The organism is Streptomyces sp. NPDC104307, from assembly GCF_055584045.1.
This window is the reverse complement of sequence record NZ_JBVJMU010000003.1, coordinates 278745-335700: the sequence shown is the minus strand read 5'-3', so window position 1 is coordinate 335700 and position 56956 is coordinate 278745. Positions and strand designations below refer to the sequence as shown.

At 70.8% G+C, this 56956-nt stretch carries 50 protein-coding genes and 1 riboswitch (2 of these 51 only partly in view); of the genes, 23 read left to right on the top strand and 27 right to left on the bottom strand.

What is annotated here, in order from left to right; translation table 11 throughout:
• Positions 1-1638, top strand: partial view of an AMP-dependent synthetase/ligase gene (locus tag ACZ601_RS11560; protein WP_469535976.1) — the 3' portion only. 162 nt of this gene lie to the left of the window's left edge; the window shows 1638 of its 1800 coding nt (coding positions 163-1800); its start codon lies off the left edge, out of view; its stop codon occupies positions 1636-1638.
• Positions 1639-1693: 55 nt separating this feature from the next.
• Here the strand turns inward: ACZ601_RS11560 and ACZ601_RS11555 are convergent, their stop codons facing one another.
• Complete coding sequence (locus ACZ601_RS11555; protein ID WP_469535974.1) at positions 1694-2836, bottom strand: glycosyltransferase family 4 protein; 1143 nt, start codon at positions 2834-2836, stop codon at positions 1694-1696.
• Between the two features lie 101 nt (positions 2837-2937).
• On the opposite strand from ACZ601_RS11555, the gene ACZ601_RS11550 reads away from it, so the two are divergent.
• Positions 2938-4170: a glycosyltransferase 87 family protein gene (locus ACZ601_RS11550; RefSeq protein ID WP_469535971.1), complete on the top strand. Its 1233-nt coding sequence runs from the start codon at positions 2938-2940 to the stop codon at positions 4168-4170.
• On the opposite strand, the gene ACZ601_RS11545 is transcribed toward ACZ601_RS11550, so the two are convergent.
• From ACZ601_RS11545 to ACZ601_RS11525, 5 genes are all read right to left on the bottom strand, one after another.
• Positions 4127-5380, bottom strand: a complete 1254-nt coding sequence (locus ACZ601_RS11545) for a Cif family virulence factor (protein ID WP_469535969.1) — start codon at positions 5378-5380, stop codon at positions 4127-4129. The genes ACZ601_RS11550 and ACZ601_RS11545 overlap by 44 nt on opposite strands.
• A 16-nt stretch (positions 5381-5396) precedes the next feature.
• On the bottom strand, positions 5397-6428 hold the full coding sequence (locus ACZ601_RS11540; protein ID WP_469535966.1) for a C40 family peptidase: 1032 nt from the start codon (positions 6426-6428) through the stop codon (positions 5397-5399).
• 236 nt (positions 6429-6664) lie between these two features.
• Entirely contained in the window at positions 6665-7690 is a 1026-nt protein-coding gene (locus ACZ601_RS11535; protein ID WP_469535964.1) for a C40 family peptidase, read from the bottom strand.
• 292 nt (positions 7691-7982) lie between these two features.
• On the bottom strand, positions 7983-9344 hold the full coding sequence (locus ACZ601_RS11530) for an NYN domain-containing protein (protein WP_469535961.1): 1362 nt from the start codon (positions 9342-9344) through the stop codon (positions 7983-7985).
• 37 nt (positions 9345-9381) lie between these two features.
• The gene (locus ACZ601_RS11525) at positions 9382-9624 is read right to left on the bottom strand and encodes a hypothetical protein (RefSeq protein ID WP_024494175.1); all 243 of its coding nucleotides are present in this window, start codon (positions 9622-9624) and stop codon (positions 9382-9384) included.
• Positions 9625-9785: 161 nt separating this feature from the next.
• On the opposite strand from ACZ601_RS11525, the gene ACZ601_RS11520 reads away from it, so the two are divergent.
• The gene (locus ACZ601_RS11520; RefSeq protein ID WP_469535958.1) at positions 9786-10523 is read left to right on the top strand and encodes a rhomboid family intramembrane serine protease; all 738 of its coding nucleotides are present in this window, start codon (positions 9786-9788) and stop codon (positions 10521-10523) included.
• Positions 10520-10801: an Lrp/AsnC family transcriptional regulator gene (locus ACZ601_RS11515; protein ID WP_073735580.1), complete on the top strand. Its 282-nt coding sequence runs from the start codon at positions 10520-10522 to the stop codon at positions 10799-10801. The genes ACZ601_RS11520 and ACZ601_RS11515 overlap by 4 nt, the downstream gene beginning before the upstream one ends.
• 62 nt (positions 10802-10863) lie before the next feature.
• On the opposite strand, the gene ACZ601_RS11510 is transcribed toward ACZ601_RS11515, so the two are convergent.
• The 6 genes from ACZ601_RS11510 to ctaE all read right to left on the bottom strand — a co-directional run bounded on the left by ACZ601_RS11510 (position 10864) and on the right by ctaE (position 17969).
• A complete protein-coding gene (locus tag ACZ601_RS11510) occupies positions 10864-12240 on the bottom strand; it encodes an aminotransferase class V-fold PLP-dependent enzyme (protein WP_440575086.1) in 1377 nt (458 codons plus the stop codon).
• A gap of 172 nt (positions 12241-12412) precedes the next feature.
• Positions 12413-12530, bottom strand: a riboswitch (SAM riboswitch).
• A gap of 83 nt (positions 12531-12613) precedes the next feature.
• Positions 12614-13678 (bottom strand): anthranilate phosphoribosyltransferase, encoded by a 1065-nt coding sequence (gene trpD, locus ACZ601_RS11505; protein ID WP_440575085.1) that lies wholly within the window; start codon positions 13676-13678, stop codon positions 12614-12616.
• A 127-nt stretch (positions 13679-13805) separates the two neighbouring features.
• Positions 13806-15431, bottom strand: coding sequence for a cytochrome bc1 complex cytochrome b subunit (gene qcrB, locus ACZ601_RS11500; RefSeq protein ID WP_440575084.1), 1626 nt, complete (start codon positions 15429-15431; stop codon positions 13806-13808).
• Complete coding sequence (gene qcrA, locus ACZ601_RS11495) at positions 15428-16480, bottom strand: cytochrome bc1 complex Rieske iron-sulfur subunit (RefSeq protein WP_469535954.1); 1053 nt, start codon at positions 16478-16480, stop codon at positions 15428-15430. The genes qcrB and qcrA overlap by 4 nt, the downstream gene beginning before the upstream one ends.
• Entirely contained in the window at positions 16477-17286 is an 810-nt protein-coding gene (gene qcrC, locus ACZ601_RS11490; RefSeq protein WP_073735585.1) for a cytochrome bc1 complex diheme cytochrome c subunit, read from the bottom strand. Before qcrC ends, qcrA begins: the two co-directional genes overlap by 4 nt.
• Before the next feature lie 62 nt (positions 17287-17348).
• The gene (gene ctaE / locus ACZ601_RS11485) at positions 17349-17969 is read right to left on the bottom strand and encodes an aa3-type cytochrome oxidase subunit III (RefSeq protein WP_024494183.1); all 621 of its coding nucleotides are present in this window, start codon (positions 17967-17969) and stop codon (positions 17349-17351) included.
• Positions 17970-18171: 202 nt separating this feature from the next.
• On the opposite strand from ctaE, the gene ACZ601_RS11480 reads away from it, so the two are divergent.
• Positions 18172-18573, top strand: a complete 402-nt coding sequence (locus tag ACZ601_RS11480) for a hypothetical protein (RefSeq protein WP_440575082.1) — start codon at positions 18172-18174, stop codon at positions 18571-18573.
• 49 nt (positions 18574-18622) lie between these two features.
• On the opposite strand, the gene ACZ601_RS11475 is transcribed toward ACZ601_RS11480, so the two are convergent.
• The 4 genes from ACZ601_RS11475 to ctaC all read right to left on the bottom strand — a co-directional run bounded on the left by ACZ601_RS11475 (position 18623) and on the right by ctaC (position 23089).
• Complete coding sequence (locus ACZ601_RS11475) at positions 18623-19876, bottom strand: L,D-transpeptidase (RefSeq protein ID WP_469535951.1); 1254 nt, start codon at positions 19874-19876, stop codon at positions 18623-18625.
• Between the two features lie 122 nt (positions 19877-19998).
• On the bottom strand, positions 19999-20397 hold the full coding sequence (locus ACZ601_RS11470) for a cytochrome c oxidase subunit 4 (protein WP_371773684.1): 399 nt from the start codon (positions 20395-20397) through the stop codon (positions 19999-20001).
• Positions 20394-22130: an aa3-type cytochrome oxidase subunit I gene (gene ctaD / locus ACZ601_RS11465; RefSeq protein ID WP_073735590.1), complete on the bottom strand. Its 1737-nt coding sequence runs from the start codon at positions 22128-22130 to the stop codon at positions 20394-20396. The genes ACZ601_RS11470 and ctaD overlap by 4 nt, the downstream gene beginning before the upstream one ends.
• A complete protein-coding gene (gene ctaC / locus ACZ601_RS11460) occupies positions 22127-23089 on the bottom strand; it encodes an aa3-type cytochrome oxidase subunit II (protein WP_024488904.1) in 963 nt (320 codons plus the stop codon). The genes ctaD and ctaC overlap by 4 nt, the downstream gene beginning before the upstream one ends.
• Positions 23090-23360: 271 nt before the next feature.
• Here ctaC and ACZ601_RS11455 point away from each other — a divergent pair, with 271 nt between their 5' ends.
• A complete protein-coding gene (locus ACZ601_RS11455) occupies positions 23361-24746 on the top strand; it encodes an aminotransferase class V-fold PLP-dependent enzyme (RefSeq protein ID WP_469535946.1) in 1386 nt (461 codons plus the stop codon).
• 19 nt (positions 24747-24765) lie between these two features.
• Here ACZ601_RS11455 and ACZ601_RS11450 read toward each other — a convergent pair whose 3' ends face one another.
• Complete coding sequence (locus tag ACZ601_RS11450) at positions 24766-25740, bottom strand: carbohydrate kinase family protein (protein ID WP_440575079.1); 975 nt, start codon at positions 25738-25740, stop codon at positions 24766-24768.
• 180 nt (positions 25741-25920) lie between these two features.
• Here ACZ601_RS11450 and ACZ601_RS11445 point away from each other — a divergent pair, with 180 nt between their 5' ends.
• Both ACZ601_RS11445 and ACZ601_RS11440 read left to right on the top strand, forming a co-directional pair.
• Positions 25921-26118, top strand: a complete 198-nt coding sequence (locus ACZ601_RS11445) for a hypothetical protein (protein ID WP_469535943.1) — start codon at positions 25921-25923, stop codon at positions 26116-26118.
• A 161-nt stretch (positions 26119-26279) separates the two neighbouring features.
• Positions 26280-27752 carry a hypothetical protein gene (locus tag ACZ601_RS11440; protein WP_469535941.1) on the top strand — a complete coding sequence of 491 codons (1473 nt, stop codon included), beginning with the start codon at positions 26280-26282 and terminating at the stop codon, positions 27750-27752.
• A 104-nt stretch (positions 27753-27856) separates the two neighbouring features.
• Here the strand turns inward: ACZ601_RS11440 and ACZ601_RS11435 are convergent, their stop codons facing one another.
• Positions 27857-28213 (bottom strand): HesB/IscA family protein, encoded by a 357-nt coding sequence (locus ACZ601_RS11435; protein ID WP_024488899.1) that lies wholly within the window; start codon positions 28211-28213, stop codon positions 27857-27859.
• Between the two features lie 246 nt (positions 28214-28459).
• Between ACZ601_RS11435 and nadA the strand changes: the two genes are divergently transcribed.
• Both nadA and ACZ601_RS11425 read left to right on the top strand, forming a co-directional pair.
• Positions 28460-29659, top strand: a complete 1200-nt coding sequence (nadA, locus tag ACZ601_RS11430) for a quinolinate synthase NadA (RefSeq protein WP_469535939.1) — start codon at positions 28460-28462, stop codon at positions 29657-29659.
• Between the two features lie 251 nt (positions 29660-29910).
• Entirely contained in the window at positions 29911-34038 is a 4128-nt protein-coding gene (locus tag ACZ601_RS11425) for a tetratricopeptide repeat protein (RefSeq protein WP_469535937.1), read from the top strand.
• A 15-nt stretch (positions 34039-34053) separates the two neighbouring features.
• Here ACZ601_RS11425 and ACZ601_RS11420 read toward each other — a convergent pair whose 3' ends face one another.
• The gene (locus tag ACZ601_RS11420; protein WP_469535935.1) at positions 34054-34374 is read right to left on the bottom strand and encodes a hypothetical protein; all 321 of its coding nucleotides are present in this window, start codon (positions 34372-34374) and stop codon (positions 34054-34056) included.
• Positions 34375-34511: 137 nt separating this feature from the next.
• Between ACZ601_RS11420 and ACZ601_RS11415 the strand changes: the two genes are divergently transcribed.
• From ACZ601_RS11415 to ACZ601_RS11405, 3 genes are all read left to right on the top strand, one after another.
• Complete coding sequence (locus ACZ601_RS11415) at positions 34512-35339, top strand: helix-turn-helix domain-containing protein (RefSeq protein ID WP_469535932.1); 828 nt, start codon at positions 34512-34514, stop codon at positions 35337-35339.
• A complete protein-coding gene (locus ACZ601_RS11410) occupies positions 35336-35530 on the top strand; it encodes a DUF397 domain-containing protein (protein ID WP_469535930.1) in 195 nt (64 codons plus the stop codon). The genes ACZ601_RS11415 and ACZ601_RS11410 overlap by 4 nt, the downstream gene beginning before the upstream one ends.
• Positions 35531-35601: 71 nt before the next feature.
• Positions 35602-35796: a DUF397 domain-containing protein gene (locus tag ACZ601_RS11405; protein WP_469535928.1), complete on the top strand. Its 195-nt coding sequence runs from the start codon at positions 35602-35604 to the stop codon at positions 35794-35796.
• Between the two features lie 69 nt (positions 35797-35865).
• On the opposite strand, the gene ACZ601_RS11400 is transcribed toward ACZ601_RS11405, so the two are convergent.
• The 5 genes from ACZ601_RS11400 to ACZ601_RS11380 form a co-directional block, all read right to left on the bottom strand.
• Positions 35866-39015, bottom strand: coding sequence for an efflux RND transporter permease subunit (locus tag ACZ601_RS11400; protein ID WP_469535925.1), 3150 nt, complete (start codon positions 39013-39015; stop codon positions 35866-35868).
• A 164-nt stretch (positions 39016-39179) separates the two neighbouring features.
• Positions 39180-39875, bottom strand: coding sequence for a response regulator (locus tag ACZ601_RS11395; protein ID WP_469535922.1), 696 nt, complete (start codon positions 39873-39875; stop codon positions 39180-39182).
• Positions 39872-41134, bottom strand: a complete 1263-nt coding sequence (locus ACZ601_RS11390) for a sensor histidine kinase (protein ID WP_469535919.1) — start codon at positions 41132-41134, stop codon at positions 39872-39874. Before ACZ601_RS11390 ends, ACZ601_RS11395 begins: the two co-directional genes overlap by 4 nt.
• A gap of 141 nt (positions 41135-41275) precedes the next feature.
• Positions 41276-41563, bottom strand: a complete 288-nt coding sequence (pspAA, locus tag ACZ601_RS11385) for a PspA-associated protein PspAA (protein WP_469535916.1) — start codon at positions 41561-41563, stop codon at positions 41276-41278.
• Between the two features lie 9 nt (positions 41564-41572).
• Positions 41573-42358 (bottom strand): PspA/IM30 family protein, encoded by a 786-nt coding sequence (locus tag ACZ601_RS11380; RefSeq protein WP_073735606.1) that lies wholly within the window; start codon positions 42356-42358, stop codon positions 41573-41575.
• A gap of 295 nt (positions 42359-42653) precedes the next feature.
• Between ACZ601_RS11380 and ACZ601_RS11375 the strand changes: the two genes are divergently transcribed.
• The 3 genes from ACZ601_RS11375 (at position 42654) to ACZ601_RS11365 (ending at position 45269) form a co-directional block, all read left to right on the top strand.
• A complete protein-coding gene (locus tag ACZ601_RS11375; RefSeq protein ID WP_311306123.1) occupies positions 42654-43253 on the top strand; it encodes a DUF3043 domain-containing protein in 600 nt (199 codons plus the stop codon).
• Positions 43254-43342: 89 nt separating this feature from the next.
• Positions 43343-44095, top strand: a complete 753-nt coding sequence (locus tag ACZ601_RS11370) for a class I SAM-dependent methyltransferase (RefSeq protein ID WP_469536482.1) — start codon at positions 43343-43345, stop codon at positions 44093-44095.
• A 73-nt stretch (positions 44096-44168) separates the two neighbouring features.
• On the top strand, positions 44169-45269 hold the full coding sequence (locus tag ACZ601_RS11365; RefSeq protein ID WP_469535912.1) for a S1C family serine protease: 1101 nt from the start codon (positions 44169-44171) through the stop codon (positions 45267-45269).
• Between the two features lie 77 nt (positions 45270-45346).
• On the opposite strand, the gene ACZ601_RS11360 is transcribed toward ACZ601_RS11365, so the two are convergent.
• Positions 45347-45601, bottom strand: coding sequence for a hypothetical protein (locus tag ACZ601_RS11360; RefSeq protein WP_469535909.1), 255 nt, complete (start codon positions 45599-45601; stop codon positions 45347-45349).
• A gap of 331 nt (positions 45602-45932) precedes the next feature.
• On the opposite strand from ACZ601_RS11360, the gene ACZ601_RS11355 reads away from it, so the two are divergent.
• From ACZ601_RS11355 to ACZ601_RS11340, 4 genes are all read left to right on the top strand, one after another.
• Positions 45933-47135, top strand: coding sequence for a bifunctional adenosylcobinamide kinase/adenosylcobinamide-phosphate guanylyltransferase (locus tag ACZ601_RS11355; protein WP_469535905.1), 1203 nt, complete (start codon positions 45933-45935; stop codon positions 47133-47135).
• A gap of 157 nt (positions 47136-47292) precedes the next feature.
• The gene (gene cobT, locus ACZ601_RS11350; RefSeq protein ID WP_469535902.1) at positions 47293-48411 is read left to right on the top strand and encodes a nicotinate-nucleotide--dimethylbenzimidazole phosphoribosyltransferase; all 1119 of its coding nucleotides are present in this window, start codon (positions 47293-47295) and stop codon (positions 48409-48411) included.
• Between the two features lie 92 nt (positions 48412-48503).
• A complete protein-coding gene (locus tag ACZ601_RS11345; protein WP_469535900.1) occupies positions 48504-50312 on the top strand; it encodes a phosphatidylglycerol lysyltransferase domain-containing protein in 1809 nt (602 codons plus the stop codon).
• Positions 50309-51091: a hypothetical protein gene (locus tag ACZ601_RS11340; protein ID WP_469535897.1), complete on the top strand. Its 783-nt coding sequence runs from the start codon at positions 50309-50311 to the stop codon at positions 51089-51091. The genes ACZ601_RS11345 and ACZ601_RS11340 overlap by 4 nt, the downstream gene beginning before the upstream one ends.
• On the opposite strand, the gene ACZ601_RS11335 is transcribed toward ACZ601_RS11340, so the two are convergent.
• Positions 50992-51753, bottom strand: coding sequence for a hypothetical protein (locus ACZ601_RS11335; RefSeq protein WP_469535894.1), 762 nt, complete (start codon positions 51751-51753; stop codon positions 50992-50994). The two genes, ACZ601_RS11340 and ACZ601_RS11335, sit on opposite strands and share 100 nt — an antisense overlap.
• A gap of 88 nt (positions 51754-51841) precedes the next feature.
• Between ACZ601_RS11335 and ACZ601_RS11330 the strand changes: the two genes are divergently transcribed.
• On the top strand, positions 51842-52621 hold the full coding sequence (locus tag ACZ601_RS11330) for an adenosylcobinamide-GDP ribazoletransferase (RefSeq protein WP_469535891.1): 780 nt from the start codon (positions 51842-51844) through the stop codon (positions 52619-52621).
• Positions 52622-52630: 9 nt separating this feature from the next.
• Here the strand turns inward: ACZ601_RS11330 and ACZ601_RS11325 are convergent, their stop codons facing one another.
• Complete coding sequence (locus ACZ601_RS11325) at positions 52631-53494, bottom strand: endo alpha-1,4 polygalactosaminidase (protein ID WP_469535888.1); 864 nt, start codon at positions 53492-53494, stop codon at positions 52631-52633.
• 270 nt (positions 53495-53764) lie between these two features.
• Between ACZ601_RS11325 and ACZ601_RS11320 the strand changes: the two genes are divergently transcribed.
• Both ACZ601_RS11320 and lpdA read left to right on the top strand, forming a co-directional pair.
• Positions 53765-55300 carry a leucyl aminopeptidase gene (locus tag ACZ601_RS11320; protein ID WP_469535885.1) on the top strand — a complete coding sequence of 512 codons (1536 nt, stop codon included), beginning with the start codon at positions 53765-53767 and terminating at the stop codon, positions 55298-55300.
• 341 nt (positions 55301-55641) lie between these two features.
• Positions 55642-56956 carry the 5' portion of a dihydrolipoyl dehydrogenase gene (lpdA, locus tag ACZ601_RS11315; protein WP_390090255.1) on the top strand. Its footprint extends 74 nt past the window's final position, so 1315 of the gene's 1389 nt are visible here — the first part of the coding sequence; the start codon lies at positions 55642-55644; its stop codon lies beyond the right edge, outside the window.

Genomic DNA, 56956 nt, shown 5'->3' with positions numbered 1-56956 from the left:
GTCAGAGCCGTCGCCAAGGGGCTGATCGCGGCGGGTGTCGAGCCCGGCGACCGGGTGGCCCTGCTCTCCCGCACCCGTTACGAGTGGGTGTTGGTCGACTTCGCGATCTGGAGCGCGGGCGCGGTCACCGTGCCGGTGTACGAGACCAGTTCCGCCGAGCAGATCCAGTGGATCCTGGGCGACTCCGGCGCCACCCTGTGCGTCGTGGAGTCCGAGGCGCACCAGGCGTCCGTCGTCTCGGTCCAGGAGGGGCTGCCCGAGTTGAAGGGCATCTGGCGGATCGACGACGAAACGATCGCTCAGATGTCGGCGCTCGGCGAGGCGGAGGTCTCGGACGAGGTCCTCGACCTGCGGATGACGAGCGCCAAGGCCGACGATCCGGCCACCATCGTCTACACCTCCGGCACCACCGGACGCCCCAAGGGCTGCGTGCTGACCCACCGCAGCTTCTTCGCGGAGTGCGGGAACGTGGTGGAGCGGCTCAAGCCCCTCTTCCGTACCGGCGAGTGCTCGGTCCTGCTGTTCCTGCCGGCCGCGCACGTCTTCGGACGGCTGGTCGAGGTCGCCTCCGTGATGGCCCCGATCAAGCTCGGCTGCGTACCGGACATCAAGAACCTCACCGATGAGCTGGCCGCGTTCCGGCCGACCCTGATCCTCGGGGTGCCGCGGGTCTTCGAGAAGGTCTACAACTCGGCGCGCGCCAAGGCCCAGGCGGACGGCAAGGGCAAGATCTTCGACAAGGCCGCGAACACGGCGATCGCCTACAGCCGCGCGCTGGGCACGCCGCAGGGCCCGGCCATGGGCCTGAAGTTCAAGCACAAGGTGTTCGACCGGCTGGTCTACAGCAAGCTGCGGGCCGTGCTCGGCGGGCGCGGCGAGTACGCGATCTCCGGCGGCGCCCCGCTCGGTGAGCGGCTCGGACACTTCTACCGGGGCATCGGCTTCACCGTCCTGGAGGGCTACGGCCTGACCGAGACGTGCGCGGCCACCGCCTTCAACCCGTGGGACCGCCAGAAGATCGGCACGGTCGGCCAGCCGCTGCCCGGCTCGGTCGTGCGGATCGCGGACGACGGCGAGGTGCTGCTCCACGGCGAGCACCTGTTCTCCGGCTACTGGAACAACGAGACGGCGACGGCGGAGGCGCTGGCCGACGGCTGGTTCCACACCGGGGACATCGGCACCCTCGACGAGGACGGCTACCTCGCGATCACCGGCCGTAAGAAGGAAATCATCGTCACGGCGGGCGGCAAGAACGTCGCGCCCGCCGTCATCGAGGACCGCATCCGTGGGCACGCCCTGGTGGCGGAGTGCATGGTGGTCGGCGACGGGCGCCCGTTCGTGGGCGCGCTGGTGACGCTGGACGAGGAGTTCCTCGGGCACTGGGCGGATGAGCACGGCAAGCCCGTCGGCTCGACGGCCCTGTCGCTGCGCGAGGACCCGGAGCTGCTGGCCGAGGTGCAGCGCGCCATCGACGACGGCAACGCCGCGGTGTCCAAGGCCGAGTCCGTAAGGAAGTTCCGCATCCTGGCCGCCCAGTTCACCGAGGAGGCGGGCCACATCACGCCGTCGTTGAAGCTGAAGCGCAATGTGGTGGCGAAGGACTTCGCGGACGAGGTCGAGTCGATCTACCGAGGCTGATCCCCACGTGGACGGAGGGGCCCGCGCCGGAAGTGGCGCGGGCCCCTCCGTACGTTCAGAGCAGTTCCCGGAGCTTCTGGGCCAGCAGGTCCCAGCGCCACTTCTCCTCGACCCAGGCCCGGCCCCGCTCCCCCATCCGCCGGCGCAGCTCCGCGTCCCCGAGCAGCGCGACGATCCGCTCCGCCGACTCCTCGGCGGAGCCGCCGCGCACCACCCAGCCGGTCTCGCCGTCGAGCACCGCGTCGGGGGCGCCGCCCGAGTCGCCCGCCACCACCGGCAGCCCGGTCGCGGACGCCTCCAGGTAGACGATGCCGAGGCCCTCCACGTCCAGGCCGCCGCGCCGGGTGCGGCACGGCATCGCGAAGACGTCACCGGCCCCGTAGTGCGCGGGCAGCTCCGCCCAGGGCACCGGGCCGGTGAACCGCACCGAGTCCTGGACCCCGGTCTGAGCCGCCAGCTTCCTCAGATCCGCCTCGTACGGTCCGCCGCCGACGATCAGCAGGACGGCCTCCGGCACCTCGGCCAGGATCGCGGGCATCGCGAGGATCAGGGTGTCCTGGCCCTTGCGGGGCACCAGCCGGGACACGCAGACGACGACCGGCCGGTCCGTGAGCCCGAGCCGGGCCCGGACCAGGGCGCCGCCCGAGTCCGGGTGGAAGGTCTTCTCGTCCACGCCGGGCGGCAGCTGGACCATGCGCTCCGCGGCCGCCGGGGTGAGCGCGGCGGCGATCCGGGAGCGGGTGTACTCGCCGAGGTAGGTGATCGTGTCCGTGCCCTCGCCGATCCGCCGCAGCAGTTGCCGGGAGGCGGGCAGCTGGGCCCAGCCCGCCTCGTGCCCGTGCGTGGTGGCGACCAGTCTGCGGGCACCGGCCCGGCGCAGTGCGGGCGCCATCAGCCCGAGCGGGGCGGCGGCGCCGAACCAGACGGACGAGCAGCCGTGGGTGCGCAGCAGCTGGACGGCGCGCCGGGTCACCCTCGGCGTGGGCAGCAGCATCGTCGTACGGTCGCGGACCACGGTGAACGGCTGCTCGGCGTCGAAGGCGGCGGTGGCCTCGGCACCCTCCGGGCCGCGCTTCCAGGTGGAGGCGTAGACGACGATGCGGTCCGGGTCCAGCCGGAGCGCCATGTTGTGCAGGAACGCCTGGATGCCACCGGGGCGGGGCGGGAAGTCGTTGGTCACGATCAGGGTCTTGTCCATCGCCGCCGACAGTACCGGGCGGCCCCGCCTCGTGGCTCTCGCACGGACGGGGCGGGCATCATGTCCTGTCGTACGACCGACGGAACGGACGAGGGCGGGACATGACGGGTTCGAGCAGCGCACGACCGGCCTTCGTGGTGTGGGCCCTCAGCAGGGCCCTGCTGCTGCTCTGTGTCGTGAAGGTGATCACGCTGCCGGGCCCGGACGTGACGAGCGACGTGTCGGTGATCTACCACGGCTGGTACGACGTGCTGAGCTCGGGCAGCTACCCGCAGTCCGACGTCACCTGGCAGTACCCGCCGCTCGCGGCGCTCGCGATCCTCTCCCCCGCCCTGCTGCCGTTCCTGGACTACGCCTCGGCCTTCTTCGTCCTGGCGTTCCTCTGCGACGCGCTGGTGCTCGGTCTGCTGCTGTACGCGGGCCGGGGCGCGGCCCGGCGGACGGCCGGGGCGTGGGTGTGGGTGGCGGGCGTGCCGCTGCTGGGGACGACCGCGTACGCCCGGTACGATGTGATGGTGACGGCGGTCGCGGTGGCGGCGCTGCTGGCGGGGGTGCGCCAGCCGAGGGTGCTGGGGGCGCTGGCGGCGGTCGGGGCGCTGCTGAAGGTGTGGCCGGCCCTGGTGCTGGCCGGTACGGCCCGGGGGCGGCGGACGCGGCTGGCGTGGGCGACGGCGGCCGGGGTGGCGGTGGTGCTGCTGGTGGTCTGCGCGCTGGCGGCGCCCGGCGCGCTGGCCTTCCTCGGTTTCCAGCGCGACCGGGGCACAGAGGTCGAGTCGCTGGGTGCGCTGGTCTTCCATGTGTGGCGGCAGTTCGGCTGGCAGGGCCGGGTGGAGCTGCACTACGGCTCGCTGGAGTTCCTGGGCCCGCAGGTGCCGCTGGTGAGCACGCTCGCGCTGGGGCTGAGCGTGCTGGCGTTCGGCTGGCTGCTGGTGTGGCGGCTGAAGGCGCGCACGTTCGGTGTGAGTACACCGGCGGACGCGGCGTTCACCGCGGTGCTGCTGTTCACCACCACGAGCCGGGTGATCAGCCCGCAGTACATGCTGTGGCTGGTCGGCCTGGCGGCGGTCTGCCTGGTCTTCCGGGAGAGCCGGATGGCGCTGCCCGCCTGTCTGGTGCTGGTGGCGACGGGTGTCACGCAGCTGGAGTTCCCGCTCGGGTTCGTCCATGTGGTGACGAGCGACGCGACGGGCGTGCTGCTGATGTTCGTCCGCAACGGGCTGCTGGTCGCCGCGACGCTGATCGCGGGCGGGCGGCTCTGGCGGGACACGGTCACGCGGCCGGCCCCCGAGGTCAGCCCAGCCGGTCGCGCACGTACTCCCGCCAGCGCGCCGTGAAGTCCTGCGGAGTGGTGCCGAGCACCTCGTGCAGGGCCTGCTCCACCGCCCCGTCCCGTCCTGAGTGGCCCCCGACGGCCCGGTAGAAGGCGAACAGCTTCTCCTCGCCCCAGCGCTCCGCGATGAGCTCGCAGGCCAGCCAGCCGCCCTCGTACGCCCTCGCGAGGCGGTCCGGGTCCTCCGTGAAGCCGAAGTCGCCGTCGGTGGGCAGGGCGGCGGGCGGCTCGCCGCGCCGGACGGCGTCCGCCAGCTCCGGCGCGACCTCGGCGGCGGTGCGCTCCCCGTCCCGGTAGGCCGCCCAGTCCGCGAAGCCCTCGGAGAGCCAGGTGGGGGTGGCGGACGAGGTGCGGGTGCGGGTGGCGACGTGGGTGGTCTCGTGGGTGAGGACGACGCGCTGTCCGAAGCCGCCGAGCAGGGCGTACGCCTGCGGGTTGACGATGACCCGGTCGGCGGGCGCGGTGCCGGAGCCGCCGGTCTCGCCGGTGGTGACGGCCGCTATGCCCCGGTAGTTCGCGGCGGGTGAGCCGAGCAGCTCGCCCATGTCCTGCACGGTGTCCGGAACCAGCACCACCACCCGCCCGGCCCACTTCTCCGGCCAGGCCCCGGAGACGGCGGGCACCGCCCGGTCCGCGGTGTCCGCGATCCCGGTCAGCTCCTCGCGGGAGCGGCCGACGCCCAGCACCAGGCTGTGTTCGCCGCGCACCACCTCGACGTCGCCCTGCTGCCAGAGCTGCCGGCCGCCGCCCTGCGCCGGGCGGTCCGCGGTGAGGTACCAGCGGCCGTCCGCCTCGTCCCGTTCGAGGTCGAGGACCCGGTCCACGGAGACCGGCGCGCTGTCGTAGCCCTTGATCCGGTAGCCGAGCCGGACGTCGGCGGTGGCCCGGTCCGCGCCGTGCGGCGAGATGTCCGTCAGCCGGTACGTCCAGGAGCCGATCGGCAGGTCCGCGAGGTGGCCGAGCTCCTTGCGCTGGGCGGCCCGCAGGTCGGTGGCGTCCTGGGCGACGACCGCGACGTAGCCGTCCTCGTCGTGGTGCATGACCGCGGCGGCCCGGCGGTCCAGGGTGGCGCGGATGTCGGCGGCCGCGGTGTCCGGGAGGTCCGGGGCCGGGGCCGAGCAGCCGGCGGCGCACAACAGCGCGGCGAGCACGGCGCCCGCCGCGCGCCGTCGTCCGCCGCGCGCCCGTTCCGCGGTACGCCCCTGATCAGCCACATGACCGAGAGTACGGTCAGACCCGGGTCACTGAGGAGACGGGCATCATGCCGACCGGGTCGTAGCGGACCGGGGCGCCGGGGTGCGGGGCGTGGATGACCTGGCCGTTTCCCACGTACATCCCGATATGGCTGGCGTCCGCGCGATAGGCGACCAGGTCGCCGGGGCGGGCCTCGGAGAGCGGCACCTGGTGGCCGGCGTACCGCTGCGCCTGCGAGGTGCGGGGCAGGCTGACCCCGGCCTGCGCGTACGCCCACTGCATCAGGCCGGAGCAGTCGAATCCGGAGGGGCCGCTCGCGCCCCAGACGTACGGGCGGCCCAGCGCCCGGTGGACGGCCGTGACGGCGGCCGCCGCCCGCCCGGAGCCCGCCGGGAGTCCGGCCATCGTCCCGTTCCCGGTGTCCCGGCCGGTGCGCGACGCCCGGTCGAAGGCCGCCCGCTCGGCACCGGGCAGCGTTTCGAGCAGCCGTCTGGCCTCGGCGAGCTTGCGGACGACGGTCCGCTTGTGGCGGCTGAGAGCGGCGCGGTCGCGCTCCAGGCCCGCGAGGGAACGGGCGGCCTCCGCCCGGGTCTGGGCCAGCGACCGCTGGGCCCTGCGGAGTTCGGACAGGGCGGCCGCCCGGCTGTCGTTGACCATGCCCAGCGCGGCGGCCCGCTCCAGGTAGTTGTCCCGGTCCGAGGAGAGCAGCAGGGCGAGCGAGGGGTCGATGCCACCGGAGCGGTACTGCGCGCGGGCCGCAGAACCGAGCGCCTTGCGCATCCCGTTGACCCGTTCCTGGCCCCGGGCCGCCCGGTCCTGCGCCCTGCTCACCTCACCGCGCAGCCGCCGGACGTCCTCACCGGCCTTGTTGTACTGCTCGGTGGCGTGCTCGGCCTCGGCGTAGAGGCGGTCGGCCCGGGACCCGGCGGTCTGCGGGGTGTCCTGCGGTTCGGCGTTCGCGGTGGCCGCGCCGAGCGTCGCGGCGGCGGTCGCCGCCGCGGCCGACAGGACAGTGACCCGGGCGCTCCGGCTCTGGCCGGGCTGTGTGGAACGGCGATGGGACACCACAGGACGCCGCACTCCCTTCCGCTGTACGCAGCTGTGCGCAGCCCCTGCCGCCCGGGTGGGCGGACCGACACCTGGAGCTGCGCGGCAGCCAGACAGTAGTCGGACGATCACGGAGCGGACAAAGACCACGCCGGGCGGACCGGGGCCCCGAACAGCGGCGCCCCGCCGGTGACCTGTGGTCTCCGGCGGGGCGGGCAGTCAGTACGGGGCGCGGGAATTCGCCCGTTCGGGCGTGATCAGATGCGTACGGCGGTCTGGTAGGCGCCGACGGTGTTCATCGACTCGTAGCGGACCACGGCGCCCGGCTTCGGGGCGTGCAGCACGGTGTTGTTGCCCGCGTAGAGGGCCACGTGCGAGGTGTTGCTGAAGAAGACCAGGTCGCCCGGCTTGAGCTGGCTGCGCCCGATCTGGGTGCCCTGGTTGATCTGGGTGTACGTGGTGCGGGTGATCTCGGCACCGGCCTGGTGGTAGGCCCACTGGGTCAGACCCGAGCAGTCGAAGGAGCTGGGGCCGGTACCGCCGGAGACGTACGGCTTGCCCACCTGGGTGGAGGCGGCCTGGAGGGCGGCGCCGCCGAGGGCGGACGCGGGAACCTCACTGCCCAGGTCGACCCGGTCACCGGCGGAGCGGCTGGCGCGCAGGTCGTCCTCGCGCATCTTCGCGCGCTCGGCGGCGGTGAGGGTGTTGAGCACCTTCTGCGCCTCGGCGAGCTTGCCCTGCTGCTGCTTCTTCTTCTCACCGAGCGTCTTGCGGACGTCGGCCAGGTCGCTGAGCTTGTCCTGGGCCTCCTTGCGCTCCTGCGCGAGGGACCGCTGCTTCTCCTGGATATTGGCCAGCGACTCGGTCTGCTTGGCCGTCAACTGGTCCAGCGACGAGGCCTGGTCGAGGAAGCTGTCCGGGTCGGAGGCGAGGAAGAGCTGCACCGAGGGGTCGATGCCGCCCGAGCGGTACTGCGCGGCGGCGAGCGAACCGAGTCCGGAGCGGAGCGTGTTGAGCTCCTCCTGGCCGCGGGCCACCTTGTCCTGCAGCGCGCCGACCTGCTTTTCGAGCTTCTCCTGCTTCTCCTTGGCCCCGCTGTACTGCTCGGTGGCCGACTCCGCCTCGTGGTAGAGCTTGTCGACCTTCGCCTTGACCTCGCTCTTGGTCGGCTTGGGGTCGGCGTGAGCGGCCTGGGAAGTGAGGGCCACGGCCGCGGCGGCGGTCGCGGTGAGCACGGTCACACGGGCGCGGCTCGGGTTCTTGGGACGGCGGTGGGACGCCACGAAGGCGAGCTCCTTCTTCCGTGAGCCGCCTACCGGGCTGTGGGGGACGTCATCCCCGGCTCCGTGTGGATCACGGACTCGGCGGTTCCTTCACTGCCACCCCGGGTGGGTGATCAACCGTGCGAAGGTTCGAGGCCCGACCATAGTGACCATCCTGTGATCAGTTCAAATCCTCGCAGGAAAAATCTCGTCACACCGGGTACTTCTTTACCCACACCACACTGCGTGTAGCGGCGAATTGACGGCCCGTTCCGTAATTTACGGCATCCGCCAACAAGACTGGCAAGCTTCGTCAAACACGTGAAAGCCGCTTCAGGAGCAAGACGGACGCAACGGGTCTGGCGCCCGCCTTCGCCACTCCGTCGGCCACTTCGCGGTCGGTGGAGACCACCACGACGGGCCGCCCGGACGGTTCGGCACGCGCGAGCTGACGGATCAGCTCGTCCGCGGTGACACCCGCCCTGCTGAACAGCACCCGTACGCCGCGGGGCGGTGCGAGCAGTACCGGAGCGGCCAGCTCCGCCCCGTCGAAGACGCAGGTCATCTCGGCGCCCGTCTGGGCCGCGAGCATCGACAGACCGCCCAGCAGCCGCAGTCGCTGCTTCTCCAGCGGCAGCTGCGGGTAGCCGGTCTTGGTGACGTTGTAACCGTCCACGATGAGGTGCGCCTGCGGCAGCGCCAGCAGTTGGTCCAGCAGCGCCGGATCGGTGTCGGAAAGGGCTCTGGCGGCAACGTCCTTGGGCGACATCCGGCCGGGCTCGACCGCGTCCACGGTGTCCGCGGGGCGCATCGAGGAGGGCGGCAGCGCCAGTTCGCGCCGCAGTCCGCCGGCCGCTTCGAGCACCGTGTCGAGCAGCAGCCGCAGCCGCATGTCCTCGACCGAGCGCCCCTCGCGGGCGGCCCTGCGCCCCGCCTCGACGGACGCCTCCGCCTCGCTGAGCCGGGCCCGGAGCCTGCGGGTCTCGCTCTCCGCCGCGGACACCTGGGCGGCCGCCTCCGCCCGCGCGGTGTCGCTCTCGGCCCTGCCCCGGCGCAGCGCCGCCTCCGCGCGCTTCACCTCGTTGGCCGCGCTGCGCAGTTTGCGCTGGAACGACTCGGCCTCCTTGCGGGCCGCGTCGAGGTCGTTGCGGAGCCGTTCGGTCTCGCTCTTCGTCTGGGCGCGGGCCCGGTCCAGCTCCTCGCGGAGCCGTTCCAGCTCGCGCCGGCTCTCCTCGTCGGCCCGCTCCGCGTCGGCCCGCTGGGCCTCCTCACCGGCGGCGGCGAGGAGCTTCACCCAGCCGTCCGGGCGCAGCACGTAGGCCGCGGCGGCGACGTCCACGGGATCGGCGGCGGCGGGCGGCGCGCCGGCCTCCAGGGCGGCACTCAGCTCCGGCTGGTTCTCCCGCAGCCGTTCACCGATGCGCCGCCGGAAGGTGGCGTCGCCCGCCAGCGCGGCCGCCATCGCGTTCCCGGCGAACTTGGCACGCCTGCTCGGCGTGAATCGGGCGTACTGTCGAAGCTGGGCGGGGAGTTCGGTGACCGTGAGGGCTCCGAACGCGTCAGAGACCAGCGCGACGACCCGACGCCGTACGCCTTCGGGCAGCGGGCGGTCGAGCGTCTCCACGGCATCGTCGGCCGCATCGGCCGACGCGGCGCCGCCAGGGGGCTGCTCCACCATCCGTCACCTCAAACTGTATGTCCGCACGGCCCCGTCAGGAGTCGGCACCCGGCCTGTCGACTAGCTCGATCTGGTCCACCGCGTTGCACCAACGGCAGCGCACCGACTCGATGGTCTCACTGACCACCTCGCGTTCTTCGACGCTCGACTCCCCGGCCAGGTCGAGATGGACGTATTCGACGACCTTGGACGAGCGCGTCACGTCGAATCGCGTGAGGTTTCCGCAGAGCGTGCAGCGCCAGCGGGTCGCCTCTGTCGGCTGGGGAACCGTCGTCATCGTTGCGTCCTCTTTCGTCGGGCCTCGTGCTGCCACTTAAGGATCTTCGCGGTGCGCCGTCGAACTGCGGATGTCCTGCCGCAACCCTACGGCCTCGCCGCATACCACCGGCACGGCGAGGCGCTCTGTCCCGTTCCCTCCGCTTGCGTCATGCTCTGTTCATGATCGATCGGCGGGCTGCGGCGGGCAGACTTCTGCGGGCGGCCACCTCGGGCGGGCCGCCGGTCACCTACGCCCTCATCGCCCTGTGCTGCGTGGTCTTCGCGATCAGCCCGCTCTCCGGGCTCGCCCCGGTGTACGGCAGCGCGGACGCGCTGCTGTCGGCCCAGGCCGGGTACTTCGAGCGCTGGGGCGTGATCCCGAGCGAGCTGTGGGACGGCTCCGCACACGCCCTGATCACCCCGTTCACCGCGCTCTTCGTGCACGGCAGCTGGCTGCACCTGCTCGGGAACATACTGTTCCTTTACGTGTTCGGGGCCATGGCGGAGGAGCGCATGGGCCACACCGAGTTCGCGTTCTTCTACCTCGGCTGCGGCTACCTCGCGCTGCTCGCCTACGCGGCGGCGCACGCCGCCTCGGACCAGACACTCGTCGGCGCCTCCGGGGCGATCTCGGCGGTACTGGGCGCCTTCCTCTACCTCTTCCCCCGGGCCAGGGTCACCAGCGTGTTCCCCTTCCTCCTCTTCCTCCCGCTGCGCTTCCCCGCCTGGATCGTGCTGATCTTCTGGTTCATGCTCCAGTGGCTGGCCGCGGAGGGCGCGGGCAGCGGCCCCGGCGTGGCCTATCTCGCCCATGTGGTCGGCTTCGCCGTCGGGTTCCTCTACGCGTGGGGGCGCTACGGGCGTGGGGCTAGAGTGAAGTCTCCAGCCACGGCCACCGAGGGAGAAAGCCAGCCGTGATCACCGCGATCGTGCTCATCAAAACCAGCGTGGACCGGATCCCCGAGATCGCCGAGGCCGTCGCGGCACTGGACAGCGTCAGCGAGGTCTTCTCGGTCACCGGTACCTACGACCTGATCGCCATGGTCCGGGTGGCCAAGCACGACGATCTCGCCGACGTCATCCCCGGCCGGATCAGCAAGATCCCCGGCGTCGAGGCGACCGACACCCATGTGGCGTTCCGTACGTACTCGCAGCACGACCTGGAGGCGGCCTTCGCCATCGGCCTGGACGGCTGACTACGCAAACGCGTTCGGCCGGGTACGGAAGACATTCCGTACCCGGCCGAACGCGTTGGGGCTCAGTGCTGGGCGGTGCCCCGGTCCGGGACGCAGCGGCCGTCCTCGGTGCGGTACTTCCACTGGGCGCCCTCGCTCACCAGCTCCTTGACCGCCCGCACGAAGCGCTCGATGTGCTCGTCCGGCGTACCGGCACCGAAGCTGACCCGGATCGCGTTGAGCGACTTCTCGCCCGGCTCCGCCTCCGGCGCGCCGCACTCGCCGACGTCCTGCGGGTCGCTGCCGAGCAGGGTGCGCACCAGCGGGTGGGCGCAGAACAGTCCGTCGCGCACCCCGATGCCGTACTCGGCGGAGAGCGCGGCGGCGAAGTGCGAGCTGTTCCAGCCCTCCACCACGAACGAGATGACGCCGACACGCGGGGCGTCGTCACCGAAGAGCGAGAGCACCTTGACCTCGGGGACCTCCGCCAGCCCGGCCCGGACCTCGGAGACGAGCTGCTGCTCGCGGGCGACCAGGCTGTCGAACCCGGCCTCGGTGAGCGCCTTGCAGGCGGCGGCGATGGAGTAGACGCCGATGACGTTGGGCGAGCCGGCCTCGTGGCGGGCGGCGGTGGTGTGCCACTCGACGTCCACCCCGCCGTCGGTGCGCCGGGCGACCTTGCGGGAGGCGCCGCCGCCGGCCAGGTAGGGCTCGGCGTCGCGCAGCCAGTCGGAGCGGCCGGCCAGCACGCCGGAGCCGAAGGGCGCGTACAGCTTGTGGCCGGAGAAGGCGACCCAGTCGACGTCCAGTTCGCTGATGTCGACGGGGTGGTGCGGGGCGAGCTGGGCGGCGTCGAGCACGATGCGGGCGCCGTGGGCGTGCGCGGCGGCGGCGAGCTCCTTGACCGGCCACAGCTCGCCGGTGACGTTGGAGGCGCCGGTGACGCAGACCAGCGCGGGACCGTAGGGATCGCGGTCCGCGAGGGCGCGTTCCAGGGTGGCGACGGCCTGGGCGGGGGTGCGCGGGGCGTTCAGGTAGGTCACCCGGGCATCGCGCCAGGGCAGCAGGGACGCGTGGTGCTCGGTCTCGAAGACGAACACCTGGCAGTCGGCGGGCACCGCGGCGGCCAGCAGGTTGAGCGAGTCGGTGGTGGACCGAGTGAAGATCACCTGGTCTCCCTCACGGCAGCCGAGGAACTCCGCGACGGTCACCCGGCTGGACTCGAAGAGGTCCGTGGAGAGCTGCGAGAGGTAGCCCGCACCGCGGTGGACGCTGCCGTAGTACGGCGCGTACGCGGCGACGTCGTCCCACACCCGCTGGAGAGCCGGGGCGCTGGCGGCGTAGTCGAGCGCGGCGTACGTGACCTCACCGCCGGTCACCAGCGGAACCGTCACATCCTTGCCCAGAACGGGCAGCGGGGCACAAATGGACTGGTCGGCGGCAGCGGTGAAGACAGACATGACGAACTCCCGTAACAGGCAGGCGAAATCCGCGTGCCTGCGGATACGCGGCAGCACGGAGGAAGAGGAAAGGGTGTGCGGAGGAGGGCCGAAAAGCCCTATCGCATTCGCTTGCTCACAGAGGCTCCCTGAGGACCAGGACCCCACGGGTGGACATCTCACGATGTCGAGGGGTCCGCGCTTGCCGCAGACCTCGCTGCCTACGGCCTGGTCTTCACCCGGGGCACCCCGCCACGGACGGAGGGTTGCCGGACAGCGGGCCGGGGCCGTAGTCGCTGTCACTCATGACCTGCCCAGCATCTTGCCATACGCGCGGGAACGCGCAAGGCGCGGTCCATGATCTGGACCGCGCCCCGCTTCGCTGCCCGGTGCCTCAGGCGTTGCTGGCCTTGACCCATCTCTCCAGCGCGCGCCCGGCGGACCCGGAGTCGATGGACTCGGCGGCCTTCGCCATACCGGCGGTGAGCTGCTCCTCAAGGGTGCCCTCCGCCGGGTCCAGCGCGACCAGCGCCGCCGCCGCGTTGAGCAGCACGGCGTCCCGTACGGGCCCCGTCTCACCGGCCAGCAGCCGGCGGGCCACCTCGGCGTTGTACGAGGCGTCCGCGCCGCGCAGCGCCTCGACCGGCACCAGGTCCAGGCCGACGTCGCGCGGGTCGAAGGCCTGCTCGCGCACGACGCCGTCGCGGGCCGTCCAGACCCGGGAGGTCGCGGTGGTGGTCAGCTCGTCCAGGCCGTCGTCGCCGCGGAAGACCAGCGCGGAGTTGCCGCGCTCCGCGAGGACGCCCGCGACGATGGGCGCCATCCGCAGGTCGGCGACGCCGATGGCCTGGGAGCGCACCTGGGCCGGGTTGGTGAGCGGGCCCAGGATGTTGAAGGTGGTCGGCGCGCCGAGCTCCGCCCGCGCCTTCGCCGCGTACCGCAGGGCGGGGTGGAACTTCACCGCGAAGCAGAAGGTGATGCCCGCCTCCTCCGCCACCTCGACGACGCGCTGCGGGGGCAGATCCAGGTTGACCCCGAGCTTGCCCAGTACGTCGGAGGAGCCGCTGGCCGAGGAGGAGGCGCGGTTGCCGTGCTTGACGACCTTGGCGCCCGCCCCGGCCAGGACGATCGCGGACATGGTGGAGATGTTGACCGTCTTGGCCATGTCGCCGCCGGTGCCGACGATGTCGACCGTGCGGCCGGGCACGTGGATCGTGGTGGCGTGCCCGTACATCGCACGGACCAGACCTGTGACCTCCCTGACGGTCTCGCCCTTGGCACGCAGGGCCACCGCGAAGCCGGCGATCTGCACGTCGGTCGCCTCGCCGCTCATGATGCGGTCCATCGCCCACGCGGTGTCGTCCGCGCTCAGGTCCTCGCCGCGCATCAGCGGGGTCAGCACGCCGGGCCAGGTACGAGCCGCCACGCTGTCGCCGCCGACCGGGGTCACAACGTTCATGGTCCGCTCCTGGGGTCCACAGCCGATAAAGGGGATGCGTCCACCCTATCGAGCGCCGAGGACAGCGAAGAGCCCCGTCCATCGTATGGATGGGCGGGGCTCCTGCTGTGGCGATCAGTTCAGGTGATCAGTGGTGGCCGTGGCCCTCGGTGATCTCCTTGTACTCCTCGGGGGACGCCTTGGCGATCTGGCTGTTCTCGCCGTAGAAGCTCTTGCTGAGCTTGGCCCGCGTCTTCTCGATGGGCGACACCTTGCGCTTGACGCCGTTCTCGTCGACCAGCGGGCCGAGTTCGACCGGCGCGTACTGCTCGTGCGCGGTGAGGGTGTGCAGCTGACCCGGCGACAGCGGCTCGTGGACCTCGACGAACTCACCGTGCGGCAGGCGCTTGATGAGCCCGGACTCGCGCCCGTGCAGCACCTTCTCCTTGTCCCGGCGCTGGAGGCCGAGGCAGATCCGCTTGGTGGCGATGAACGCGAGGACCGGTCCGACGAAGAAGAAGATCCGGACGAACCACGAGATGGAGTTCAGCGACAGGTGGAAGTGCGTCGCCCAGAGGTCGTTACCGCCGCCCACCAGGCCGATGAAGTACACCGTGATCCACGCGACGCCGAAGGCCGTACGGGTCGGGGCGTTGCGCGGGCGGTCCAGGATGTGGTGCTCGCGCTTGTCCCCGGTGACCCAGGACTCGATGAACGGGTACATCGCGATCGCGCCGAGGATGAGCCCGAAGAGCACCAGTGGGATGAGCACGCCCAGGACGAGCGTATGACCCCAGAGGTTGATCTCCCAGCCGGGCATCACTCGGACCAGACCCTCGGCGAAGCCCATGTACCAGTCGGGCTGGGCGCCGGTGGACACCTGGTCCGGGCGGTACGGGCCGATGGCCCAGATCGGGTTGATCGAGGCGATGCCCGCGATGACGGCGATGACACCGAAGACCAGGAAGAAGAAGCCTCCGGCCTTCGCCATGTACACCGGCAGCAGGGGCATGCCGACGACGTTCTTGTTGGTCTTGCCGGGACCCGCGAACTGCGTGTGCTTGTGGTAGAAGACCAGGATGAGGTGGCCCACCAGAAGCCCGAGCATGATGCCCGGCAGCAGCAGGATGTGCACCGAGTAGAACCGCGCGACGAAGTCGCCGCCCGGGAACTCCCCGCCGAACAGGAACATCGAGATGTAGGTGCCGACGATCGGCATCGACAGGATCGCGCCCTGGGTGAAGCGGACACCCGTACCCGAGAGCAGGTCGTCCGGGAGCGAGTAGCCGGTGAAGCCGGTGAACATACCGAGCACGAACAGCAGGAAGCCGAACAGCCAGTTGATCTCGCGCGGCTTGCGGAACGCGCCCGTGAAGAACACGCGCATCATGTGCACGAACATGCCGGCCAGGAAGATCAGCGCGGCCCAGTGGTGGATCTGCCGGACCAGCAGACCACCGCGGACGTCGAAGCTGATGTTCAGCGTCGAGGCGTAGGCCTCGGACATCCGGATGCCCTGCATGGGCTCGTACGGGCCGTGGTAGACGGTCTCGGCCATGCTCGGGTGGAAGAACAGCGTCAGGTACACACCCGTGAGGATGATGATGATGAAGCTGTAGAGGCAGATCTCACCGAGCATGAAGGACCAGTGGTCCGGGAAGATCTTGCGCATGTTGGCCTTGGCCAGGGAGTAGATCCCGAGCCGGCCGTCCGCCCAGTCGGCCATCTTCTCACCGGCGGGCGCCTTGCGCTTCGTATCGGTCGCAGTACTCATCCGCGCTCCCAGAATGCAGGACCGACGGGCTCTTCGAAGTCACCGAGCGCCTCGAGGTTGCCCTCGCTGTTCACGCCGATCCGCAGCTGCGGGAGGGCGTGACCGGCCGGACCGAAGATGACGCGGGCGCCGTCGGAGAGGTCGAAGGTTGACTGGTGGCACGGGCAGAGCACGTGGTGCGTCTGCTGCTCGTACAGGCTGATCGGGCAGCCGACGTGGGTGCAGATCTTCGAGAAGGCCACGATGCCCTCGTGGGCCCACTCGCGCTCGCGCTTGTCCTTGATGTTGGACGGCTCGATGCGAATGATCATCAGCGCGGCCTTGGCGATCTGCGTCTGGAAGTCGTGTGCGTCCTCCTCCAGGCCCTCGGGCATGGCGAAGGTGAGCGAGCCCACCGCGACGTCCTCGGGACGGAGCGGCTGGTTCGTGTTCATGTTGATGAGCTGCTTGCCCTTGGCCCACAGGGTCGAGCGGAGCTTCTTCTCCGGCAGCGGACCGAGGTCGCGCAGCAGCACCACACCGGCGAGCGGCACCAGGGCCAGCGCGCCGAACATGGTGTTACGGATCAGCTTGCGCCGGCCGAGCACGGACTCCTCTGCACCGGCCGCGAAGTCCGCCAGGACCTGCGCCCTGACCTCGGGCTCGGCCGCGATCGGGTGCCGCTCGGCCGGGACCTCCACGTCGGACATCAGGGTGCGCGCCCAGTGGACGGCGCCCGCGCCGATCGTGAACAGCGCCACGCCCAGGGTCAGCCCCAGGGAGAAGTTGAGCGCGCTCACATGACCGAACGGGAAGATGTAGACGATCTGGTCGACCGGGAAGATGACGTAGGAGGCGATGAAGCCGACCGTCGCCAGCATGGACAGCGTGAACAGGAACGCGACCACGCGCTCCGACCGGTCCGCGGCCCGTTCGTCGATGTCCTGGATGCGCGGCTTGTGGGCCGGCAGCCCCGGGTCCGCGAACGGATCGTCCGCGCCCTCTACCGCGCCGTGCGCGGGGACCTGCTCTGCGGGCAGGTTCTCTTCTGGAATCTCTTGGCTACTCATGACTTCTTGGCCTTAGCGGTGTGGGCCGCGACCCAGATGGCAACTGCGATCAGTGCGCCGAGCCCGAAGATCCAGCCGAACAGACCCTCACTGACCGGACCGAGGCCGCCCAGCTTGAGGCCACCGGGGCTCTCCGCCTGCGCGCTGTTCACGGTCTGGACGTACGCGATGATGTCCTTCTTCTGCTGATTGGGCATCGTCGTGTCGGGGAAGGACGGCATGCTCTGAGGACCGGTCTGCATGGCCTCGTACATGTGCTTCGGGTCCACGCCCTCAAGGCTGGGAGCGGACTTGCCCTTCGTCAGGGCACCACCCTCGCCGGTGAAGTTGTGGCACTGAGCGCAGTTGGTACGGAACAGGTCGCCGCCCTTGGCCACGTCCGCGCCCTCAGGGCTGACCTGGCTCTTGGTCGGGACGATCGGGCCGGCGCCGAGCGACGCGACGTATGCCGCGAGCTGGTCGATCTCGGCCTGGTTGTAGATGACCTTCTTCTTCGGTACCTGGGCACCCGGCTGCTGCGCGGGCATACGGCCGGTACCGACCTGGAAGTCCACGGCGGCGGAGCCCACGCCGACAAGCTGGGGCCCGTCGGTGGTTCCTTCACCGCCGGTTCCGTGGCAGCTGGCGCAACCGACGGAGTACAGCTTCTTGCCCTCGTCAATGGCGAGGGACTGGGCGGTTTCGTCGGCCTGCGCCTTACTCGCGGGCGCAAAAGCGGCGTACAGCCCCCCGGTAGCCGCCAGCGCGAGGAGTAGTACGACGACCGCCGCCAACGGATGGCGTCGTCGTGCGGAGAGCTTTTTCACGGATTACCCCGGTGTCAGGATCTTCTGCGTCGATGCTGGATGTGGTTCGGGCTCTGGCCCGGTTACTTGATCAAGTAGATCGTGGCAAAGAGGCCGATCCACACAACATCGACGAAGTGCCAGTAATAGGACACGACGATGGCAGCGGTCGCCTGTTCATGGGTGAACCTCTTGGCTGCGTATGTCCTGCCCAGAACGAACAGGAAGGCGATGAGACCGCCTGTCACATGCAGACCATGGAAGCCAGTGGTGAGGTAGAACACCGAGCCGTACGGATCCGAGGACAGCGAGAGGCCGTCCTTCTTCACCAGCTCGGTGTACTCGAAGATCTGGCCTCCGATGAAGATCGCACCCATCACGAACGTGATCACGAACCAGGCGCGGAGCTTCTTCACATCGCCCCGCTCCGCGGCGAAGACGCCGAGCTGGCAGGTGAGTGATGAGAGCACCAGGATGGTGGTGTTCGTCGCCGAGAACGGAACGTTCAGGGACGACGCCATTTCCTTCCAGTGATCTGGTCCGGTCACCGATCGCAGGGTGAAGTACATCGCGAAGAGGGCCGCGAAGAACATCAGCTCGGAACTCAACCAGATGATGGTTCCGACGCTGGTGAGGTTCGGCCGATTGACCGACGGGTGCGCGTGCCCGGTTTCTACTGTCGTTGCTGTCGCCACGACCGACATTATGTCGGTCGCTTATCCCGCCCTCACTCCGGGGGGTGCCGTTCGGTGTGTCAGAGGGGTGTGTCCTCCCCGAACGGCCCATGGATCCGCTGTCCCGGGCCGTGCTGACAGGGCGTCGGGCGGAGTACGATCCGCGCATCGGACAGCCCTCACGCACCGAGGGCCCCGACGGCCCCGAAGACACGGATGTCACGGAGGAACAATGCAGCCGACCGCCACGGTCCTGGTCTACAGCGACAACGCACACACCCGTGAGCAGGTGAGGCTGGCGGCAGGGCGCAGGCCCGCGGCGGACGTGCCACCGGTGGAGTTCCTGGAGTGCGCCACCCTGCCCGCCGTCCTGGACGCTCTGGAGCAGGGAGGCGTCGACGTCTGCGTGTTGGACGGTGAGACCGCCCCGGCCGGCGGCATGGGCGTCTGCCGTCAGATCAAGGACGAGATCTTCCGCTGCCCGCCGGTGCTGCTGCTGATCGGGCGCCCGCAGGACGCCTGGCTGGCCACCTGGAGCCGCGCGGACGCCGCGGTGACCCTGCCGGTCGAGCCGGTCGGGTTCGCGGACTCCCTGGCCGCCCTGCTGCGCAGCAGGCTCTCCGTGGGCGCCTGAGCACCCGCCGTCCGCCCGTTGTCCCGCAGAGGGGCAGCGCACCCCCCGGTCAGACCGCGGGGCGCAGGCGTGCCGCCTGAACCGGGTCGACCCGGTCGGGCGTGTCGTTCTGCAGTGCGCTGCCCTTCTGCCATTTCGACCAGGACAGGTTCCAGTCGCCGTAGCCGTTGTCGAACGGCGTCATGGTCTCGCCCTCGCTGCCGACCACTCTGACGATGTCGCCCTCGCGCACGGTGTTGTAGAACCACTCCGCCTCGCTGGTGCTCATCCCGGTGCAGCCGTGGCTGACGTTCGCGACGCCCTGCGAGCCGGTCGACCAGGGGGCCGCGTGCACGTACTCGCCGCTCCAGGTGACCCGGGTGGCGTAGTAGACCGGCAGGTCGTACGAGTCGCTGGAGCCCTCGGCGATGCCGATGGTCTCCCCGCGCATACGTACGTAGTACTCCTTGCCCAGCACGACCTTGACGCCGTTGCGGGTGGAGAAGCCGGGCTTGCCCGTGGTCACCGGAATGGTGTTGATCACTTCCCCGTTGCGCAGAACCGTCATGGAGTGCTCCGAGGCGTCGGTGATGGCCTCGATCCGGTCGCCGGTAGTGATCTTCAACGCTTTCGTGGGCGCCCCGTACAGCGACTTGGCCACCTTGATGCCGGTCAGCTCGCTGCTGACCGCGATGGAGGCCTTGGCCGGCCAGTAGTCCTTGGGCCGGTAGTGCAGCGTCTTGTCGTCGACCCAGTACCAGGAGCCGGTCACGGCGGGCGTGGAGCGCACCTTGAGGGCGCGTTCGACGGTGGCGCGGGCGGCCTTGTCGGCGACCGGGGCGCTGAGTTGCGCCGTAATGGGCTGTCCGACGCCGTAGGTGCCCGTCTGCGGGCCGAAGGTGACCTTCAGGAACCTCTTGGCGGCCGCGGTCCCGAAAGACAGCGTGCGGCTGCCTGGGGCGCCTTCGTCGTTCTCCATGCTGACCTTGACGGTGTACCGGGTGCCCGCGGCCAGCGGGGCGGTGGAGTGCCAGCGGTGCCCGTCGGCGTCGAGTTCCCCCGCCAGATGGCGTCCTTCGCCGTCCACGGCCGTCACATCGGTGATCCGGCCGTCGTCGCCGTCCACGCTGACTTCGAGTGGCTTGTCCGGATCGACCTTCTCACCGCCGTCGGGCGTGTTGGAGGAGATCTCGTCGGCGGCGTCGTACGGCTTTGCCGCCAGCGGATGGCTGTCGGACTCCCCACAGGCGGTCATCCCTGCGACCAGGGTCACGACCAGCAGAGTGCAGCTCACTACGGGACGGATGCGCGGCGTGTGGTTCATGAACCCACGCTAAGAAGATTCATCCGTTTCAGCGCGCGGGGTGACTGCAAACGGGGGGCCCGCACTTCTCGGAGAAGTGTGGGCCCCCCGTCAGGTGGAGCGGTTTCACGGGTGGAGCGGTGTCACTGGGTGCGGTTCTCGCCGCGGTAGTACTCGAAGACCCAGCCGAACAGACCGACCATGATCACCGGGAGCGAGAAGTAGAGCAGCCACCAGCCGAAGATGACTCCCATGAAGGCGAGTGCGCCGCCGACCGCCAGCGAGAGCGGCTGCCAGCTGTGCGGGGAGAAGAACCCCACGTCGCCGGCCTCGTCCGCCACATCGGCTTCCTTGTTGTCCTGCGCGAGCGCGTCGACCCGCCGGGCCGTGAAGGCCAGGTAGAAGCCGATCATGACGCTCAGGCCGAAGGCCAGGACGAGGGCGGTGGTGCCGGCCGGCTCCTTGGACCACACGCCGTACGTGATGGCCATGGCGAGGATGAAGACCGATAGCCAGATGAAGAGCTTGCCCTGGATCTTCACTTGCCAGCCTCCTTGCCGCCGGCGAGGGCCTTGTCACCCTCGGAGTGGTGCTCAAGCTGTTCGAGCGCCGTGATTTCCGGGTGGTGCAGGTCGAACGCCGGGGATTCGGAACGGATCCGCGGCAGGGTGATGAAGTTGTGCCGCGGCGGCGGGCAGGAGGTCGCCCACTCCAGCGAACGGCCGTAGCCCCACGGGTCGTCGACCTCGATCTTCTTGCCGTACTTGGCCGTCTTCCAGACGTTGTAGAAGAACGGCAGGATCGACAGTCCGAGCAGGAACGAGCAGATCGTGGAGATCGTGTTCAGCGCGGTGAAGCCGTCGGCGGCGAGGTAGTCCGCGTAGCGGCGCGGCATGCCCTCTGCGCCCAGCCAGTGCTGCACCAGGAACGTGCCGTGGAAGCCCACGAACAGCGTCCAGAAGGTGATCTTTCCGAGCCGCTCGTCCAGCATCTTTCCGGTGAACTTCGGCCACCAGAAATGGAATCCGGAGAACATCGCGAAGACCACGGTGCCGAAGACCACGTAGTGGAAGTGCGCCACCACGAAGTACGAGTCCGAGACGTGGAAGTCCATCGGGGGCGAGGCGAGGATGACGCCGGTCAGACCACCGAAGGCGAAGGTGATCAGGAAGCCGACGGCCCAGAGCATCGGTGTCTCGAAGGACAGTGAGCCCTTCCACATCGTGCCGATCCAGTTGAAGAACTTCACCCCGGTCGGTACCGCGATGAGGAACGTCATGAACGAGAAGAACGGCAACAGCACACCGCCGGTGACGTACATGTGGTGGGCCCACACGGTCACGGACAGACCCGCGATGGCGATCGTCGCGCCGATCAGGCCGATGTATCCGAACATCGGCTTTCGACTGAACACTGGGATCACTTCGGAGACGATCCCGAAGAAGGGCAAAGCGATGATGTACACCTCTGGATGCCCGAAGAACCAGAAAAGGTGTTGCCATAGCAATGCGCCGCCATTGGCCGCGTCGAATACATGCGCCCCGAATTTTCGGTCCGCCTCCAGCGCGAAGAGCGCCGCGGCGAGGACCGGGAAGGCCAGCAGGACCAGTACACCGGTCAGCAGGACGTTCCAGACGAAGATCGGCATGCGGAACATCGTCATGCCGGGTGCGCGCATGCAGATGATCGTGGTGATGAAGTTGACCGAACCGAGGATCGTGCCGAATCCGGAGAAGGCCAGACCCATGATCCACATATCGGCGCCGACGCCCGGCGAGCGGACCGCGTCCGAAAGCGGGGAGTAGGCGAACCAGCCGAAGTCGGCCGCACCCTGCGGGGTGAGGAAGCCGGCCACCGCGATGATCGAGCCGAAGAGGTAGAGCCAGTACGCGAACATGTTCAGCCGCGGGAACGCCACGTCGGGCGCGCCGATCTGCAGCGGCATGATCCAGTTCGCGAACCCGGCGAACAGCGGCGTCGCGAACATCAGCAGCATGATCGTGCCGTGCATCGTGAACGCCTGGTTGAACTGCTCGTTCGACATGATCTGCGTACCCGGACGGGCCAGCTCGGCGCGCATGAAGAGCGCGAGCAGACCGCCGATGCAGAAGAAGGCGAACGATGTGACCAGGTACATCGTGCCGATCGTCTTGTGATCAGTGGTGGTCATCCACTTGATGACGACGTTTCCCGGCTGCTTGCGCCGGACCGGCAGCTCGTCCTCGTACGAGTCGTCTGCTGCCGCGGCACCCTGAGGTTCGTTGAGGATGCTCACAGTTTGTTCGTCTCCGCATTCCTGGCCGGGTCAGTCTGCTCGATGCCGGCCGGCACGTAGCCCGTGTTGCCCTTCTTCGCCAGCTCCTTGAGGTGCGCCTGGTAGCGCTCCGGGGAGACGACCTTGACGTTGAAGAGCATGCGGGAGTGGTCGGCGCCACAGAGCTCGGCGCACTTGCCCATGAAGGTGCCCTCCTGGTTGGGAGTCACCTCGAAGGAGTTGGTGTGGCCCGGAATGACGTCCTGCTTCATGAGGAACGGCACCACCCAGAAGGAGTGGATGACGTCACGCGAAGTCAGGATGAAGCGGACCTTCTCCCCCTTGGCCAGCCACAGGGTCGGACCGGGGTTGCCGTTCTGCGGATTCCGGGTTCCCGGGACGCCGACGTCGTAGACGCCGTCAGCACCCTTGGGGAAGTCCTTGCGGAACCGGTCCGGGATGGCGTCGAGCTCCTTGGGGACCTCGTTGCCCGTGGCGGCAGAGCCGTCCACGTTCTCGATGTAGTTGAAGCCCCAGCTCCACTGGTAGCCGACCACGTTGACCGTGTGGGCCGGCTTCGGGGAGAGTTCGAGGATCTTCGATTCGTCGCGCGCGGTGAAGTAGAACAACACCGAGACGATGATCAGAGGGACCACGGTGTACAACGCCTCGATCGGCATGTTGTACCGGGTCTGCGGAGGAACCTCCACCTTGGTGCGGCTGCGCCGGTGGAAGATGACGCTCCACAGGATCAGGCCCCAGACCAGGACACCCGTGGCGAGCGCTGCCGCCCACGAGCCCTGCCAGAGGGAAAGGATCCGTGGGGCCTCTTCCGTCACCGGAGTAGGCATACCGAGGCGGGGGAAATCCTTGTATGTGCAACCGGTTGCGGTCGCCAGGATCAGGCCCGCAGTCAGCACCTGCGGCAGCTTCCGCCGCATCGGGCGCCGCGACGAGCGGTCGGAGCCGTTGGGACTCACGTAGCGCCTTCCCGAGAGTCTCGCCCGCACGGTCGGCGCGCCCGTCTCGTTTGTCGGTCGCCGCCCCTGACGCGGGCAGGGGTTTGGATGTTTATGCGGACCAAACCCTACTGGACGCTATTTGGGGTCGCGCGGGGAGGGTGCCCAACGCGCCGCCCGACTCCCCGAAGGGGTGGAATCCGCGCCTCCGGCCGCCATCTGACGCCCCCTCTCCTGACCCCGTGGGCGGCCGGGTCCCGGGCCGGGCTCCGGACCCGGCTAGCGTGGCCGGGTGCCCTACTTCGACGCCGCGTCCGCCGCCCCCCTCCACCCCGTCGCCCGCCAGGCGCTGCTTGCCGCGCTGGACGAGGGCTGGGCCGATCCGGCCCGGCTCCACCGGGAGGGGCGACGGGCCCGGCTGCTGCTGGACGCGGCCAGGGAGGCGGCGGCGGAGGCCGTCGGCTGCCGCCCCGACGAGCTCAGTTTCACCTCGTCCGGCACCCGGGCGGTGCACTCAGGAATTTCCGGGGCTCTCGCCGGGCGTCGGCGTGTCGGCCGCCATCTGGCCGTCTCCGCGGTCGAACACTCGTCCGTGCTCCATTCGGCGGCCGACCACGAGAGCCGGGGCGGGACGGTCACAGAGGTGCCGGTGGACCGGTCGGGGGCGGTGGACCCGGCGGCGTACGGAGCGGCGCTGCGCGAGGACACCGCGCTGGCGTGCCTCCAGTCCGCCAACCACGAGGTCGGCACGGTGCAGCCGGTGGCCGAGGTCGCCGCGCTCTGCCGGGAGGCCGGGGTGCCGTTGCTGGTGGACGCCGCGCAGTCGCTGGGCCTGGAACCGGTGCCCGGCGGCTGGTCGCTGCTGGCGGCGAGCGCCCATAAGTGGGGCGGTCCGGCCGGCGTCGGGCTGCTGGCGGTGCGCAAGGGCGTCCGGTTCGCCGTCCAAGGTCCGGCCGACGAGCGGGAGTCGGGGCGCGCCGCGGGCTTCGAGGACATTCCGGCCATCGTGGCCGCCGCCGCGTCCCTGCGGGCGGTACGGGCCGAGGCGGCGGCCGAGTCGGAGCGGCTGAGCGCGCTGGTGGACCGCATCCGGAGCCGGGTGCCGGTACTGGTGCCCGATGTGGAGGTCGTCGGTGACCCGGTGCGGCGGCTACCGCATCTGGTCACGTTCTCCTGTCTCTATGTCGACGGAGAGACTCTGCTCCACGAGCTGGACCGGGCGGGTTTCTCCGTATCGTCCGGTTCGTCCTGTACGAGCAGCACGCTGACGCCGAGCCATGTGCTGAAGGCGATGGGGGTGCTGTCGGAGGGCAACGTCCGCGTGTCGCTGCCGGCGGGCACTACGGAGGAGGACGTCGACCGCTTCCTCGACGTGCTGCCCGGGGCGGTGGCGGGGGTACGGGAGAAGCTGGGCGCGCCCGCCCCGGCCGCCGTGCCCGCCGCGCCCCCGGCGGGCACGCTGGTCGTCGACGCGCTCGGCAGGCGCTGCCCGATCCCGGTGATCGAGCTCGCAAAGGTGATCGGAGAGGTACCGGTGGGCGGCACGGTGACCGTCCTGGCCGACGACGAGGCCGCCCGGCTCGACATTCCGGCCTGGTGCGCGATGCGCGAACAGGAGTACGTGGGTGAGGAGCCGGCGGACCGGGGCTCGGCCTATGTGGTCCGCCGGCTGTCCTGAGATATCCCCGCGTCAGGTGCTACGCGAGGTGCGTGCGGACCTCGGCGGCGGCCTCGTGGCCGTACGCCTTGGTGAAGCGGTCCATGAAGTGGGTGCGGTGCAGGGTGTACTCCTGGGTGCCGACCGTCTCGATGACCAGGGTGGCGAGCATGCAGCCGACCTGGGCGGCCCGCTCCAGGCCGACGCCCCAGGCGAGGCCGGAGAGGAATCCGGCGCGGAAGGCGTCGCCGACGCCGGTCGGGTCGGCCTTGACGTTCTCCTCCGCGCAGCCGACCTCGATCGGCTCCTCGCCGGCGCGCTCGATCCGCACGCCCTGGGCGCCGAGGGTGGTGACGCGGTGGCCGACCTTGGAGAGGATCTCCGCGTCGGTCCAGCCGGTCTTGGACTCGATGAGCCCCTTCTCGTACTCGTTGGAGAAGAGGTAGGTGGCGCCGTCGAGCAGGATGCGGATCTCGTCGCCGTCCATCCGGGCGATCTGCTGCGAGAAGTCCGCGGCGAACGGGATGCCGCGCGTACGGCACTCCTCCGTGTGGCGGAGCATGCCCTCGGGGTCGTCGGCGCCGATGGAGACCAGGTCGAGGCCGCCCACCCGGTCGGCCACGGCCTTCAGCTCGATCAGCCGGGCCTCGCTCATGGCGCCGGTGTAGAAGGAGCCGATCTGGTTGTGGTCGGCGTCCGTCGTGCAGACGAAGCGGGCGGTGTGCAGGACCTCGGAGATCCGCACGGAGCCGGTGTCGACGCCGTGCCGGTCGAGCCAGGCCCGGTACTCGTCGAAGTCGGAGCCCGCGGCGCCGACCAGGATCGGGTCGGTGCCCAGCAGGCCCATGCCGAAGCAGATGTTGGCGGCGACACCTCCGCGTCGCACGTCCAGGTTGTCGACCAGGAAGGAGAGCGAGACCGTGTGCAGCTGGTCCGCGACCAGCTGGTCCGCGAAGCGGCCGGGGAAGGTCATGAGGTGGTCGGTGGCGATGGAGCCGGTGACTGCGATACGCACGGGAGACTGCTCCTGCGGAGGTCGAGGGGGAACGGTGTCCGCGTCCCCGGGGCGGCATGACAGGGGGCCCGGAAAATCGAGGGCCCTCTTACGCTACCGGTTCCCGGGGCGGTCCGAATGGGAAAAACTACCCGATAGTAGGGCTTTCCTCCTGAGCTCAGAGGTGCTTACGGTGCGGATATGTCTAACCACATCGCTTCGTTCGAGTCCGAGACCGGCCTGGCCGAGCTGCGCGGAGACTGCGCGCGGATGGCTCCGCACTGGGTGGTGCCAGCGAAGGCCGCCGCGCCCCCGGTCGCGCCGTCCCTGATTCACGGGGTGAGGGTGCCCCCGGCCTCGGCGAAGCTGATCGACGCGATGTCGGAGTACGGCGACTGAGACCCCCGCTCAGCAGCTCCCGGACCCAGGGCCTCTCCGCAACTGCCGCCCCACGGGGGAACCGTGCGCTCCCGCGTCCCGTCCCATCGGTGTCCGCACCCCAGGGGCGGGCCATATGCCGGCCAGGCGTATGACGCCAATGCAGGCGAAGGAGCGATCCGGTGAGCACCGAGCGACCCGACAACGACGAGACCGGCCCCCGGCGGCGTTCGCCGCTCGCCGTGGCCTCGGTGGCGGCAGCCGTGCTGCTGGCCGGCGGCGGCGGCGCGTACTGGGCAGCGACGGCGGCGGACGGCGGCAACGTCGAGGAGAACGGAGGCCTCGGCGCGGGCAGTCCCCCGCCGCTCTCCCTCGACGAGCGGACGGGCGGGCCGGCCACGCCCTCCTCCCCCACCTCATCGGCCCCACCGAGGGGCATCGCGCCCGGTGAGCCCGACCCGCACGGCGGACGGCTCGTCTACCGCGCGGCGGGCGCACTGCCGGACGGCCCGGCGAAGGCCGCGGTCCGGCGCGCCAGCGGAACCGTCTCGGCCGCCGAGGTGACCCGGCTGGCGAAGGCGCTCGGCCTCCACGGCACCCCGCAGGCCGAGGGCACCTCCTGGAAGGTGGGCTCCGGCGGGGACGGCTCGGGCCCGGTGCTGCGGGTCGGCAAGCAGGCACCCGGCACCTGGACCTTCGCCCGTTACGGCTCCGGCGGCACGGACAACTGCGGCCACAAGGCGACCTGTTCGGGCGAGCAGGTGGCGCCCGGCGGCTCGGGTTCACCGGTGAGCGAGAAGGCCGCCATGGCGGCGGCGGCGCCCGTACTGAAGGCGACCGGCCAGGACGCCGCCGCCCTCGACGCCCGCCAGCTGATGGGCTCGGCCCGCGTGGTGAACGCGGACCCGGTGGTGGACGGGCTGCCGACGTACGGCTGGGCGACCGGCGTCCAGGTCGGCACGGACGGGGCGGTGATCGGCGGCGGCGGGCAGTTGAAGGGCCTGGAGAAGGGCGCCGAGTACCCGGTGATCGGCGCGGCCGACGCGCTGAAGCAGCTGAACGCGGCGCAGCCCTCGGACGGCCGCAAGAACATCGGCGGCTGCGCGACCGCGGCGCCGCTCAGCGGCGGCACGAAGCCGTCCGGGAAGTCCTGCGGCGCGCGGACCGGGGCGGAGCCGCCGACAACGACGGTGACGGTCGACGAGGCCGTCTTCGGCCTGGCGGCCCAGTACGCGGACGGGAAGCAGCTGCTCGTGCCGTCCTGGATCTTCACGGTCCGGCCGGCAGCGGGCGGTACGGGCAATACCGTCACGCAGGTCGCCGTGGACCCGGCATACCTGACAAAGGACGCCCCGTCGGAGAAGACGCCGGACGGTGGCGGCACGACGCGGGCCGGTGGCACGGTCCAGTCGTACAGCGCCGACGGGCGGACGCTCTCGGTGACGTTCTGGGGCGGCGTGTGCAGCACGTACTCGGCGAGCGCGAAGGAGGACGGTGACACCGTGCGGGTGACCGTGACGGAGTCGAAGCCGGACCCGGAGAAGATGTGCGTCAAGGTCGCCAAGAAGCTGACCCGTACGGTCACACTGGACCAGCCGCTGGGCGACCGGAAGGTGGTCGACGCAGGGTCCGGCGGCGAGGTGCCGCAGAAGTGAAGTAGTGACGTGACGCCCCCGCGCGGGGCGCACACAGCGGTACGGCGGCGGCCCCCAGGATTCGATCCTGGGGGCCGCCGCCGTACCGCTGTCGCGCGGGCGTCCTAGCTGAAGGAGTCGCCGCAGGCGCAGGAACCCGTGGCGTTCGGGTTGTCGATCGTGAAGCCCTGCTTCTCGATGGTGTCGACGAAGTCGACGGAGGCGCCGCCCAGGTACGGGGCGCTCATCCGGTCGGTGACGACCTTGACGCCGCCGAAGTCCTTCACGACATCGCCGTCGAGCGAGCGCTCGTCGAAGAAGAGCTGGTACCGCAGGCCCGAGCAGCCGCCGGGCTGGACGGCGACGCGCAGCGCCAGATCGTCACGGCCTTCCTGCTCCAGCAGGCCCTTGACCTTGGCTGCGGCGGCGTCGGACAGGAGGATGCCGTCGCTCACGGTGGTGGTCTCGTCCGATACGGACATCTGCTTCTCTCCCGGGTTGTACGGAGTCTGCTTGCCGACGTTGCAACCGCCGGAGCCGCGGATTCATTCCGGGCCGCGCGCTTGCCTGTTCCATTCATGCTCGCACACCTGGCCCTCGGGCGGGTGCGTCACATTGACGTTATCGGCATCGTCAAAGTGACGTGAAGCGGTTATGATAGATAACGTCAATTCGACGAAAAGGCTCCTCGTAGAGAAGCTCCTCGCAGAGAAGAAAGGGTGCGTGACGTGACCACGGCCCACCCCGTCCAGGAACTCGACGTCCAGCCGTCGCCCCTCGCCCTGCTCCTGCTGGGCCGCGACGCCGACCCCAGGAGCGAGCGCGGCGTCGAATGCCCCGGCGACCTGCCCTCCCCGTCCGACCCTGACCTGGTGGAGCGCGCCCGCGCGGCCAAGGAGAAGCTGGGCGAGAAGGTCTTCGTCCTCGGCCACCACTACCAGCGCGACGAGGTCATCCAGTTCGCGGACGTCACCGGTGACTCCTTCAAGCTGGCGCGCGACGCGGCGGCGCGTCCGGAGGCCGAGTACATCGTCTTCTGCGGTGTGCACTTCATGGCCGAGTCCGCGGACATCCTGACCACCGACGACCAGAAGGTCGTGCTGCCGGACCTGGCGGCGGGCTGCTCGATGGCCGACATGGCCACCGCGGAACAGGTCGCCGAGTGCTGGGACGTGCTGACGGAGGCCGGCGTCGCCGAGCAGGTCGTGCCCGTCTCGTACATGAACTCCTCCGCCGACATCAAGGCCTTCACCGGCCGCCACGGCGGCACGATCTGCACCTCCTCGAACGCGAAGCGCGCCCTGGAGTGGGCCTTCGAGCAGGGAGAGCCCTCAACGACAAAGGTGCTGTTCCTCCCCGATCAGCACCTGGGCCGGAACACCGCCGTCCGGGACATGGGGATGACCCTGGAGGACTGCGTCCTCTACAACCCGCACAAGCCGAACGGCGGTCTGACCGCCCAGCAGCTGCGTGACGCGAAGATGATCCTGTGGCGCGGACACTGCTCGGTGCACGGGCGCTTCTCGGTGGAGTCCGTCAACGACGTGCGTGCCCGGATACCCGGCGTCAACGTGCTGGTGCACCCGGAGTGCAAGAACGAGGTCGTGGCGGCGGCGGACTACGTCGGCTCGACGGAGTACATCATCAAGGCCCTGGAGGCGGCCCCGGCCGGTTCCAAGTGGGCGATCGGCACCGAGCTGAACCTGGTGCGCCGACTGGCGAACCGTTTCGCTGCCGAGGACAAGGAGATCGTCTTCCTCGACAAGACGGTCTGCTTCTGCTCGACGATGAACCGGATCGACCTGCCGCACCTGGTGTGGACGCTGGAGTCGCTGGCCGAGGGCAATCTCGTCAACCGGATCGAGGTCGACCCGGAGACCGAGAAGTACGCGAAGCTCGCGCTGGAACGGATGCTGGCGCTGCCGTAGCAACCAGTAGCGCGCAAGGGCCCCGGGCCGCCTTCAGGCGGTTGCCCGGGGCCTTCCGCGTTACTGGCGGGGGTAGGCCGGTTTCCGCCGTACGGCACCCATGATGCCCGTTCCGTAATTACCCTGCTACTCACCGCAGCGGGCACGGCCAAGGCCGGACCCCGGTGCGGACGGGAAACGCGGGGCACTTCGTGGTGACCGCGTTGGCTTTGTGACGGAGAGCGGGACGGGCAATGGTGCGTGAGTCGGGTGTGACGGGCGATGAGGGACGCGAGCCGGTGGAGGGGGCGGCCGGGCTTGAGGACGGCTCGTTCTTCACGGGCCGCGAGGAGGTGTTGGGGCGGATCGCCGCGTGGCTGGAGGCGGACGGGTCCGGGCTCTTCCTGGTGACCGGCCCGGCGGGCTGCGGCAAGTCGGCCGTGCTGGACCGGATCGCGACGCCCGGCGGCCCGGCGCGACGCGAGGAGACCGAGGCGCGCGAGGCCGACCCGGGCCCGCGTCCCCGCCGCCCCCTCGCCTCCGTGCTCCTGCGGGACCTGAGCCCGCTCCAGGCGGCCTCGGAGCTGGCCCGGCAGCTCGGACTGCCGGAACCCCTCGGCGCCGAAGAATTCCAGTCCGCGCTGCGCGGGTTGTCCCCGCAGCCGGTGCTGGTGCTGGACGGCCTGGACGAAGTGCCCGCAGAGCACCTCCGCGCCGTGATCGAGGAGCTGGTCATCCCGCTCGGCCGGACGGGCCCGGTCCTGCTCGGCTCCCGCAGGAGTGCGTTCCGCAGCCGTATCGCGGAGGGCGGGTACCGGGGCGAGACCCTGCCGGACGCCCTCGCCCGGCTGACCGGCGCGGAGGTCACCGTCGCGGACCTGGCGCGGGAGCCGCACACCCGGACGGACATCGGTGAGTACGTGTTCCGCAGGTGCGCGGCGGCCGGGATTCCGGAGGACCGGGCGCGGGCGGCGGGCGAGGCGGTCGCCTCGCAGGCCGAGGCGGTGGACGGCGGGTTCCTGTTCGCGCGGCTGGTGGCGGACTCGTTCACACGGCTGGTGGCGGACTCGCTGTCGGCGGCGTCGGCCGGTGCCGAGGAGGGCCGGCTGCCCGACTCCGTCGAGGCCGCGTTCGAGGAGGACCTGCGGTCGGGTCCGGTACGCGTACGGGAGGACGGCACCGAACTGCCGTCCGCCGCCCGGGACCTGCTGACGGCCCTCGCCTGGACGGCCGGGCGCGGGATGCCCGCCGGGGGCGTGTGGGAGGAGGTCGCCGGGGCGCTGAGCGGCGGCGGTGCGGTGTCGTACGACGAGAGCGACGTCAACTGGCTGCTGTCCGCCTACGGCCGCTACGTCGTCGAGGACTCGGAGGACGGCCGGGCGGTGTACCGGCTGTTCCACTCCGCGTTCGTGTCGCTGCTCGCGGACCGGGCGGGGCCCGGGGGCTCCGGGACCGGTGAGGTGGCGTTGGCCGCGCTGGTCGAGCACGTCGAGCGTCGGGCGGTGGGCGACGACTGGGCGGGCGTCGATCCGTACGTGGTGCGGGGCCTGGTGCCGCACGCGGCGCGGGCGGGCGCACCGGGGGTCGCGATGCTGCGGGCGCTGGTGGAGCGGGGCGGGGCGCCGGTTCTGGCCGAGGCCTTGTGCCGGTTCTCCGCCCGGCTGGGGGCAGAAGGGGACGCGGAAGGCGCGCTGGACGCGGCGCGGGAAGCGGCCGAGCTGTACCGGGAGCTGGAGCGCGGCGCTCCCGGGGCGTTCGGTACGACGCTGGAGCCCGGCGTTCCCGAAGCGTTCGGTACGGCGCTGGTGCGCGCCCTCATCGACGTGGCCGGCGGCTGCGCGGCCATGGGCGACCGTGAAGGTGCCCTGCCTCCGGCCCGCGAAGCTGCCGCGCTCCAACGGAACCTGGCCGAAGCGGGCGACAGCGCCGCACAGCCCGGCCTGGCTGCCGCCCTGAGCGGTCTCGGCCGACGCGTCGGCGCTATGGGTGACCGCGAGGGAGCAGTCGCCCTGACGCTGGAGGCAGTCAGCATCTACCGGCAGCACGTGGAGCGGGACCCGGCGGCGTTCCGCCCCGGTCTCGCCGCCGCGCTGACCGGCCTGGCGGCGAGTCTGGCAGCCGTCGGGCAGACCCGGACGGCCGTGGACGCCGGGCAGGAGGCCGTGGACATCTACCGGGAGCTTGCCGCTTCGTACCCCGATGAGTTCCTGCCCCCGCTCGCCGCTGCCCTGACCCAGCTGTCCGCGCACCGGGAGGCCATCGGTGATCTCGACCGGTGCCTGGAGCCCGCGCGGGAGGCCGTGGAGCTGTGCCGGGAACTCGTCGCGCTCCATCCGACCGCCTTCCAGCCGCAGTTGGCGGGCGCTCTCCATAACCTGGCGGACCGGCTCTCCGCCACCGGCGACCACGCGGAAGCCCTCACCACCGTCCGGGACGGCGCGCTCCTGTACGCCGAGGTCGCGACGCGGCACCACGACATCTTCCAGCCGCTTTTCGCCCGCGCCATGTCCTCCCTGGCCAACAAGACGGCCGCCGCCGGAGACCTGACCTCTGCGGTCATCCTCGCGGGCGAGGCCGTACGCCTCCAGCGCCAGCTGACCCTGGACCGGCCGACAGCCGCCCTCCCGGGACTGGCCTCCATGCTCAGCCATCTCGCCGCACACCTCGTCGCCACGGGCGGGCTCGCGGCTGCTCTGCCCAACGCCGAGGAGGCGAGCGCCCTTTGGGGGCGCCTGGCCGCCGAGGACCCGGACGCCTACCTGCCCCGGTACGCGACCGCTCTCAGCGACCTCGGCAGTCAACGCGCGAACCTGGGCGATGTTTCGGGGGCGCTGGCGGCGGCCCAGGAATCGGTCGGCATCCGCCGCGCACTCGCCGTACAGCAGCCCGCCGCCCACCAACACGACCTGGCCACGGCACTCGCCCGTCTCGCCGCTCACCTGTACAGCGCCGAAGACCCGGCGGCGGGTCTGAGCGCCTCGGAGGAAGCGGTCACCCTCTTCCGCGAACTCGCCGGACATGAGCCCGCTCTCCGCTCCGCCCTCGCGGGCTCGCTCGGCACCCTGGCGCGGAATCTCGCCGCCACCGGCAACCGGAAGGAAGCCCTGGAGACGGCCGGGGAGGGCATCCGCATCCTGCGCGGGCTCGTCGGTGACGACCCCAGCAGCGCCCACCTCCCCGGTCTGGCTCTCGCCCTCCAGAACCTCAGCAAGCACCTGGAGGAGGACCAGGACGCCGAAGGAGCGGTGCGCGCGGCGGAGGAAGCGGCCGCCACTTACCGGACGCTGGCGCTGGAGAATCCCGACGCCTTCGAGGAGGACCTGACCTCCGCTCTCGTCAACCTCGCGCAGACTCTCGTCCACACCGGCGACCACACCTCTGCCGTCCGGCACTTCGACGAGACCGTGGCGGAGTTCGCCTCCGCCCACCCCGCGACCGGCCACCGTCTCGGCGCCGAGCGGTCCATCTTCCTGCTGGGCTGTCCCGCACCCCACGCCTCGGCCGGCGTCCGCGAGCTGGTGGCCCTTCTCGACGGGGAGTCCACGCCGGACGCCGCAACGAACGCCGTGACCGTACGGGCCCGCCGGGCGCTGCGCGCGTACAACGACCCCGAGGCCGTCCGCACGGCGTGGGAGGCGGAGACCGGCTCCCACGTACCGGACTGGCTCGAACTGTCGCCGGAGACGCTGAGCCTGGTCAGTTCCTGGATGTTCGCACCCAACTGGCCCGAGTCACGCGACTTCTGGTCCCGGAACGCCGAGGCGCTCAGCAGGCCGGAGACGGCGACCGTCCTCGAAGAAGCGGCCCTCCTCGACCCCGGCACCGCACAGCGGCATGCCGCACTCCGCGAGATCGTCATGGACCATGGCGTGACCGCCGCCTACGATCCGCTGATCCTCAGGGAGCAGCTGACGGAGTGGGTGGACTGCGCGGACTGGACGGAGTCGCGGGCCTACCTCCAGGACCACCCCCGCCTCCTCCAGGTCCCGCCGCCCGAGGCCACCCCGCTCACGCACGTCGCCGTCCTCGATGTCGCCCGCGCCGAAGGGCTGGACGCCGCGTACCGCCTCGTCGAGGACCGCACCGCCCTCCAGACCTACGTGGAGCGCGCGTTGGACGCCGGGGACGGCACCGCGCTGATGCACGCGGCGGCCGTGGAGGGGCAGGTCTTCAACGACAAGCTGTCCTCCCTCACGCACGCCCAGGCCAGCATGGTGCTCGCCGGGGCGGTCGACGCCGTGGAGCCGAACGATCTGGCCACGCTCCTGCCCAGGGCCCGGGAGGAGATCCGGGTCCGGCTGCTGAGGGAGATCTGCGCCCTCAGCGTCCAGCACGCCCATCCGCACGGCGATACGTGGCTCCGGATCGTCAAGGCCCTCAGCGGAAGCGGGGGCGCCTGAGAGCGCCGCGCCCGGTCAGCCGGCGCCCTCCCCGTTCGCCAGCCGCCCGCCCCGGCTCGCCGCGATCCGCAGGGTGTCCCCCAGCGACTCGGCGAGCCGGACGCCCGCGAACCGCAGCTCCTGCTCCCCCACCACGGTCTCCGCCAGTACCTCACGGGCCTCATCGAGTACGTACTCGGCGGAGGCGATCAGGTCGGCCTCAAGTTCGTCGGCCATCCGGGAGACAGGGCCGCCGGGGCTCGCCGGGCTGAGCCAGCACGGCCCGCCGTTCTCGTTGGTCCATGGGAGCAGCCGCATGGCTTGGCCCTGCGCGTCGAACATCATGTCGATAGCCACCTTCGGAGAAGGCCCTCTGGTGCGCCGCACGAGAGAGCGGTTACGGTGTGTGCCGCAATCGTCGCCCTGGGAGACATCTCCCCAACAGGGCGCCGCCGTCCCGGCCTTGGGAACGGGACACACGAAAGGCACACACCGTGACGTTCAGACCCCAGGCCCTCAACCCGTACCTGTCCGCCCGGCACTACTTCGGTTCCGAGCAACGCCGCCACCGCGAGCGGGCCGGGCTGTCGCTCGTACAGCTCGCAGACATCGTGAACTCCAGCAAGAGCACGCTGGCCCGGATCGAGACGGCCGAGCTGATGCCGCCCCCGGACATCCCCAGCCGGCTGGACATGGCGTTCGGGACGGACGACCGCTTCCACGGGCTGTACGAGCTGGCCCGGCGGGAGATCCATCCCGACCAGTACAAGCGGTACATGGACTTCGAGTCCCGTGCCGAAGTGATAGAGCAGTATGGGGCGCAGGCCCTGCCGGGTCTGTTCCAGACCGAGCAGTACGCGCGGGAGTTACTCCGTTGCCAGGAGGACCTGAGCGCCGAACAGGTCGAGGAACGCGTCACCGCGCGCATGTCACGGCAGGAACGGCAACGGTCGGAGGACCCGCCGTTCCGCTGGGCGATCATCGACGAGGCCGTACTGCGACGACAGGTGGGCGGTCCGTCGTGTATGCGTGAGCAACTGGCTTCGCTGCTGGAGCAGGTGGATACTCCGGACAGTAAAGTTCAGGTGATGCCGTTCAGCGCGGGGCCACACTCGCTCCTGGGTGGCGCGCTGACTCTGCTGACCCTGCCCGACTGCACTTCGGTGGCGTACGAGGAGGGCATCCAGGCCGGAAGTCTCTACGAGGATCCAGCCGCGGTGAAGAAGTGGCGGCGACAGTACGAGGTACTGCGCGCCAACTCCTCCTCACTGGCCGAGTCGGCGGAACTGATCCGGACCGCGATGGAGGACTACCGACCATGAACCACTCCCCCGAGCTGAGCACCGCCCACTGGCGCAGCAGCAGTTACAGCAACACCAACGGGGGCGAATGCGTCGAGATCGCCGACGACTTCCCCGGCGTCGTCCCCGTACGCGACAGCAAGAACCCCACCGGACCCGCCCTCCTCATCGAAACCGCCGCCTGGGACGCCTTCGTCTCCTCACTCAAGTAACAACAGCTCGGGCAGCAAGCGAAAACCCGCACGAGTCGGCGGAACCGGACCGCGATGGAGGGCTACCCACCATGACCCACTCCCCTGAGCTGAGCACCGCCCGCTGGCGCAGCAGCAGTTACAGCAACGCGAGCGGCGGCGAATGCGTGCAGGTCAGCGACGGCTTCCCCCGCGTCGTCCCCGTACGCGACAGCAAGAACCCCACCGGACCCGCCCTCGTCATCGAGACCGCCGCCTGGGGCGCCTTCGTCTCCTCGCTCAAGTAGCGGGAGGGAGCCGGAGAACCCGAGAGGGCCCGTCCCACGCACTCGCGTGGGACGGGCCCTCTCCGTTCGTCAGGCCTGCGCGGGCTCGGTTTCCCGGGCCTCGTCGGACTCGGACTGGGCCGGGATGCCCGCCTTCGCGGCGCGCTTGTCGGCCTTCTTCTTCGCGCGGCGCTCCTTGCGGAGTTCCACCATCGCGTACAGCGTCGGCACCAGGAGCAGCGTCAGCAGCGTCGAGGTGACGAGACCGCCGATGACCACGACGGCCAGCGGCTGCGAGATGAAGCCGCCCTCTCCGGTGACGCCGAGCGCCATCGGGAGGAGGGCGAAGATGGTCGCCAGTGCCGTCATCAGGATCGGGCGGAGCCGGTGGCGGCCGCCCTCGATGACCGCCTCGACGACGCCCATGCCCTGTCGGCGGTACTGGTTGATCAGGTCGATCAGCACGATCGCGTTGGTCACCACGATGCCGATCAGCATCAGCATGCCGATCATCGCCGCGACGCCCATCGGGGTGCCGGTGATGAGGAGCAGGCCGATCGCGCCGGTGGCGGCGAACGGGATGGAGACCAGCAGGATCAGCGGCTGGATGAGCGACCGGAAGGTGGCGACCAGCAGCATGAAGACGATCGCGACGGCCGCCAGCATGGCCAGGGCCAGCTTGACGAAGGCGTCGTTCTGGTCCTCGGAGACGCCGCCGATGGTGGCGGTGGCGCCGTCCGGGAGGTTCAGCGAGTCGACCTTCTTCTGGAGTGCCGAGCTGACGCTGCCGGTGTCGTCACCGACGGGCTTGGCGGTGATCGTCGCGGCGCGCTGGCCGTCGATCCGCGTCATGGAGACCGGTCCGGGGACCAGCTTCACGTCCGCGATGGTGCCGAGCTTGACCGGGCCGAGCGGCAGGGCCTTCAGCTCGGCCATGGTGACGGCCGGGTGGGCGGACTTGATGACGACGTCGCGCTCGGTGTCGTCCATGGTCGCCTTGCCGGAGGGGGTGCCCTTCACCGCGCCGGCGACGGCCGCGCCCAGGGTGGCCTGGGTGAACCCGGCGTCGGCGGCCTTGGAGTTTGCCGTCACCGAGATGCGCGGGATGCTCTGGGACAGGTCGCTCTGGACGTCGGAGACGTCCTTGAGGCCCGCCACCGCCTTTCGGACCTGCTCGGAGGACTTGGCGAGGACGTCCGCGTCGGCGGCCTTGACCACGACGCTCAGGTCCTGGCTGCCGAAGCCGCCCGCCTCCGCGATGGTCGTGTCACCGATGCCGTCGAGCTTGCCGAGGGCCCCGTCGAGGCGCTTCTCCGTGGCGTCGTACTCGGCCGGGTCCTTCAGGGTGACCTGGTAGGTGGCCTGGTTGGCGCCCGTGCCGCCGCCGAAGGCGGCCATGAAGCCGGACGAGCCGACGGTGACCTGGTAGTCCTTGACGCTCTTGTCTCCGGCGAGGAGCTTCTCGACCTTCTTGGACGCCTCGTCGGCGGCCGCCAGGCTGGTGCCCGGGGGCAGCTCCTGGTTGATGGAGAGGACTTCCTGCTCGCCCTGGTCGAAGAGGGTGGTCTTGAGCAGCGGGGCCATGCCGAAGGTGCCGATCAGCACGACGACGGCGATGACCACGCTGACGATGCGGCGACGGGTGGCGAAGCCCAGCACCCGGACGTACAGCCGCTGGAGCTTGCTGCGGGCTTCCTTCTCCTCGGCCTTGCGGCGGGCCGCCTCCGGGTCCTCCGTGCTGCCCTTGGGGGCGCGCAGGAACCAGAACGAGAGCACCGGGACGACCGTCAGCGAGACCAGCAGGGAGGCCAGCAGGGCCGCGGTGATGGTCAGTGAGAACGAGCCGAACAGCTCGCCGACCATGCCGCCGACCAGACCGATCGGCAGGAAGACGGCGACGGTGGTGAGGGTGGAGGCGGTGACCGCTCCGGCCACTTCCTTCACCGCGGCGAGGATCGCGGACTGGCGCTCCTCGCCGTAGCTGAGGTGGCGCTTGATGTTCTCCAGGACGACGATCGAGTCGTCGACGACCCGGCCGATCGCGATGGTCAGCGCGCCCAGGGTGAGCATGTTGAGCGAGAGGTCACGGGTCCAGAGCACGATCAGTGCGAGAACCACGGAGAGCGGGATGGAGACCGCGGTGACCAGGGTCGAGCGGAGCGAGGCCAGGAAGACCAGGATGACGATGATCGCGAAGACCAGGCCGAGCGCGCCCTCCGTGGTCAGGCCCGAGATCGCCTTGGAGACCGCGGGGCCCTGGTCGGACACGACGGTCAGCTCGGCGCCCGCGCCGAGGTCCTTGCGCAGGTCGGGGAGCTTGTCCTTGACCGCGTCCGAGATGGCGACGGCGCTGCCGTCCTTGTCCATCGTGGCCACGACGGCGAGGCTCGGCCTGCCGTTGGTGCGGGTGATGGAGTCCGCGGTGGCGGGCTCCTGCTTCACCGTCGCGATGTCACCGACCCGGACCGGCTTGCCGGGCTTGCCCGTCGCCGGGTTCTGACCGATGACCCGGAGGTCCTCGATCTGCTTCAGCGAGGTGAAGGAGCCGCCGACCTGGACGGTGCGGCTCTTGCCCGACTCGGAGAAGGAACCGGCCGGGACGGTCGCGCCGCCGGACTGGAGTGCCTGGGAGAGCGAGGCGGCGTTCAGACCGGCTGCCGCGAGCTTCTTGTCGTCGGGGGTGACGGAGATCTGGAGGTCCCGCACACCGTCGACGGACACCTGGCCGACGCCGTCGATGTCCTCGATCGCCGGGACGACCGTGCGGTCGAGCTGGTCCGCGAGGGCCTGCTGGTCCTTGTCGGAGGTGACGGCGAGGACGACGGTCGGGATGTCGTCCGTCGAACCGGCGACGACCTGCGGGTCGACGCTGTCGGGCAGTTGGACGCGGGCGCGGTTCACGGCCTGCTGGATGTCCGCGACGAGCTGCTTCGTGCCCTCGTCGCCGAAGTCGAAGGACGCCATGATGACGGCGTTGCCCTCGCTGGCGGTGGAGGTGATTCCGGTGACGCCGTCGACGGCCTTGATCGAATTTTCGAGCGGTTCGACGACCTGCTTCTCGACCACATCGGGGGACGCACCCTGGTAGGGGGCGAGCACCGACACCATCGGGAGTTCGATGGTGGGCAGCAGCTGCTGCTTGAGCTGCGGGATCGCGATCGCGCCGAACACGAGCGCAACGATCGAGATCAGCCCGATCAGGGCCCTCTGCGCGAGGCTGAATCTGGACAGCCAGGACATGGGTTAGGTCTCTCTTCTGTGGCTTACGCGGCAGGTGGGCGGGTAACTCGGGGACAGACCCGGCCCACCTATACGATCTCCTGCCGCTGGGTAAGAAAGCGTCAATCCCAGGTCGCTTTCTTATCCGCCGCATACCGCAGCTGGAGTACGCCGCGGCTGCACCCTCACTCCACCCTGGGGCGCACCAGGCCCGATTCGTAGGCGATTACCACCAATTGCGCGCGGTCGCGGGCGCCCAGCTTGGCCATCGCCCGGTTCACATGCGTCTTGACGGTCAGCGGGCTGACCACCAGGCGCTCCGCGATCTCGTCGTTGGAGAGCCCGGCCGCGACCAGGACCAGCACCTCGCGCTCCCGTGTGGTGAGGGCGGCGAGGCGCGCGGAGTACTCCGCCGCGCCCGGTCCCTCTTCGCCCGAACCGCCGCCCTGCGCCAGGAACGTGGCGATGAGCCCCTTGGTCGCGGCCGGTGAGAGCAGCGCCTCGCCGCCCGCGGCGATCCGGATGGCGTTGAGGAGCTCCTCCGGTTCCGCGCCCTTGCCGAGGAAGCCGGAGGCGCCGGCCCGCAGCGACTGGACCACGTACTCGTCCACCTCGAAGGTGGTGAGCATGACGACGCGTACGCCCGCGAGTTCGGGGTCGGCACTGATCATCCGGGTCGCGGTGAGCCCGTCGGTGCCGGGCATCCTGATGTCCATCAGCACCACGTCCGCGCCGGTCGAGCGGGCCAGCTCCACCGCTGCCGCGCCGTCGGCCGCCTCACCGACCACCCGCATGTCGGGCTCCGAGTCGACGAGCACCCGGAACGCGCTGCGCAGCAACGCCTGGTCGTCGACGAGCAGGACCTTGATGGCCGGTGTCATGCGTTCTCCCCCGTCCGGCCCGCCATGCCCGGTTGATCCGGCTGCTGCGGGAGGGCCTTGACGGGCAGGATCGCATGGACGCGGAAGCCGCCGCCGTAACGGGGTCCGGCGTTGAGGGTGCCGCCCAGGGCCGTGACCCGTTCCCGCATGCCGAGCAGTCCGTGGCCGCCCCCGTCGGCCGTGCCGCCCTGGTTCCCCCGGCCGTTGTCGAGCACCATGACCTCGGCGGTGGCCCCGACCCGTACGACGCTGACCTCGGCCTTGGCGCCGGGGCCCGCGTGCTTGCGGACGTTGGTCAGCGCCTCCTGGATCACCCGGTACGCGGCCAGGTCCACGGCGGCGGGCAGCGGTGGGTTCTCGTCTGCCGCGCAGGCCACCTCGACGGGCAGCCCGGCCCGGCGCACGGTCTTCACCAGCTCGTCCAGGACGGCGAGGCCCGGGGCGGGTTCGGTCGGCGCCTCCGGGTCGCCGGACTGGCGCAGCAGCCCGACGGTGGCCCGCAGTTCGTTGAGCGCGGAGCGGCTCGCCTCGCGGACGTGGGCGAGCGCCTGCTTGGCCTGGTCGGGGCGCTTGTCCATGACGTGGGCGGCGACCCCGGCCTGCACGTTGACCAGGGCGATGTGGTGGGCGACGACGTCGTGCAGGTCGCGGGCGATCCGCAGCCGTTCCTCCGCCACCCGTCGCCCGGCCTCCTCCTCCCGGGTCCGCTCGGCCCGTTCGGCGCGTTCCCTGATCGCGTCGACGAAGGCGCGCCGGGAGCGCACCGCGTCGCCCGCGGCGCCGGCCATCCCGGTCCAGGCGAAGACGCCGAAGTTCTCCTGGCTGTACCAGGGCGCCGGCCCGAAGAGCATCGCGGCGGCGGTGAGCGCAGCCATCGTGAGCAGCCCGACCCGCCAGGTGGTGGGCCGGTCGGTGCGGGCGGCGATGGTGTAGAGCGCGATGACCACGCTGAACACGACCGGGGTAGGCGGGTCCACCAGCACCAGTTCGATGACCGTCAGCCCGCCGGTGGCGACGAGCACGGCCATCGGGTGGCGGCGGCGCCACACCAGGGCGAGGGCTCCCAGCACCATCAGCAGCACGCTGCTCGCGCCGGGGGTACGGGTGCCGAAGGTGTGTCCGCTGTGCGAGCCGGGGTCGGCGAACGAGCCGATGATCATGGCGGTGAGCACGCACAGGGCGAGTGCTCCGTCCAGCGCGAGCGGATGGTCGCGCAGCCAGTGCCGGACGCGCAGCACGCCGGTTCCGAGGGTGGTCACGTCAAGCAACGTTACGGCGTGTCGCGCGGGAATCCGTCCGGCCCGCGGCGAGCGGCCCGGCCCCCGTACGCACGGCAGTGCCCCGCGTCCGGCGGACCGGGCGCGGGGCACTGTCGGTGCGGGTGCTGGTGCTGTCGGTCGTCAGCCGGGAATGCCGGGAATCAGACCGTCGTCGCGAAGCATGGCGCGTACCTCTTCGAGGCTCGCCTCCGGTGACGGCAGGATCAGCTCGGACGGCTCCAGGGAGTCATCCGGCAAGGGCTTGCCGAGTTCGCGCACCCTGGCGAGGAGCGCGTGGAGAGTGGAGCGGAAGCCGGGGCCGTCGCCGCTCTCCATTTCGGCGAGCAGTTCGTTGTCGAGCTCGTTGAGCTCGGCGAGATGACTGTCGGCCAGGAGTACCTGGCCCTCCCCCATGATCCGTACGATCATGACGCTGCCTTAGTTCTTGTCGAATTTGTTCGGGGACCGGTCCTGGGACTGCTGCTGGGCGGCATCCTGCGGGCCGCCCTCGATGGCCTGCTGCGAGGAGGAGCCGCCGGCCAGTTCGGCCTTCATGCGCTGGAGCTCCAGCTCCACGTCAGAGCCACCGGAGATCCGGTCCAGCTCGGCGGTGAGGTCGTCCTTCGCCGTGCCGGTCGGGTCGTCCAGGGCGCCGGAGGCGAGCAGCTCGTCGATCGCGCCCGCGCGCGCCTGGAGCTGCTGGGTCTTGTCCTCCGCCCGCTGGATCGCCAGGCCGACATCGCCCATCTCCTCGGAGATGCCCGAGAAGGCCTCCCCGATCCGGGTCTGCGCCTGGGCCGCCGTGTAGGTGGCCTTGATCGTCTCCTTCTTGGTACGGAAGGCATCGACCTTGGCCTGGAGCCGCTGGGCCGCGAGAGTGAGCTTCTCCTCCTCACCCTGCAGCGTGGTGTGCTGCGTCTCCAGGTCGGTGACCTGCTGCTGGAGGGCCGCCCGGCGCGACAGCGCCTCGCGGGCCAGGTCCTCGCGACCGAGCGCGAGTGCCTTGCGGCCCTGGTCCTCCAGCTTCGAGGTCTGGCCCTGCAACTGGTTCAGCTGCAGCTCCAGACGCTTGCGCGACGTCGCCACATCGGCGACACCGCGGCGTACCTTCTGAAGCAGCTCCAGCTGCTTCTGGTACGAGTAATCGAGGGTCTCGCGCGGGTCCTCGGCCCTGTCAAGGGCCTTATTCGCCTTCGCGCGGAAGATCATCCCCATACGCTTCATGACACCGCTCATGGGCTTCGCGCGCCCCCTTCTGACTTAACCGGTCTCCAGCACTCCGACAGAACCCACAGTACGGGCCCTGCCTCTATTACCGCACTGTTCGAGCGTGGATGGGCTCCTCCCAAAGGACGACTGCTCCCGGTAACCACTCAGGCCCAGGGAGTAGACGAGGGTCAGGGAGAGGGCGGGGAAGCCCGGATCGTCCGGCTCGTACACCGGCAAGGACGCAGGCCGTTGCCGGATCGTTCCCGGCCGGTCTGGGGTCGCCGCGATCTACCCCGTACCCTTGGGCCTTGTGTTCCGTAGCCGCTCCAAGGAAGAGAAGGCCCCCACCGGCAAGGTGACGGCGGACCTCTCCAAGACGCCCCGCGACCCGCAGGCCCCCAAAGGTCGCCCCACCCCCAAGCGCAGCGATGCCCAAACGCAGCGCCGTCGTGCCTCCAGTGGAGCGCCGACCGACCGCAAGGAGGCCATGAAGCGCCAGCGCGAGGCGCGCCGCGTGGACATGGCCAAGCAGCGTGAGGCGCTCGCCAGTGGTGACGAGCGCTATCTGCCGGCCCGTGACAAGGGCCCGGTGCGGCGCTTCGTCCGTGACTTCGTGGACTCGCGCTTCTGCATCGCGGAGTTCTTCCTGCCGCTCGCCGTGGTCATCCTGATTCTCAGCGTGATCCAGGTGCGGGGCATCCAGAACATCTCGCTGCTGCTCTGGCTCGGCGTCATCGTGCTGATCGTGGTCGACTCGATCGGGCTGACGTTCCGGCTGCGTAAGCAGCTGAACGAGCGGTTCCCCGATACGCCCAAGCGCGGCGCGGTCGCCTACGGCCTGATGCGCACGCTCCAGATGCGACGGCTGCGGCTGCCCAAGCCGCAGGTCAAGCGCGGAGAGCGGCCCTGAGTACGGATCTCTTCGGCTCGGCCGGCGGCGCGTCCGCCGACCGGCCGGGTGATGCCGTCGCCGGGTTCTCCGGAGCCGCTTCCGCGTGGCTGGACGGGCTCGGCGGGCTGCGCAACACCGTCCGCCAGGAGCTGGTCGCCCGGCAGCTGGACGAGCAGATCGCGGGCCGCTTCCCGGTCGGGCAGCGGCTGCGGATCCTGGACGTCGGTACGGGCCAGGGCACGCAGGCACTGCGCCTCGCCCGCGCCGGGCACACGGTGACCGGCCTGGAGTCCGACACCGAGATGCTGCGGACCGCCCGTGAGGCGCTCGCGGGCGAGCCTGCGGGAATCCGTGAGCGGGTCCGGCTCATCGAGGGCAACGGCCAGGACACCGGGGTGCACTTCCTGCCCGGCAGCTTCGACGTGGTGCTCTGCCACGGCGTGCTCATGTACGTCCAGGCGCCCGACGCCATGGTGGCCGGGCTGGCCCGGATGCTCGCGCCCGGCGGACTGCTGTCGCTGCTCGTGCGGAACGCCGACGCGCTGGCGATGCGGGCCGGGACCGCCGGGGACTGGGACACGGCGGTGGCCGCATTCGACACGGACCGCTACACCAACCGGCTCGGGGTGTCCGTGCGCGCGGACCGGCTCGACGCCCTCACCGCGACGCTCGCCGGGATCGCGGCGCCGCTGCACGCCTGGTACGGGGTGCGGGTCTTCACGGACAACGTGGGCAACGATGTGCCACTGCCCGCCGCGGCGGAGCTGGAACGCGTGCTGGCGGCGGAGGACCGGGCGGGCCGGACGGACCCCTACCGCAGGGTGGCGGCCTTGCTGCACCTGTGCGGGGTACGGGGCTGAGAGGCCGACCCGGCTGCGCTCGGGCGGGTGCGCTCAACGAGCCGCCAATGGGGCTGAAAGTAATAATCCGGACATGGATTCCCTTCACTCCCGTCACTCCCGCCGCCGTGCGCGCCGGCTGCTGCTGCCTCTGACCGCGGGTGCCTGTGCGATCGCGCTGACCGGCGGCTGCTCGGACTCGCACTCGAACTCCGCCGGGCCCGACGCGACGAAGGCCGGGCAGGTCCAGCAGGGCTCGGCCGTCAAGGCCACCGGCGACCTCCAGGCCGAATACGAGTCCGTCATCAAGGACGTCCTGCCCTCCGTGGTGCAGATCGACGCGTCGGACAGCCTGGGTGCCGGCATCGTCTACGACACCAAGGGCCATATCGTCACCAACGCCCACGTCGTCGGCAAGGAGAAGAACTTCAAGGTCAGCTCGGCCACCGGCGAGCGGGTGCTGAGCGCCTCGCTGGTCGCCGCCTACCCGGAGCAGGATCTCGCCGTCATCAAGCTCGACAAGGTGCCCAAGGGGATCAAGGCCGCGAAGTTCGGTGACTCGGACAAGGTCGCGGTGGGGCAGATCGTACTGGCGATGGGTTCACCGCTGGGGCTCTCCAGCAGCGTCACCCAGGGCATCGTCTCCGCGCTCGGCCGGACCGTCAGCGAGAGCAGCGCGGGCGGCGGCACCGGGGCCACCATCGCGAACATGGTGCAGACCTCCGCCGCGATCAACCCGGGCAACAGCGGGGGCGCGCTGGTCAACCTGGACAGCGAGGTGATCGGCATCCCGACGCTGGCGGCGACCGATCCGCAGCTGGGCGGGAGCGCGGCGCCGGGGATCGGGTTCGCGATCCCGGTGTCGATGGTGAAGACGGTCGCGGACCAGATCATCAAGAGCGGCAAGGTCACCGACTCGGGCCGGGCGGCGCTGGACATCACCGGCCGTACGGTCGTCGACGACAGCTACAAGCCGGCCGGGGTCGCGCTCGTCAGCGTCTCGAAGGGCGGCGCGGCGGAGAAGGCGGGGCTGCGGGTCGGCGACATCATCACCAAGATCGGTGACACCCAGGTCACCACGATCACGTCCCTGTCGGAGGCCCTGGCCTCCGACAAGCCGGGCCAGAAGGTCACCGTGACGTATCTGCGCAGCGAGTCGAAGAAGACCGCGCAGGTCACCCTGGGCGAGATCTGAGAGCCGGAGCGGGCGGAGCAGAACGGCCGCACGGCCGCCGGGCAGCCCTCGACGGGTGCGCCCGGCGGCCGTCCGGCTCAGCCCTGCTCGGCCTGCTCCGCCTGCTCGGCTTGCTCCGCCTGCTCGGGCTGCTCCGCCTGGAGGCTCATCGGGCCGTAGATCTTCGTCGAGTCCTCGAAGAGCGTCACCTGGGCCGCTCCGCCGTCGAGGAGTTCCTTCCAGTACTCACCGATCCAGGACTCCGCGTCGCCCTGCGTCGTGAATTCCTCCGGCTGAAGGGCCGGCTCCGTCTCCGTACCGTCGGACTTCTCGAACCGCCACGTCCACGCCATGTCCGCCTCCTGGGTCACTTGTTACGCTCCGCAGCCTAGGGCCTGTCCGGCGGATCAGGGTCGGAAAGGGCGCGGTGTCTGGTGCGGTGCATCGCAAGGCGCCGAAATGCCCTCAGGTGGGGTCTCCCCTGCTCGAACGAAGCTGAGAGCTTGGGGAAGGAGCGATTCGGGTGTTTCGGCAACGCGGCGAGGTGCCGTGCCAGACACCGTGACCCCGGCCATGATCCGCCGGACAGGCCCTGGTGGCTCCGGACCTGCGCGGGAGGGGGCCGGGCACGCCGGGTGCACCCCACGTCGCGCACCCGGTGCGGGTACGCGGGAGGATCGGACCGTGGAACTGACTCTGCTCGGTACCGGAGCCCCCGACGGGCTGCCCCGGCCGGAATGCCCCTGCGCCGCCTGCGCCACCGCCCACGGGGTGCGCAGCCGGGCCGCGACCGCTCTGCTGGTCGATGACGCGCTGCTGCTCGATCTCACCCCCGGGGCGGTGTTCGCCGCCGCCCGTGCGGGGCATTCGCTGACCGGCGTACGCCAGGTGCTGCTCACCCATCCGCACGACGGCCCCGCCGTCGAGCTGCCCCCGGGGCTGCCCCCGGCCGGCCGGGTGCCGGACGGGCAGGTGCTGACGCTGATCAGCGGCCACCGGGTGCGGGCCGTGCCGATGGACGCGCCGGGCACCGGGTACGAGGTGACCGCGCCGGAGGGCGAGCGGCTGCTGTACCTGCCGCCGGGCGCCGCCCCCGCCGGTCTCGCCGACCGGATGGCGGAGCCGTACGACATGGTGGTCTGCGATGTCGTGGGCCGGCCCGACGCGGTGGCCCGGCTGCGGGCCGTCGAGGCGGTCGGTCCGGCCACCGAGGTGGTCGCCGTCCATCTGGACCATGACGCGCCCTACGGGCCCGCGCTCGACCGCCGGCTCACGGCCGCCGGGGCACGGGCCGTGCCGGACGGGACGACGCTGCCGGTCGGCGGGTACCACGCCGCGCTGGACGTCCCCCGGCGCACCCTGATCACCGGCGGCGCGCGGTCCGGGAAGTCGGTCGAGGCCGAGCGGCGCCTGGAGACGTATCCGGAGGTCGTGTACGTGGCGACCGGCGGCGCCCGCGACGGCGACGCGGACTGGGCGGCCCGGATCGGACTGCACCGGGAGCGCAGACCCGCTGCCTGGCGCACCGAGGAGACCTGCGAGCTGGCGGAGCTGCTGGCCTCCGACGGGCCCCCGCTGCTGATCGACTGCCTCTCGCTCTGGCTGACGGACGCGATGGACCGGGTGGACGCCTGGGACGACGCTTCGTGGGCCGGTGGCGGGCGGAGCACGCTGCGCGAGCGGACGGGCGAGCTGGTGGCCTCTGTACGCGGGACGCGGCGGACCGTGGTCCTGGTGACCAACGAGACCGGGTCCGGGGTGGTCCCGGCCTCTGCGGCGGGGCGGCGGTTCCGGGACGAGCTGGGCCGGCTGAACGCCTCGGTGGCCGCCGAGTGCGAACAGGTGCTGCTGGTGGTGGCCGGGCAGTCGCTGCCGCTGCGCGGCTGAGCCTCTGAGCCTCTGAGCCTCTGAGCGGCACGGCGTACCAGCGGGGTCCGGAAATCGCGGCAGGTACTGTTCCGCAGGGGAGGTTCCGGCAGCCTCTGAGAGGCTGCCGCCGGGCTCCCCGGCCCACCTGACGTATCGACCCGCGAGGCAGACCCCCGTGAATCTGGACGACTTCTCCGACCTGATCGAACGCCCCGACGGTGGTGTGCGGCGAGACGCCGAAGAGCGCCGGGAGCGCTTCGCGGTGCCGCCGGGCGCCCTCGGCCGCCTGGACGAGCTGGGTGAATGGCTCTCGGCCGCCCAGCAGGCCGTACCGGTCAGGCCGATCGGGCAGCCTCGGGTGGTGCTGTTCGCCGGTGACCACGGGGTGGCGGCGCTGGATGTCTCGGGCCGGGCGGCCGGGACCGCGTACGAGCTGGTGCGGGCCACGCTGGAGGGTGCGACACCGGCCGCCGTGCTGGCCCGCCGGTCCGGCGTACCGGTGCGGATCGTCGACGCCGGCCTGGACTGCGACCCGGAGCTGCTGCCCGAGCAGGTGGTACGGACCCGGGTGCGGCGCGGCAGCGGCCGGATCGACATCGAGGACGCGCTGACGGCCGAGGAGGCCGAGCGGGCGGTGCGCCTCGGGATGGCGATCGCCGACGAGGAGGCCGACTCCGGCACGGACCTGGTGGTGCTCGGTGACCTGAGCGTGGGCGGCACGACGGCCGCGGCCACCCTCATCGCGGCGCTGTGCGGCACCGACGCCTCGGTCGTCACCGGACGCGGCGGCGCGGGCATCGACGACCTGGCGTGGATGCGCAAGTGCGCGGCGGTCCGGGACGCGCTGCGCCGGGCCCGGCCGGTCCTGGGCGACCAGCTGGAGCTGCTGGCCGCGGTGGGCGGCGCGGATCTGGCGGCGATGACCGGCTTCCTGCTCCAGTGCGCGGTGCGCCGGCTGCCGGTGGTGCTGGACGGTGTGGTCTCCGCAGCCTGCGCGCTGGTCGGCCAGCGGGCGGCGTTCCGGGCGCCGGACTGGTGGCTGGCGGGGCATGTGAGCGGGGAGCCGGCGCAGGCGAAGGCGCTGGACCGGATGGCGCTCAACCCGCTGCTCGACCACGGCGTCATGGTCGGGGAAGGAAGCGGGGCATTGCTCGCACTTCCGTTCGTGCAGGCCGCTGCCGCGCTGGCGGCGGAACTGCCCGAGCGCGCACCGGCCGCCGACGAGGACGAAGCGGACGGCGAGAAGGAAGAGCGCGGCGAAGGGGCCGGCGAGAGCGAACCGGCCGGGAGCTGACGAGAAGCGGCTGACCGATCAGGCCGCGGTCGCCGGACACCGGCCGCAGGGTGGCCCCTTGTGAAGTGCGATGCCCCATATGATCGCTTTTCATGGGAGAGGTCAGATTGGCCAGCGAGGAATCCGGGCAGGGCGCCGTCCCGGCACAGAGCACCGTCCGGTCACAACGCAGCGCGGCCTTCGCCATCTGGTACCTGCGCGTCGTGTCGTTCATCAACTTCCTGAGCGCCGCCTGGGTCACCTTCGGACAGGATCTCCGGCGCCACAACACCGAGAACTACTTCACGCCCTATCTGCTCACCGCGGGCTTCTCGTCCGGGGTGGTGGCGCTCTTCCTGGCGGTCACCATGCGGCGGCGCAAACGCGCCGCGTGGATCGTCAACATGGTCCTGAGCGGGCTGACGCTGCTGCTCTTCGCCGCGGTGATCGGTTTCCCGGAGATCCGCCGGTACCCGCAGAACTGGATCTCGCTGGCGCTGACCGCCTCCTTCGTCCTCGCGCTGGCCCTCGGCCGGCGCGAGTTCTACGCGAAGGGCGACCGGTCCAATCCGAAGCTGGCCGCACTGGTGGCGGTCGTAGGGCTGCTGGTCACCTCGCTGATCGCGGCGGCCCTGGTCGCCGCCACCAACACCGCGCACGACGAGGCCCGTTCGACGTTCCTGGACCGCTGGCGCTACGGGGCACTGCGGCTGGTGTCCGTCGCGGACAACGACTCCCGGTTCCCCGGCATCAGCACGCCCGGCTGGGTCAACGTCGTGATCAACATCATGTCCACGCTGCTGCTGATCGCCGTCGTCTACGCGGCCTTCCGCTCCCGCCGGGCGGTCGATCCGATCAGCCCGCAGGACGAACAGGCGCTGCGCGTCCTGCTCGACAAGCACGGCGACCGGGACTCGCTCGGGTACTTCGCGCTGCGCCGCGAGAAGAGCGTCATCTGGTCCCCGACCGGTAAGGCGGCCGTCGCCTACCGGGTGGTCGGCGGGGTCTCGCTGGCCTCCGGTGATCCGATCGGTGACCCGGAGGCCTGGCCCGGCGCGATCGGCCCCTGGCTGGCAGAGGCGCGCGAGCACGGCTGGACCCCGGCCGCGATGGGGGTGAGCGAGGAGGGCGGCACGATCTACGCCCGGCACGGGCTCGACGCCCTGGAGCTGGGGGACGAAGCGATCGTGGAGACCGCCGAATTCACCCTGGAGGGACGGGCGATGCGCACCGTCCGCCAGGCGTACAACCGGGTCCGGCGGGCCGGTTACGAGGTCACGGTGCGCCGGCACGAGGAGATCCCGGAGGCCGAGATGGCCGAGCTGGTGCGCCGGGCCGACGACTGGCGCGACGGGGCGACCGAGCGCGGCTTCTCGATGGCCCTGGGCCGGCTCGGCGACCCGGCCGACGGGCAGTGCGTGATGCTCGAATGCCGGTACACCGGCACGTCCCCCGAGGAGGGCGAACAGGGCGAGCTGCGGGCCGTGCTGAGCTTCGTCCCCTGGGGCCCGAACGGGCTCTCGCTCGACCTGATGCGCCGTGACCGGGACGCGGAGAACGGACTGATGGAGTTCATGGTCATCGAACTCCTGCAACGGGCGCAGGAGATCGGCATCACCCAGGTCTCGCTGAACTTCGCGATGTTCCGCTCGGTCTTCGAACGGGGCTCCCGGCTCGGTGCCGGGCCGGTGCTCCGAATGTGGCGGTCGATGCTCAGCTTCTTCTCGCGCTGGTGGCAGATCGAATCGCTCTACCGCGCCAACGCCAAGTACCGGCCGATCTGGGAACCGCGCTTCCTGCTCTTCGAGAAGAGTTCCGACCTGCTGCGCATCGGTATCGCGGCCGGACGCGCCGAAGGATTCCTGGAGGCGCCCGGTCTGCCCAAGTGGCTGCACCGCTCGCACCTCGGACCACGTGGATGAGACCGGTGCGCGCCCTCGGTCGGGTCCGCCGTGCGGCCCGCCGGGAGTGGGGTCCGCTGGGGGCGACCGTACGGGCGGGGCTCGCGGCCGACCGGCTGCGGGCCGTCCCGATGACGCTGGCGGCGGTCGGTCTCACCGCGCTGCTCCAGGTGGTGCAGAACCGGTCCTGGGGCTACGGACCGGTGCAGACGCTCGGTGCCGTGCGGGCCGAGGATCCGCTGTGGGCGGCTCTGCTGCGTACCCCGCTGTCGCTGTTCGTGCCCGCGCCGGACCTGCCCGTCTGGGGTGCGCTGGCGCAGTTGCTGCTGGTGTTCGGGATCGCCGAGATCTGCCTGGGCCGGTGGCGGACGCTGTTGATCGCGTACGTCGCGACGCTGGCCGGGACGCTGTACGCGCGGATCGGCGTCGCGGTCGGCCCCGACGGGCTCTTCGGACTGCCCGTCTCCGACGCGCTGGAGGTCGACACCGGCCCCTCGGCCGCCGTGGTCGCCCTGGCGGTCTACCTCGCCTACGTCCACCGGGCCTGGTTCACCGGGGCGCTGGTGATCGGGGCGATGGCGGCCGAGGTCGTCGTCAAGGACAACCTGGCGGGCAAGGAGCATCTGGCGGCCATCGCGGCGGCCCTCGTGCTGTGCGCGGTCTCGGCCCGCCACGACCGGCGCAGGCTGCGGCGCCGCCGTCAGGGCTTGGGGGTGGGCGCCGGGACCCGGTCGGGCGCCCCGCCGATCAGGTCCTGGAACCTGCGGCGCGGGCCCGCCCAGCGGACGTCGTGGTGGTAGGCGCGCAGCACGGAGCGGGAGCGGGCCCGGTGCCGGTTGCGGTAGAACCGCTTCGCCCACGTCGAGGTCGGCCGGGCGAGGCGGATCGCCCCGATGAGGGCGACGAACGGGACCAGGGTGCCCACCACCGCCATCCGCGCCTTGCCCTTGAACAGCGAGATCAGCACGAAGCAGAAGTTGATGATGACGGTGAGCACGGCGCTGAGGCGGCCCTGCTGCTGATCGTCGCTCAGGTCGTTCACACCGAGCGGCGAGAACCCGCCGAGCACGAGCAGCACCAGCGCGGCGGTCAGGACCACGACCTCGACGCTCTGGCGGCCCTCCTCGGTCCAGTACACGTCGTCCAGGTGCAGGATCAGCGCGAACTCGTCCAGCACCAGCCCGGCGCCCATGCCGAAGACCACCGCACAGATCCCGGCGGTGACCCCGTGCCGCCCGCTGCCGACCGCGCCGAAGCCGCCGACCACGCTCAGCACCACCCCGGGCACCACGTGGTGAACGTGGACCCCGCGGGGGGTGAAGTTGCGGAACGGTCCCTTCCCGGCCCGGATCATCCGGGTGATGACCCGGGTGATCCCGAAGGTCAGCACGAAGGAGGCCAGCGCCAGGAGCAGGGGCAGCTTCCCCGGCTCGACGACGTTCTGATCGAACCAGTGACCCATGCCACCCACTCCCGATAAGCCGCTTTCGCCCCGCTCCATGGCGTTTCGGACAATCTATCGGCCACGCCCACCGATTAGCCTGCGCGCCGTGACCTCCCTGAACAGCCACGGCATACGTTTCGCCTTCGGCACCCTCACCGTGATCCCCGTCCGCGTCACCCGCTGGGACCGTGCGGCGGCGCGGGCCGGGATGCTGTGCGCCCCGCTGGCCGGACTGGCCGTGGGGGCCCTCGCGGCGGTGCCGGGCAGCCTGCTGCTGCTGTCCGGCTCGGGGCCGCTGCTCGCCGCCGTGGTGAGCGCGGCGGTGCCGGCCGCGCTCACCAGGGGGCTGCACCTCGACGGTCTCGCGGACACCGCCGACGGCCTCGGCAGCGGGAAACCGGCCGGGGACGCGCTGCGGATCATGAAGCAGTCCGACATTGGGCCGTTCGGTGTGATCACCCTGCTGTTCACACTGCTCGCACAGGTGGCGGTCCTTCAGCAGCTGTACGCGCAGAGCTGGCGGCAGGGCGCGGCAGCGGCCGTCGTCGCGGGCGTCGTCGCCCGGCTCGCCCTCACCCTCGCCTCCCGCGACGGGGTCCCGGCGGCCCGCCCGGAGGGGCTGGGCGCCGCGGTCGCGGGCGCGGTCCCGGTGCGGGGCGCGGTGGCGGTCGCGCTCGTGACGGTGGCGGCCTGCGCGGGCGCGGGAGCGCTGCTCGGCGGGTACGGGGCGCTGAGGTACGGGCTCGCCGCGCCGGCCGCTCTCGCGGTCGCCCAGCTGCTCCTGCGGCACTGTGTGCGGCGGTTCGGCGGGGTGACCGGCGATGTGTTCGGGGCACTGGCGGAGACGGCGGCGACCGTCACGCTGGTGGGGCTGGCGCTCGGCTGAGACGTCCGGTCAGGCCCCGGCCGCCGGGCAGCGCTCGCGCCAGACGCCGAGCTCGTACTTCTTGAGCAGCGAGCTCAGCCCCAGCCGCCGGGAGTCGGCGCAGAACCGTGCCACCGGCAGCTCGTACTCCACGTGGAAGACCGCCTTGCCCGCCTTCACGAACGGGCTCAGCTCCTCGCACTCCTCGTACTGGGCGCACTGCTCGTTGACCGCGAAGTCGAAGTCCCCCACCAGCTCCGGGATCTGCGGGAGGTCGTTCTTCAGGCCGACGGCCATGCCGTGGCGGTGGGCGGCGCGGGCGACGAGCCGGTTGTAGCGCAGCTGGTGGGCGGCGGTCAGCGGGAAGCCGGAACGGTTGCGGTAGCCGTCCATGTTGTCGGGCTCCACCGCGTCGAAGCCCTTCTTCGCGCACATCGCGATCCGGGCCTCCATCAGCGGCTCCAGCACGTCGGTGCGGCGGATGTCGAGCCACCGCTCCCCCGCCCAGCCGTTGCTCTTCCCCAGGACCGCCGCCGGGAAGTCGTCCGCGTCCGGGCGGAACTCCTCCCAGGCGCCGGTGGAGAGGTAGCAGATGACCTTGCGCCCCTTGCGGTGCAGCCCGGCCACCTGCGACTTGTCGTGGTCGAAGCCGTCGATGTCGTACACCGGGGCGTCCACGGTGGTGTCCAGCCGGCCGGAGAGCTGCCACTGCCAGTCCGTGCCCGGCTCGGGCTGCCAGCGGGCCCCGGCGGACCGGCCTGCCCCGGCGGACCTGCCTGCCCCGGCGGATTCCGGCGCCGAGGTGCAGCCCACCAGCACGGCCAGCAGAATCAGTACGGCGACGGGCAGCACAGCCGGCCCCCCAGTCACCCTTGCGGCCGACCGCTCGCGCATCGTTCTCCCAGCTCACCAACGTGCCGCCAACCGTGTTGAGGTCGCGGCCCGTTCCCCCCGGGAAGATCATCCCGACAGGACAACCGTACGACGGCCGGACACGTACTCGGAGACGTACTCGGCCCGCCGCCGTGATCCGGCACCAAGGGCGCGCGTAGGCTCATTCCCGGCACATTGCGGCGGCGTCTACGATGCGCCGGGCACGGTCGGCCCACCCCTTCGACCAACACAGACCGGCACAGAACTCTACGGAAGCGAGATTTCACCACCGTGACTGCTCTCACTCTCAGCACCTCCGGTGCGGCGACACTGCGCGCCGACGCGCTCGTCGTCGGCGTCGCCAAGGGCGACAAGGGCCTGGTCCTCGCACCGGGTGCCGAGGCCGTCGACAAGGCGTTCGGCGGGAAGCTCGCCGCCGTCCTGGAGACCCTGGGCGCCAGTGGTGCCGAGGGCGAACTGACCAAGCTCCCCGCGCCCGACGGCCTGAAGGTCCCGGTCGTCATCGCGGCCGGACTCGGCCCGGTCCCGGCCAAGGACGGCTCCTACGACGCCGAGGCGCTGCGCCGGGCCGCGGGCTCCGCCGCCCGCTCGCTCACCGGCTCGAAGAAGGCCGGCTTCGCGCTCCCCATCGGCACCGTCGAGGACGCCGAGGCCATCGCGGAGGGCGCCCTGCTGGGCGCGTACGCCTTCACCGCCTACCAGCGCGGCGAGAACAAGCTCGCCCCCAAGGCCTCCAGTGGCGCCAAGCTGCCGCTCGCCGAGGTGGCCGTGCTCGGCGCCAAGCCCCGCGACAAGGCGTTCAAGGCCGCCGGTGAGCGTGCCGTCGCGCTGGCCGAGGAGATCAACCGCGCCCGCGATCTGGTCAACACCCCGCCGAACGACCTGTACCCCGAGTCCTTCGCCGCCGTGGCCACCGCCGTCGGCAAGGAGCACGGCGTCAAGGTGCAGGTGCTCGACGAGAAGGCGCTCGTCAAGGGCGGCTACGGCGGCATCCTCGGCGTCGGCCAGGGCGCGTCCCGCGGCCCGCGCCTGGTGAAGCTCGCCTACACGCACCCGAAGGCGGAGAAGACCCTGGCCCTGGTGGGCAAGGGCATCACCTACGACTCGGGCGGCATCTCGCTGAAGCCGGCCGGCCACAACGAGACGATGAAGTGCGACATGGCCGGCGCCGCCGCCGTGTTCGCCTCCGTCGTCACGGCCGCCCGCCTGGGCCTGCGCGTGAACGTCACCGGCTGGCTGGCGCTGGCGGAGAACATGCCGTCGGGCAACGCCACCCGCCCCGGTGACGTGCTCAACATGTACAGCGGCAAGACCGTCGAGGTGCTCAACACGGACGCCGAGGGCCGTCTGGTCCTGGCCGACGCGCTGACCCGCGCCTCCGAGGAGAAGCCGGACGCGATCGTCGACGTGGCGACCCTGACCGGCGCGATGGTGCTGGCCCTGGGCAACCGCACGTTCGGCATCATGGCCAACGACGACGCCTTCCGCACCTCGGTCCACGAGATCGCCGAGGAGGTCGGCGAGGCCTCCTGGCCGATGCCGCTCCCCGCCGACCTGCGCAAGGGCATGGACTCCCCGACCGCCGACATCGCCAACATGGGCGAGCGGATGGGCGGCGGCCTGGTGGCCGGCCTGTTCCTCAAGGAGTTCGTGGGCGAGGGCATCGCCTGGGCGCACCTGGACATCGCGGGCCCGGCCTTCCACGAGGGCGCCCCGTACGGCTACACGCCGAAGGGCGGCACCGGATCCGCGGTCCGCACCCTGGTGAAGCTGGCGGAGCGCACCGCGGCCGGAGACCTGGGCTGAGGCCGAGGCCGTAGCTGACGGACGGCCCCGGGCATACGTCCGGGGCCGTCCGTGTTGCACCCACGGCACCGCTGCCGGGTCCGGGCGGGTTTCGCTCTCGACGAAACTCGACGAAATCAGCCCTCCCTACGCGGCGGTAACCCGCCGGAACGGACGATCGTCCGTCCCGGACCAGGGCCCCGCGTCCCGCCCACCGTCAACAAGTGCGAAGATGGGTTCTCGGCAGGACAGGGCCCCCACCACAGGGCCGAATGACAAAAGCGGCCGCACACCAGCCGACCGGCCGGTCACACCCCGATGACGGGGCCCGGCGTACGGCGCACATGCATGGAGGACGTGACGTGGCGAACGACGCCAGCACCGTTTTCGACCTAGTGATCCTCGGCGGTGGCAGTGGCGGTTACGCCGCGGCCCTGCGCGGAGCGCAGCTGGGCCTGGACGTCGCTCTGATCGAGAAGGGCAAGGTCGGCGGCACCTGCCTGCACAACGGCTGTATCCCCACGAAGGCCCTGCTGCACGCCGGTGAGATCGCGGACCAGGCGCGCGAGGCCGACCAGTTCGGTGTCAAGGCCACCTTCGAGGGCATCGACATGGAGGCCGTCCACAAGTACAAGGACGACGTGATCTCGGGCCTGTACAAGGGTCTGCAGGGTCTCATCGCCTCCCGCAAGGTGCACTACATCGAGGGTGAGGGACGGCTCTCCTCCCCCACCTCGGTGGATGTGAACGGCCAGCGCATCCAGGGCCGCCACGTGCTCCTGGCGACCGGCTCCGTGCCGAAGTCGCTGCCGGGCCTGGAGATCGACGGCAACCGCGTCATCTCCTCCGACCACGCGCTGAAGCTGGACCGGGTCCCGAAGTCCGCGATCGTGCTGGGCGGCGGCGTCATCGGCGTCGAGTTCGCCTCGGCGTGGAAGTCCTTCGGCACCGACGTCACCATCGTCGAGGGCCTCAAGCACCTGGTCCCGGTCGAGGACGAGAACAGCTCGAAGCTTCTTGAGCGCGCGTTCCGCAAGCGCGGCATCAAGTTCAACCTCGGTACGTTCTTCCAGGGTGTCGAGTACACCCAGGACGGCGTCCGGGTGACCCTCGCCGACGGCAAGACCTTCGACGCGGAGGTGCTGCTGGTCGCCATCGGCCGCGGCCCCGTCTCGCAGGGCCTCGGTTACGAGGAGGCCGGTGTCGCGATGGACCGCGGCTACGTCCTCGTCGACGAGTACATGCGGACGAACGTCGAGACCATCTCGGCCGTGGGCGACCTGGCCCCGACCCTCCAGCTCGCGCACGTCGGCTTCGCCGAGGGCATCCTCGTCGCGGAGCGGCTGGCCGGTCTGAAGACCGTTCCGATCGACTACGACGGTGTCCCGAAGGTGACGTACTGCCACCCCGAGGTCGCCTCCGTCGGTATCACCGAGGCCAAGGCCAAGGAGCTCTACGGAGCGGACAAGGTCGTCGCCCTCAAGTACAGCCTCGCGGGCAACGGCAAGAGCAAGATCCTCAAGACCGCGGGCGAGATCAAGCTCGTCCAGGTCAAGGACGGTGCCGTGGTCGGCGTCCACATGGTCGGTGACCGTATGGGCGAGCAGGTCGGCGAAGCCCAGCTGATCTACAACTGGGAGGCGCTGCCGGCCGAGGTCGCGCAGCTCATCCACGCCC

Coding starts and splice junctions, on each gene's coding strand:
- ACZ601_RS11555 (WP_469535974.1), bottom strand. CDS start 2,836: ATGGACAAGACCCTGATCGTGACCAACGACTTCCCGCCCCGCCCCGGT.
- ACZ601_RS11550 (WP_469535971.1), top strand. CDS start 2,938: ATGACGGGTTCGAGCAGCGCACGACCGGCCTTCGTGGTGTGGGCCCTC.
- ACZ601_RS11525 (WP_024494175.1), bottom strand. CDS start 9,624: ATGACGACGGTTCCCCAGCCGACAGAGGCGACCCGCTGGCGCTGCACG.
- ACZ601_RS11520 (WP_469535958.1), top strand. CDS start 9,786: ATGATCGATCGGCGGGCTGCGGCGGGCAGACTTCTGCGGGCGGCCACC.
- ACZ601_RS11510 (WP_440575086.1), bottom strand. CDS start 12,240: ATGTCTGTCTTCACCGCTGCCGCCGACCAGTCCATTTGTGCCCCGCTG.
- trpD (WP_440575085.1), bottom strand. CDS start 13,678: ATGAACGTTGTGACCCCGGTCGGCGGCGACAGCGTGGCGGCTCGTACC.
- qcrB (WP_440575084.1), bottom strand. CDS start 15,431: ATGAGTACTGCGACCGATACGAAGCGCAAGGCGCCCGCCGGTGAGAAG.
- qcrA (WP_469535954.1), bottom strand. CDS start 16,480: ATGAGTAGCCAAGAGATTCCAGAAGAGAACCTGCCCGCAGAGCAGGTC.
- ctaE (WP_024494183.1), bottom strand. CDS start 17,969: ATGTCGGTCGTGGCGACAGCAACGACAGTAGAAACCGGGCACGCGCAC.
- ACZ601_RS11480 (WP_440575082.1), top strand. CDS start 18,172: ATGCAGCCGACCGCCACGGTCCTGGTCTACAGCGACAACGCACACACC.
- ACZ601_RS11475 (WP_469535951.1), bottom strand. CDS start 19,876: ATGAACCACACGCCGCGCATCCGTCCCGTAGTGAGCTGCACTCTGCTG.
- ACZ601_RS11445 (WP_469535943.1), top strand. CDS start 25,921: ATGTCTAACCACATCGCTTCGTTCGAGTCCGAGACCGGCCTGGCCGAG.
- ACZ601_RS11435 (WP_024488899.1), bottom strand. CDS start 28,213: ATGTCCGTATCGGACGAGACCACCACCGTGAGCGACGGCATCCTCCTG.
- ACZ601_RS11410 (WP_469535930.1), top strand. CDS start 35,336: ATGAACCACTCCCCCGAGCTGAGCACCGCCCACTGGCGCAGCAGCAGT.
- ACZ601_RS11405 (WP_469535928.1), top strand. CDS start 35,602: ATGACCCACTCCCCTGAGCTGAGCACCGCCCGCTGGCGCAGCAGCAGT.
- ACZ601_RS11400 (WP_469535925.1), bottom strand. CDS start 39,015: ATGTCCTGGCTGTCCAGATTCAGCCTCGCGCAGAGGGCCCTGATCGGG.
- ACZ601_RS11395 (WP_469535922.1), bottom strand. CDS start 39,875: ATGACACCGGCCATCAAGGTCCTGCTCGTCGACGACCAGGCGTTGCTG.
- pspAA (WP_469535916.1), bottom strand. CDS start 41,563: ATGATCGTACGGATCATGGGGGAGGGCCAGGTACTCCTGGCCGACAGT.
- ACZ601_RS11380 (WP_073735606.1), bottom strand. CDS start 42,358: ATGAAGCGTATGGGGATGATCTTCCGCGCGAAGGCGAATAAGGCCCTT.
- ACZ601_RS11365 (WP_469535912.1), top strand. CDS start 44,169: ATGGATTCCCTTCACTCCCGTCACTCCCGCCGCCGTGCGCGCCGGCTG.
- ACZ601_RS11360 (WP_469535909.1), bottom strand. CDS start 45,601: ATGGCGTGGACGTGGCGGTTCGAGAAGTCCGACGGTACGGAGACGGAG.
- ACZ601_RS11345 (WP_469535900.1), top strand. CDS start 48,504: ATGGGAGAGGTCAGATTGGCCAGCGAGGAATCCGGGCAGGGCGCCGTC.
- ACZ601_RS11340 (WP_469535897.1), top strand. CDS start 50,309: ATGAGACCGGTGCGCGCCCTCGGTCGGGTCCGCCGTGCGGCCCGCCGG.
- ACZ601_RS11335 (WP_469535894.1), bottom strand. CDS start 51,753: ATGGGTCACTGGTTCGATCAGAACGTCGTCGAGCCGGGGAAGCTGCCC.
- ACZ601_RS11325 (WP_469535888.1), bottom strand. CDS start 53,494: ATGCGCGAGCGGTCGGCCGCAAGGGTGACTGGGGGGCCGGCTGTGCTG.